Origin of the sequence: Bacillus sp. FSL L8-0199 (genome assembly GCF_038005705.1) — a bacterium.
Classification (GTDB): Bacteria; Bacillota; Bacilli; order Bacillales; family Bacillaceae_G; genus Bacillus_A; species Bacillus_A cereus.
Map to the genome: position 1 here is coordinate 3,830,757 of NZ_JBBOTS010000001.1, position 57,671 is coordinate 3,888,427.

Below are 57,671 nucleotides of genomic sequence, written 5' to 3' on the forward strand. Positions count from 1 at the left end.
GCGTATACGTTCGGCGCAAAGATTCCTTATGTCGCCATTCATCAATGTTTTTATGATTCCCTGACATTAATACATCCGGTACCTTCATACCACGAAAATCAGCTGGACGTGTATAATGAGGATGCTCTAATAAACCTGTACTAAACGAATCCTCTACTTGTGAAGCATGATTTCCTAGCACCCCTGGCAAGAGACGTACCACACTATCAGTAATAACCATAGAGGCTAATTCTCCGCCCGTTAATACATAGTCACCAATAGAAATCTCATCCGTTACGAGATGCTCACGAATTCGTTCGTCATATCCTTCATAATGCCCACATACGAAGATTAAATGTTCTTCCCCTGCAAGCTCTTCCGCTTTCTTCTGCGTAAATCTTTCGCCCTGCGGACACATTAAGACAACTCTCGGCTTACGCTCTGTCTCTTTCGTCAAATCTTCTACAGCATCAAAAATAGGCTGAGGAGTAAGCACCATACCAGCTCCTCCGCCGTAAGGATAATCGTCTACGCTATTATGCTTACTTGTTGTATAATCACGAAAGTTAACAACACGAAGGTTTACCGCTTCTTTTTCTTGCGCCTTCTTTAATATAGAAGATCCAAATACACCGGTAAACATGTCTGGGAACAACGTTAAAATATCAATTTTCATTATAGCAGCCCTTCCATTACATGAATGGTTACTAATTTATTTTCAATATTAACTTGAAGTACAACGTCATCGATATAAGGAATTAAGAGATCTTGACCCTTCGGGCGTTTAATTACCCAAACATCATTTGCACCAGGAGATAGAATCTCTTTGATTGTCCCTAGCGCTTCTCCTTCTTCCGTTACAACACTGCAACCAATAATTTCATGATAGTAGTATTCACCTTCAGCAAGTTCACCTAACTGCTCTTCTGGTACTTTTATTAAAGAACCTTTAAACTTCTCTACTTCATCTACATTGTTATATCCTTCAAATGTTAATAAATCGAATGTCTTATGTTGGCGATGAGAAGTTACCTTTACCGGAAGATAGTCTGTGCCTTTCTCATTCGATATGTATAGCGTGTTTCCTACTTTATATCGCTCTTCTGGAAAATCAGTACGAGAAATAACACGGATTTCTCCTCTTACGCCATGAGTATTTACAATTTTTCCTACATTAAACCATTTTGTCATAAATAGTATGTCACCCCTGGTTTCTATATAAATTAAGCATCTCCATTTCACAGATGGAACATGCAATCTCTATTTAAATGTTAAAAAAGGGAGAGGAATAACTCCTCGCCCTTTTTACGTTTATTGAATTTCCAGTGTTACTTTTTCATCATTATGATGTCCCACTGAATACAAGAGCATTCGAATCGCTTTCGCAACTCTCCCTTGCTTTCCAATGACTTTTCCAACATCCTCAGGATGTACAGTTAATCGATACTTTATCTCTCCGTTGCAAAGTTCCTGTGTAACTTTTACATCTTCAGGATAATCGACAAGAGGCTTGACAATCGTCTCGACTAACTTCTTCATAGTCATTGCCTCAATTACTTACCTTGTTTAGATAAGTGGAATTTCTCCATGATACCTTGGTTAGAGAATAAGTTACGAACTGTATCAGATGGTTTAGCACCATTTCCTAACCATTTTAATGCTGCTTCTTCGTTGATCTTAACTTCAGCTGGTTGAGCAACTGGATTGTAAGTTCCGATTTCCTCAATGAAACGTCCGTCACGAGGAGAACGAGAATCTGCAACAACTACACGATAGAAAGGAGTTTTTTTAGCTCCCATACGTTTTAAACGAATTTTAACTGCCATTTATAAAGCACCTCCGAATTTATTTCACACAGATAATTATATTAGCAAAAAGACTATTGCTTTGTAAAGTATTTTTTCTTAACAGAGCCATCTTTTTTTCCTTACATGAATGGAAACTTCAATCCACCTAGTCCTTTTTTCTTACCTTTTTGCATTCCCGTCATCGTCTTCATCATTTTTTTCATGTCATCGAATTGCTTAATTAGACGATTGATTTCTTGTACAGTTGTACCGCTACCTTTGGCAATGCGCTTTTTGCGACTAGCATTGATTATTTCCGGTTGTTCTCGTTCTAATTTAGTCATAGAACGAATAATTGCCTCAATATGCCCAATTTGTTTTTCATCAACTTGCGCATTTTTCAGCCCTTTAATTTTATTTGCACCAGGAAGCATTCCTAACAATTCATCAAGCGGCCCAAGTTGGCGCACTTGTCCAAGTTGTTCTAGGAAATCGTCAAGCGTAAACGAAAGCGTACGCATTTTTTGCTCAAGTTCTTTTGCTTTCTCTTCATCAACTGTAGCTTGCGCTTTTTCAATCAATGTTAAGACATCGCCCATCCCTAAAATACGGGATGCCATACGCTCTGGATGGAACGCTTCAATTGCATCTAGTTTTTCACCCATACCAGCAAATTTAATCGGCGTGTTTGTTACAGCCTTAATAGATAATGCAGCACCACCGCGCGTATCACCATCTAATTTCGTTAATACAACACCTGTTAAACCTAACTGTTCATGGAAACTTTGTGCAACATTTACCGCGTCTTGCCCCGTCATCGCATCGACAACAAGGAAAATTTCATCCGGTTTCGCAACTTCTTTCACTTTCGCTAATTCATCCATTAATTCTTCATCAATATGCAGGCGACCCGCTGTATCGATTAAAACATAATCGTGATGATCTTCTTTTGCTTTTGCAATCGCTTGTTTCGCAATTTCAACAGGACTTACTTGATCTCCTAAAGAAAATACAGGCATGTCCAATTGCTTCCCTAATGTTTCAAGCTGTTTAATCGCTGCTGGACGGTAAATATCCGCTGCAACAAGCATCGGTTTACGATTATGCTTTTTACGAAGCAAATTCGCAAGCTTACCTGTCGTCGTTGTTTTACCCGCACCTTGCAGACCAACCATCATAATAACAGTCGGTGGCTTATTAGCAACAGCAATTTTGCTTTGCTCTCCGCCCATAAGTTCTGTAAGTTCTTCCTGTACAACTTTAATTACTTGTTGTCCAGGTGTCAAACTTTTCATTACATCTTGTCCGACAGCACGTTCAGACACACGCTTCACAAAATCTTTTACTACTTTAAAGTTAACATCCGCTTCTAAAAGAGCTAGACGAACTTCTCTCATCATTTCTTTCACATCGGCTTCAGAAACTTTTCCTTTGCCGCGGATTTTTTGCATTGTCTGTTGAAGTCGGTCGGCTAATCCTTCAAATGCCATATTGCCGCCCTCCTAATCTAATTTTTCGATAGCTTCAACAACTTGTTTCATTTCTTCATTCACATGCTCTTCTTCGCTGATTAGCTGTTTTAGCTTTGCAACAAGTCGCTGTCGCTCTTGAAACTTTTGAAGTAATACTAATTTTTCTTCATATTCTTCAAGCATCGCTTCAGTCCGTTTAATGTTATCATACACGGCTTGGCGACTTACATCAAATTCTTCCGCAATTTCACCAAGAGATAAATCATCTAGATAATAAAGCGACATATAACTTCTTTGTTTTTGCGTTAACAACGATTGATAAAAATCAAATAAATAGTTCATTCTCGTTGTTTTTTCGAGCATGTTGGATCATCCTTTGTTAAGTGATTTCCCTTTACATGAATTAGTTTACATGTAGTCCAAAAGAGTGTCAAGTTTTTTTCTTAACATCATATATTTTTTATAGAAAAAGAAGCGGAAATACCGCTTCTTTCGCTTATACTTCTTCTGTTTCTACTAAGTTCGCAAATAAACCATACACATATTGTTCTGGATCAAACTGCTGCAAGTCATCCATTTGCTCTCCTAATCCAACAAACTTCACCGGTACATCCATTTCGTTACGAATCGCTAATACAATACCACCTTTAGCAGTTCCATCTAACTTCGTTAAAACAATACCAGTTACATTCGTTGCTTCACGGAATGTTTTCGCTTGGCTTAAACCGTTTTGTCCCGTTGTTGCATCAATAACAAGCAATACTTCATGAGGAGCACCTGGTACTTCACGCTCAATTACACGCTTCACCTTCTCTAACTCTTTCATTAAGTTCACTTTATTTTGCAAGCGTCCTGCTGTGTCACATAGTAATACATCTACCTTACGTGCTTTCGCTGCTTGTACAGCGTCATACATAACCGCCGCTGGATCAGATCCAGATCCTTGTTTAATCACTTCTACACCAACGCGATCGCCCCATACTTCTAATTGTTCAATCGCTCCAGCACGGAATGTATCTCCTGCCGCCAATAGGACTGACTTACCTTCTGATTTAAACTTATGCGCCAGTTTACCAATTGTCGTCGTTTTTCCTACACCATTAACACCAACAAATAAAACGACCGTTAATTGGTCCTCTTGCATATTAATTTCGTTACTAAAATCGCTGTCACCTTTGTAAATTCCTACTAGTTTTTCTGAAATAACAGCTTGTACTTCTTTTGGATCTTGAATGTTACGACGTTGTACTTCTTCTTTCAATTGGTCAATTAATTCCATTACCGTCGCAACGCCAACGTCTGCACCGATTAAAATTTCTTCTAACTCTTCGAAGAAATCTTCGTCCACTTTACGGTAACGATACACTAAATCATTCACTTTATCCGCAAATGAATTTCTCGTTTTTTCTAATCCTTGTTTAAATTTCTCTGTAACTGTATCCGTTTGTTTTGAAATTTTTTCTTTTAGTTTTTTAAAAAAACTCATACTTTCCCATCCTTCCTATTCACTTGCAATAAGTTCTTCTCCGGCGTCTAAACGAACCGAAACAAGTTTAGATACCCCTGATTCTTGCATTGTTACACCGTACAACACATCAGACTCTTCCATTGTACCTTTTCTATGTGTAATTACAATAAACTGCGTCTCATCACTGAATTTCTTTAAATACTGTGCAAAACGAGCTACATTCGCCTCATCAAGGGCTGCCTCTACCTCATCTAGTACACAGAACGGTACTGGGCGTACTTTTAAAATACCAAATAAAAGCGCAATTGCTGTTAAAGCACGCTCTCCACCTGAAAGTAAACCTAAGTTCTGCAGTTTCTTCCCTGGCGGTTGTGCTACAATATCAATACCCGTATTTAGTAAATCCTCTGGATTAGTCATTACTAAATCTGCTCTACCGCCTCCAAATAATTCAGAGAATACCGATTGAAACTCCATTCTAATGCCTTCAAACGTAGTAGAAAAGCGTTTTTTCATTTCTTCATCCATTTCGGTAATAAGCTGGTGCAATGTCGCTTTCGCTTCTTCTAGGTCGTCTCTCTGCTCTAGTAAGAATGTATGACGCTCCGCTACACGTTCATATTCATCAATTGCCCCTAGGTTCACTGTACCTAACTCTTCTATGGATAATTTGATTAATTTTACTTTCTTACGCGCATCTTCTGCAGGCATTGTCATTGTATATTTTAGTTTTGCCGCTTCAAATGAAATCGTATATGTTTCACGTAAATGTTGTAATCTATTTTCCAACTCTACATCAAGTCGATTTATTCTCACTTCTTGATCTTTCAACATTTCAAGAATATATTTATGTTTACCTGTCGTTTCTTTCAAATGGTGCTCTAAATGTTCTACTCTCTCTTGCAACGATACACGTTGTTCACGACGAGAGCGAATTAATTCTGAAGTTTGATTACGATCATATGCTTTCTTCTCAATCATATTCGTAATTTGCTCTTCACCACTTGAATTAGATGTCATTTCTTGTTTTAAGAACGCTAAATCCTCTTTCGTTTTTACAAGTGTCGCATCCGTTTCTTCTTTTTCCTTCGTCAATCGTTCAACTTTTTCTTTTTGATTAGATAAGCGTTGTTGCTTTTCAGCTGCCAGCACTTTTAACTCAGTCATTTCTTTTTGAACTTTTTCTTTCGAAGAATGTTGCTCACTTTTTTGTTTTGTTAAAGCTACAATTTTACTATCTAACTTAGTGATTTCAGCTTGAAGATTCGTTAAAACCCCTTCTAACTCCTCTTTACGCCCTTGCATTTTTACTCGATCTTGTAAAAAACCTTCAATCTCTAAATCATAAATAGACAACCGATCATTAATACGATGTTCTTCTAATTCTAAACGATTAATCTCTTCTCTTAATTTCTGCTCATCTACACGATCTGCTTCTACAGTTTGCCTTAGTTCGCGTATTTTCACTTCTTTTTCTTGAATCTCTTGTTTTACTGCTTTAACAAAGTTTTCTAACTTCGTTGTTTTTTCTTCCATATCAGTTAACTTGCGAGTCCACTCTTCCAGTTCACGTTGGCGTCCTAATAAAGAAGATTTCGCTTGCTTTACCGCCCCACCAGTCATAGAACCGCCAGGATTCACTACGTCACCTTCGATTGTTACAATACGATAACGGTATTGCAGTTGTTTCGCCAACTCATTTGCTCCACGTAAATCTTTCGCAACAATAACAGTACCTAATAAATTTGAAACTACATTTTCATATTTATTGTTGTACTGCACAAGTTCTGCCGCCACACCTACAAACGATGGGTGTTGATTTGCAATGCGTAATTGCTCAAATGATAACGATCTGCTTTTAATAACAGCTTGCGGTAAAAACGTTGCACGTCCCTGTTTATTTTGCTTTAAAAATGCAATCGCATTACGAGCATGTTCCTCTGTTTGTACAACAATATGCTGCATCGCTGCACCTAGAGCGATTTCCATTGCAACTTCGTATTCTTTCGGTACCGTTAACAGTTCCGCAACAGCACCCTCGATACCTTGCAACCTATTTTCTCTAGCTTTCAATACTTCACGTACACCTTGATAGAATCCAGAATAATCTTCTTGCATCTCTTCAAGCATTTCTTTTCGAGAACGTGCCTGTTGCACAAATTGATATGCTTGATACAGTTTTGTTTCATTTTCACTATACTGCGTCTTACATTTCCCAAGCGCCGCCTCTGTCTTCTGTATGTTTGAGAGAATGCCAGCTACTTTTTCTTTCGCTTGTTCGTAACTTTCTACAAGTTTCGTCTTTTTCGCTGTAATTTCCATACGCATTTCTACATATTTCGCATTCTCTTCATCTAGACGCTCGTTTTTAGACGTTTGCTGTTTCGATTGTTCTTCAATCATAGATAATTCATTACGATGACTAGCTTGTTGATTTAAAAGCTCAATATAGTCACCTTTTAAATTCTCAATCTGTTCCTCTAAATTGTCAGCAAAAGTAGCAAGCAGTTGCTCATTATCATGCAATTTTTGCTCCAACTCTTTTACTTCATTCACAAATTGCATTAAAGCTTCTGTACTTGACTCAATCTCACCATCGTAACTTTTAGCTTTCTCTGTTAATTCAACAATTAACTGCTCAAGTTGCGCACAATGCGTCGTAGCATTTTGCTTTCTCTCTTTTAACAACTCTCGCTGCCCTTCTAGTTTTTCTAGCTCTTTACTAGAAAGAAGAAGTACTTCTTGTAACGAATCTACAGACTCATCTACCGCCTGTAATTGTCCTCGTAATTCCTCAAGCTCTTCTTCACTTTTTTGTAAATTCGTTGACATTTTAGCTTCTTCGTTTTTATTATGCCCAAACTGATTTCGAAGCGCTTCCCATTTCTCATGCAGTTCTTCAATTTCATGGACAATAAGCGCAGCTTCTACTTTCTCTAATTCTTCTTTATTCTCAAGATAATCTTTCGCAATAGAAGCTTGTCTTTCTAAAGGTTCTACTTGACTACTTAATTCATGAATTATATCTTGTACACGATTTAAGTTTTCTTGTGTTTCTGCTAATTTTCCTTCAGCTTTCTTTTTGCGAAGTTTGTATTTTAATACGCCTGCCGCTTCTTCAAATACACCTCGACGCTCTTCTGACTTACTACTTAAAATCTCTTCCACTTTCCCCTGGCTAATAATTGAAAAAGCTTCTCTTCCCATACCAGAGTCCATAAATAAATCGATAATATCTTTCAATCTACATGATTGTTTATTAATATAAAAATCACTATCACCTGAACGAGATACACGACGTGTTACACACACCTCATTGTATTCAATTGGTAAACGTTGATCTTCATTATTTAAAGTTATTGTTACTTCAGCAACATTAACCGCTCTCCTCGTATCACTGCCTGCAAAAATAATATCCTCCATCTTTGCACCACGTAATGATTTTGCAGATTGTTCACCAAGTACCCAGCGAATTGCATCAGTAATATTACTTTTCCCGCTTCCATTAGGTCCTACTACAGAAGTTACACCTGGGACAAAATCAACAGATACATGCTCAGCAAAAGACTTAAACCCTGCTATTTCTAATCTTTTTAAAAACACGAAAGGCCTTCCTCCTATTCTCCGTCGTTATAAATGTTCTCTATATAAAAACAAGTATTATACGGATTTACCTTCTTTTTCTTTATAAACAAAAAGAAAGTTTCATTCTATGCATAAGGAATCCCCCTCATTCAAAGGGGGATTCCTTATAGTTGTTCTTTTAATTTTTTCAATGCTTCTGCAGCAGCTTGTTGCTCTGCTTCTTTTTTCGACTTACCACTACCAAGACCTAAAGCTACGTTATTTAACGTAACACGTGACACAAATTCTCGATTGTGAGCTGGTCCTTTTTCTTGCAAAATTTGATACTCAACATTGCCACTGCCATCACGCTGAATCAATTCTTGCAACTGACTCTTATAATCCATCACATGAGAAAAAGCACCCTCATTAATTTTCGGATATACAATTTCTTTTAAGAATTCCCAAACTGTTTCTAGCCCTTGATCAAGATAAAGGGCACCAATAAACGCTTCAAAGACATCCGCTAATAAAGCTGGTCGTTCACGTCCACCTGTCATTTCTTCACCTTTTCCTAATAAAACAAGGCTGCCAAATGACAATTCGTTCGCAAAACGAACAAGAGATGGCTCACATACAATAGCTGCACGTAGTTTTGTTAACTCTCCTTCGCTCATTGTCGGATATTTTTGAAACAGATACTGTGATACAGTCAGTTCCAATACTGCATCTCCAAGAAATTCAAGACGCTCATTATCTTCATGCGGTTTTTTTCGATGCTCATTCACATACGATGAATGCGTAAATGCTTGAATCAATAATTTTTCATCTGTAAACGTAATACCTATCTTTTCTTGAAACACTTTAAATGCTTCACGATATTTTGTTTCGTATTTTTTTTCTCTATATTTTCGGTACGGCATAGGTCCCTCCAGATATAAGCCAGAAAGCCCCGCTAAAAAACGGGACTTCACTTAAGCATTATAGATGACTCTCTATGTAAGTCACAGCATCGCCAACAGTAGCAATCTTTTCAGCATCTTCATCAGAAATTTCCATTTCGAATTCATCTTCTAATTGCATTACAAGTTCTACTACATCTAGGGAGTCTGCTCCTAAATCTTCCTTGAAGCTTGCAGCTGGTACTACCTCAGTCTCTTCTACTCCTAAACGATCAACGATGATTTTTGTTACGCGCTCTAAAACATCTGCCATTCCATTCACCTCCCCTCAAATATTATATTAAATATTGACCAAAAAAACTAGGTGAAATCGATTCTTTTATTACATTACCATACCGCCATCAACATTTAACGTTTGACCTGTAACATATTTGCTTTGATCAGAAGCAAAAAACGTTACAGCATTCGCGATATCTTGCGCTTCACCAAATTGAGCAGCTGGAATAACTTTTAACATTTCAGCTTTAATATTCTCATCTAGTACATCCGTCATATCAGTCGCAATAAAGCCCGGCGCAATTGCATTCACTGTAATATTTCGACTTGCTAACTCTTTTGCAGATGTTTTTGTTAATCCAATAACACCCGCTTTAGCAGCAACATAATTAGCTTGTCCTGGGTTTCCTATGACACCAACAACAGAAGCGATATTTATAATTCTACCGTGACGTTGACGCATCATATAACGAGATACTGCTTTTGTACATAAGAATACACCTTTTAAGTTTGTATTAATAACTGTATCCCATTCTTCTTCTTTCATACGCATTAATAAATTATCTTTCGTTACACCAGCATTATTTACAAGAATATCAACTTGTCCAAATGTATCTACTGTTTGTTTCACCATATTTGTAACATCATCAGCATTTGCAACATCTGCTCTTACCGCAATTGCATCAGAACCTAATTTTTTAATTTCATCTACTACTTCATTTGCTTTTTGTTCATTGCCAGCATAATTTACTACTACATTTGCCCCTTGTTTCGCTAAATCGATCGCAATCGCGCGACCAATTCCACGTGAAGCGCCAGTTACTAATGCTACCTTCCCTTTTAACATCAGTTTTCTCCTCTCAAATTTGAAATGGTATCTTTTAATGTCTCTTCATCGTATATCGCATATGCTTTTACTGATGAATCAATTGACTTCATAAGTCCAGCAAGTACTTTTCCAGGTCCAATTTCAATAAATGTATCTACTCCCTGCTTCACCATATATTCAATAGACGGGTACCATAATACAGGCGAATAAAGCTGTTCGATTAACTTTTCTTGAATGTCTGCACCACGTGTAATAACTTCCGCCGTAACATTTGCAATAACAGGAATATTCGTGTCATGAATTGTAATTTCATTTAAAACACTTTGGAACTTCTCAGCTGCCGGCTTCATAAGTGAAGAATGGAATGGCCCACTTACTTTTAGTGGAATCGCTCTCTTTGCACCATTTTCTTTCGCTCTTTGAGAGGCAACCTCTACGCCTTGCTTCGTTCCAGAAATTACAATTTGCTTCGTACTATTCATATTAGCGATTTGCACTGCATATCCTTCACTTGTTACTTCTTCTGTAACTTGTTTCAGCATATGTGGGTCAGCACCTAATATAGCTGCCATTGCGCCTTCCCCTCCCGGAACAGCTTCTTCCATATATTCCCCGCGTTTCCTTACAGCATATACAGCATCTTCAAAAGTTAATGCACCAGCTGCTACAAGAGCGCTATATTCACCTAAACTATGACCAGCGACAAAGTCAGGTGTAATGTCATACTCTTTCAAAGCTGTCAAAATAGCAAAACTCGTTGTTAATAATGCAGGCTGCGCATTTGTTGTTAATGTCAGCTTTTCCTGCGGTCCTTCAAAAATCACTTCTGAAAGTGAATCTTGCAACACCTCATCTGCTTTTGCAAACACTTTTGCAACCTCTTTATTATTCTCTGCTAATTGTTTACCCATTCCAACTGCCTGTGAACCTTGGCCCGGAAAAAGAAATGCTATTTTTCCCATTTCAAATCCTCCTCTTATTGGAGTGACTCTTTCTCCATTACGCTTGAAATCGTAGGAATTACTTCTTTCGCTACCATTTCTCTCGTTTGACGAATCGCACTAAATACCGACTGGTCATTAGAAGAACCGTGAGCCTTAATGACAGGTGCTTTCAATCCAAATAATGCAGCTCCGCCATACTCCGAATAATCCATTTTATCTTTTAATACCATAAGTTTTGGCTTTAATACCGCCGCTGCTAATTTGCTCGTAAATGAACTCATTAATTGTTCTTTCAACATAGAGAATAGCGCAAGTGCTGTTCCCTCTAATGATTTCAACGCTACATTCCCTGTAAAACCATCACATACAACAACATCTGCTACACCTTGCAATAAATCTCTTGATTCAACGTTCCCAACGAAATTAATTGGCGCATCTTTAAGCATTGCAAATACTTGCTTTGAAAGCTCGTTTCCTTTTCCATCCTCTGTTCCAACGTTTAATAGTCCAACGCGAGGATTTTCAATTCCTCTTACCTTCTCAGCATAAACAGATCCCATTACTGCATATTGATATAAATGAATTGGTTTTGCATCAACATTTGCTCCAACATCTAACATAACAAAACCTTTTCCATCTACAGTCGGCATTGTAGGCGATAAAGCTGGTCGCTCAATTCCTTCCATACGACCGACAACAAATAATCCAGCTGCCATTAAAGCTCCTGTACTACCTGCGGATATACAAGCGTCTGCTTCTCCATCCTTTACTTGTTGTGCCGCAAGCACCATTGAAGCTTGTTTTTTTCGACGAACCGCTCTTACTGGTTCCTCCGTTGATTCTATTTTTTCGTCTGTATGAAGAATAGTAATTCGTTCATCACTCGTTAAGTATTGACGAATTTCCTCTTCTTTCCCTACTAACGTAATATGTAAATCAGAATATTCCTTAATAGCTTTCATTGCCCCTAATACTACAGCCTTTGGAGCGTGATCTCCGCCCATTGCATCTATTGCGATTTTCATAAGTTGTTACCTTCCTCACTATAATTACTAGATCGATACATTTCAAAAGTGCCTGTAAAAACAAGTTCTTCTCCAACGAAGCTACGCACTTTGACAACCGTCCGTCCCTTATCATTCTCTACATCTTCAACGCGCGCTTTTGCAACAACACGCTCTCCTAATTTTACAGGGCGAATGTATCGAATGGTAGACTTTGCAGTTAAAGCTAATTCTTCATCAATAACCGCAACAGCTAGTGAGTTTGCTTGTGCAAACAGATGATGCCCACGGGCAATTTGATTTCTTTTAAATACATGTTCTACCTTTACTTCAAAGATAGAGATTGCATGTCTATCTAATTCAATATCAATAATTTCTCCAACAACCTCTTCTAACGGTAAAGATTTCACATCTTCTTCATGTTGCTTTGTAGCTACATGTTTAATTCTCTCTCTTAATTCAGGAATAGACAATTCCATACGATCAAGTCGTACTGTTTGTATACTCACTTGAAATTTTTCCGCTAAATCTTCATCCGTAATAAAAGGATTTGATTCGATTGTTTGTTGTAATAACTCTTGTCTTTCTTTTTTACTTCTTCTTTTTTTCATACCGCACCATCCATTTTTATGACTAGGTACTAACAGTAGTATATAATCATTAAAAGTAGAATGCAACAAAAACTTTTGTTGACTCCCTTTAATCGAGCTTCTCTCCTTGGAACACACCTGTCCCATCAAGATACGTACGCAAGGCAGCGTACTGATCATTGTGCCAAAACGCTTCTGAATCTACTAGTATCGCCGCATCTTGCCTTGCTGTTTCTAACGCTCGATAATCATGTACCATGTCAGCAACCTTAAATTCTGGTAAGCCACTTTGCTTACTCCCAAAGAAATCTCCAGGACCTCGTAATTCTAAATCTTTTTCTGACAATACAAATCCATCATTTGTTTCAGTCATTATGCGCATTCTTTCTTTCCCTGTTTCTGATTTAGGGTCTGCTATTAATAAACAATATGATTGTTCACTACCACGGCCGACACGCCCTCTAAGCTGATGAAGCTGCGATAAACCGAAACGTTCTGCATCATAAATAACCATTACAGTCGCATTCGGTACGTTCACACCTACTTCAACAACTGTTGTCGATACAAGAATTTGCACTTTATTTTCACTAAACTGTCCCATTATCTCTTCTTTTTCCTGAGACGATAATCTCCCATGCATCAATCCAACTTGGCATTTCCCTTGGTAATGATGCGTCAGCATACTATGTAAGTCGATAGCATTTTGCACATCAAGTTTCTCAGATTCTTCAATTAGAGGACAAATAACGTATGCCTGTCTTCCTTTTTTTATCTCCTTTTCAACAAAACCGAGAACGCGATCTAACATATCATGTTTTGCCCAATATGTTTCAATCACCTTTCTACCTGCTGGCATCTCATCGATTATCGAAACATCCATCTCTCCAAATGCAGTAATTGCAAGCGTACGCGGAATTGGTGTCGCTGTCATAAATAATACATCTGGACTTTCACCTTTCTCCCGTAAAACTCGGCGCTGCGCTACACCAAATCGATGCTGTTCATCTGTAATAACGAGACCCAACCTATGAAATATAACTTCATCTTGAATTAAGGCATGCGTTCCAACAAGAATATCTATTTCTCCTTGTTCTAACTTCGCTAAAATTTCTCGACGTCTCGCACCTTTAACAGAACTTGTTAACAGTTCCACCTTCATACCAAAATGCGAAAACGTTTCAGCAAGCGACTGATAATGTTGCTCAGCTAAAATTTCTGTAGGAACCATTAAAGCACCTTGATAATGAGCTAATTTCGATGCATAAAGGCCAATCGCAGCAACAACTGTTTTCCCAGAACCAACGTCACCTTGCAATAGTCGGTTCATCCGATAAGGAGATGTCATATCTTTCAAAATTTCATCTACAACTCGGCGCTGCGCACCCGTTAATGGAAACGGCAGTGCATCGATAAATTCTTGTAATTCTACTGAGGGAATCTCTTTCTTCGTCCCTTTTGAATTTTCCCTCTCCATTTTCCGGAGCGTTTGCATTTTCAGCTGAAATAAGAAAAATTCTTCATATACAAAACGGCGACGCGCTTGCTTCAAATCTTCCTGTCCTACCGGAAAATGCAATGCCCTAAGCGCTTCATATCTTGGTAATAATTTATATCGCCCTAACAAACCATCCGGTAACACTTCGACTATAGAATCTCCATATTCCTTTAACGCTTGAGCAATAAAACGACGCATCTGTTTTACTGTAAGTTTCCCCTTTACTGAATAAACAGGTTCCACTTCTTGTTGACGTACAACCGGCCCAAAATGAAGTTCTGATACAGCAATTGTTTGACGATGTTGATCCCATTTACCAGTAATCGTTACCGTTTCATCTAACTTTAATTTTTGCTTATAGTAAGGCCTATTAAAACATACCGCCGTAATTAAATAACGACCGACGAGAACACGAACTGTTAAACGCGATTTCTTCTTACCATAATATTGCAGCAAAGGAGCACTATGAATCTTCCCTTCAACCGTTACACGTTCATCATGCTTTACTTCAGCAAGATCTTTCATCGCATAATCTTCATAACGGTATGGAAAATGTTCTAATAGATGAGAAACTGTGTAAATACCCATCTCATGTAGTAACTCAGATGTTTCTCCTCCGATCCCCTTTACATCCGTAACAGGAACTTGTACAACATCATTCAAGATTCTCACACCCCGTCACATTATTTTCTTTATTGCATTTTATTTGAGTACCAATTAGCATCTGTAATCGCTCTCTTTCACCTTATATATTCTATCATAGGCATTCTAAGAGAAACTACTCAAATCCCTTATATAAAACAAGTAAAAAAGAGCCTCACTATTAGCAGCAAGGCTCTTTTCTCTCTTCAATATGCTAGCCTTTTGAATAAAAACTAGTAATAAACTTCATATTACTACTTCTTATCCATTAGCAAGTAAGTAATCCATTTATTTTCAAAACGAATCTTATCTTATTCTACAGAGAAGATGAAAGAATACACTGGTTGGTTTCCAGCATGCACTTCTACTTCTGCATCTTCAAATTTCTCTTCTACAAATTCAACTAACTCCGCTACTTCTTCGTCAGTTGCATCCTCACCTTGTAGAATCGTTACGATTTCAGAATCTTCATCAATAAGCGCTTCTAGTAATTGCTTCGCAGCTCCTACTTTTTCAGCATTTGTAGATACAATTTTCCCATCTGCAATACACATGAAGTCATCTTTTTGAATTGCTACACCATCAATTTCCGTATCACGTACAGCATACGTAATTTGACCTGTTTTCACATGAGATAAAGCTTCTTGCATGTTTTCTTCATTCTCTTCTAACGTTCCAACTGGGTTAAATGCTAACATTGCTGCCATACCTTGAGGAACTGTTTTCGAACGAACAACAATAACTTCTTGATCTACAACTGATGCCGCTTGTTCTGCTGCCATTACAATATTTCCGTTATTCGGTAAAATAATGATTTTTTCAGCATTTGCTTCTTCAATTGCCTTCACGATATCCTCCGTACTTGGATTCATCGTTTGACCACCTTCGATAACTTTCGTTGCGCCGATGCTCTCAAATAAAGTTTTAATACCAGACCCCATAGCTACAGTTACGATACCATATGGTTGTTTTTCTTTCGATTGAGCTGGTTGTTCAGGAACCATAGTAGGTTCATCTAATAAAGCAGTATGCTGTTCACGCATATTTTCTACTTTAATCTTAATTAAACTACCGTATTTTTGCCCGTAGTTCATAGCGTCTCCAGGATGTTCTGCATGGATATGAACTTTTACAATTTCATCATCAGACACAACTAGTAGAGAATCACCATATACACTAATATCTTCACGGAATTTTTGTTCAGAGAAATTATGCTCTTTCACCTTTTCAGCCTCTAATTTCACCATGAACTCCGTACAATATCCATACTTAATATCTTCTGTACTCAATTGGCTTTGTACACTACGGTGATGTTCTGCGCGTACCATTTCATTCATAGATGGTTGCGTCGGTGCATCAGAAGAAATCGTTTCTCCTTTTAAGTCAGCTAAAAATCCTTCGTATACCACTACAAGACCTTTACCACCGCTATCTACAACGCCAACTTGTTTTAATACAGGTAATAAATCTGGCGTACGATTTAACGATGCGTTTGCTTCTTTCACAACGTCTTCCATAAACAAAACAAAGTCGCGCTGTTTTTTCGCAACTGTTACTGCATATTTACCCGTTTCTCTTGCAACCGTTAAAATCGTTCCTTCAATCGGTTTCATAACCGCTTTATAAGCCGCCTCTACTCCAGCTTCTAGTGCTGCAGCAAAATCAACTGTTGTTAATTCTTCTTTTTGTTCAATGGATTTAGAGAAACCACGGAACAACTGAGATAAAATAACTCCAGAGTTACCACGAGCTCCCATTAATAATCCTTTGGCTAAACTTACGCCGACTTTACCAGCATGCTGCGAAGGGTTTGCTTTCACTTCACGCGCACCTGAAGTCATAGATAAGTTCATGTTTGTACCGGTATCGCCATCTGGAACTGGAAATACGTTTAATGCATCAACAAGCTGAACATTGTTTGTTAAATTATTCGCTCCTTGCATGATCATTTGTGATAAACGTTTTCCATCAATTTTTTGAATTGACACAGATTTTCCTCCTTAATGCACATTACAAGTTTATTACTTTAACTCCTTGTACGTAGATGTTTACAGAATCTACTGCTAGTCCTACAGTTTGATCTAATGTATATTTCACTTTCGTCTGCACATTATGTGCCACTTCTGAAATTTTCGTACCATAGCTCACAATAATATACATATCAATATGTACTTCATCTTCATCTTTACGAACAATAACACCTCTAGTGAAGTTTTCTTTTCGTAAAATGTCTGTTAATCCATCTTTTAACTGATTTTTTGATGCCATACCTACGATACCGTAGCAATCTACCGCGGCACCTCCAGCAATTGTTGCAATTACATCTGTACTAATATCAATTTGACCGTACTTCGTTTTAATTTCAATTGACATCTCGTTTCCCCCTTCATAAATGGTGAAAGTGAGCTAGACTACTTTAGTTACTATCATATAATCTTTTTAAAGAAAATTCCATCGTTCTTTCTTTTCACTCTCATATTTTATGTTTTAAATTACACTTTTTTATGATGAGCAAAATAGTCCATTGTTATTATACAACATGTACCACTATAATATGTCAAGCAATTTTTATGGATTTCAACTTTTCTTCATTGACATATAGTGTCAAGTAAATTTTCTTGATTTCTTTTTTCTACGGTGTTGCATTCTCTTTTTAGTTGTGTTAAATTATAGTAGTGTTTTTAGCATCGCATAAAAGACTAACATTGAAAAATTACGTATGGTAAGGTATCAAGGGAGGGAAATATAAATGGCTCGTGTTTGTGCTATTACTGGAAGAAAAGCTCGTTCTGGTAACTCTCGTTCTCACGCAATGAACGCTACAAAACGTAAGTGGGGCGCTAACCTTCAAAAAGTTCGCGTACGCATCGACGGAAAAGTTCAACGTGTTTACGTTTCTGCTAGAGCATTAAAATCTGGCAAAATCGAACGTGTTTAATAATAAAAAAAAGAGCCGATAGGCTCTTTTTTTACTATAACAATGGAAAAAGCACCGGTGATAGGTGCTTTTTTTAATCTTTTTTGAAGGTATTTAACATTGCACGAACTATTCCACCAAGAAATTTAGGTAACTTAATTGTATAAAATCTCATGGTTTCCCTCCTAATCCCCATTACTCCACTTGGTCACTATATGATGTAAGGAGCAAAATTGTTTCTTCAATCAGTGCTTCTTATCAACATTAATATGCCAGAAGTAAATGAAAAAGTACCTTTTTCCTCAACGAGTTCGTTACTAATACAAAGTGTTGATCCCCACTCTATTGTTTTATTAGTAAGAGGGTACTTAAAACCAAACAATGTAATCCCTTCCACTATTTCAGTAACTGGTACAAAAGATACATAAGGAAAATTTTTATTTTCTTCAATTATATGTGTACCCATTTTTTTAACTGTTATTTCATTTTTATTGTCCACAATACACATTTCTATCTCTACTTCTAACCCTTTTAAAAGCATCTGTATATTTGCCAAACCGTGATCAAGCCTTCCACCAGTAGCACCAAAAATACGAATTAGTGCCGGCTTCTGTTCTAATGCCCAGTTGATTGCAATTTCTAAATCCGTTTGATCTTTTTCCCGCGGAACAATATGTAATTCGTTCGTTTGCTGTCCCATCCATACTAATTCTTCTTCAGTAACTGAATCGTAATCTCCAAACGCAACAGCCGGGATAATCCCTTTCTTTAATAGACGGTATACTCCCCTATCAACCGCTGCCCACACTACTTCCTCATTCTCGTATCGAGCAAAATCTGCGCAATATTCCGAAGGTCCTCCTGCCAAAATATGAATAATCATTTTTTCTTCTCCTTCCATTGTAAAAAGGCAATCTGCCATTCGGTAGATTGCCTTTTTACATATTTTTATCCTATCCTATAAATACCTTACTAGGATAAAAGTTCATCACTACCCACGAATTACGCGAATTGCTTCACCGCGGTCTTTTTGATTGTATACTGCTGACCCAGCTACAAGTACATTTGCTCCTGCTTCCACACAAAGTCTTGCTGTTTCAGCATTTACACCACCATCAACTTCAATTTCTACTTCTAGATTGCGCTCTTTCACCATGTCTGCAACTTGTTTAATTTTCGGTAATACAGAATGGATAAACTTCTGTCCACCAAATCCAGGGTTTACTGTCATAAGTAATACCATATCTATATCTTCTAATACATGCTCAATCACTGAAACTGGCGTATGTGGATTTAATACAACGCCCGCTTTAATACCATGAGATTTAATTAACTGAATTGTACGATGTAGATGCGGACACGCCTCTACGTGAACAGTAATAATATCCGCTCCCGCTTGTGCGAAAGTCGGGATATAGTTATCAGGATTTTCAATCATTAAATGTACATCTAATGGTAATGATGTAATCGGACGGATTGCTTCTACAATTAACGGTCCAATCGTAATATTTGGTACGAAATGTCCATCCATTACGTCAACGTGAATGTAATCCGCTCCGCCCTTTTCTACATCTTTAATCTCTTCCCCTAATTTTGAAAAATCTGCTGATAAAATCGATGGTGCAATTTTAATCATAACTAATACCTCGGCTTTCTCTCTCTAATTTCTTCTACGAATTGTTTATAGTTCTTATAGCGATATTCTGTAATCTTCCCTTCTTCAACCGCAGCTTTCACCGCACATTTCGGTTCAGAAAGATGTGTACACCCTCTAAATTTACAGTATTGGCTCGCTTCTTTCAACTCTGGAAAACAATATGTAAGATCTTCTACTTCTATATCAATGAAATCTAGTGAACTAAAACCCGGTGTATCTGCTACTAGCCCACTCCCAATTGCAATTAATTCTACGTGTCTTGTCGTATGCTTCCCGCGTCCTAAATGGGAGGAAATATCATTTGTTTTCAGCTCTAATTCTGGACGTAGCACATTAAGCATTGAAGATTTCCCAACACCAGATTGACCCGCAACGACAGAAACACAATTTTCTAAGTATGGTTTTAATATATCAATACTTTCTGACGTATTAATAGAAGTAAATAAAACATCATAACCCATCTCACGATAATCATTCGCATAAGCTTCAACAGTTGCTTTCATCTTTTCATCTACTAAATCCATCTTGCTAATACAAATAATTGGCTTAATGTTATGATATTCAATCAGCACTAAAAATCGATCTAACAGTCCAGGATTAAAATCTGGTTCTACTGCAGAGAACACAAGGATCGCTTGATCGACATTAGCAATAGGAGGTCTAACAAGTTCATTTTTTCGATCAAACACTTCAAGCACATAACCTTCAGTTGGATTATCTGCCTGAAAAACAACTTGGTCTCCTACAAGTGGTGTAATTTTATTTTTTCTAAATACACCTCGCCCACGACATTGCGTAACCCCTTCTTCATGCTGCACGTAATAAAACCCACTTAAAGCTTTTATAATTTTTCCTTCTGGCATAGAATTCTCCTTTTTTGTATAAGGTGATGCTGAATTTAAAAATGAATGGATTTAAATTTTCCAAATAACGATTTCAAAACCTACCATATATACTTTCGCTAATATACATTGAATTTCCCATTAAATGCAAAAAAATATTTACAGCTGCATCACTTTACTAGCTTTTTGAATCATATATTTTTGCCTGCTATACCGTCCACTTTGTAGACAGCATAACAGGCAATAATAATAATAAGTAGACTTTCACTATTATTGAGTTGGATATGGTACTTCTTTATCAATAATCGTTACTCCATCCCGTACAATTTTATAGTGTCCCTTTGAACCTTCTTGAATTACAAATTCTAAAGAAATAGTCGCTGATTCAGTAATTGTTCTCGTTTCAACCGGTCTATCCATTTTTTGCTGCATGTCTTCTTTATAAATTTCTATTGTTTGCGGCTTTTTTTCACCTGTTACAGCAGGCTCATATGGGATAGAGATATTGTCCACTTTTACCGTTTTAGTCACTTTAGGCTTTTGACCATCAGAGATAATAATAGTTACTTTATCTCCCTCTTTTAATGGTGTACCTGGTTTTGGAAATTGCGAAATTACAAGTCCTTTTTCGACTGTATCTGAATACTCTCGTTTTATATCTGACGTTAGTTTTCTCTCATTCAAATAACCAGTTACACTATTTTCAGTCCACCCCGAAAAGTCACCTGGTCTAATTTGATAAGGCCCTTTACTTACCCAGATTTTCAGTTCTTGCTCCGCTTCTATAACCATCTGATCAGGCGTCGGAATTTGTTCTACAATTTCACCTTTCGGCTTATCATTTTCAATATAATTTACCGTAACTTGTTTATATTTTTCTTCTAACTCAGCTTTTACACTCTCAAAGTTTTGACCTGTGAAATTTGCCATCTTACTTTTCTTTTTTCCACCTGATTGATAGATAGTAATTTTAGCGTTTTCTTTTACGACTCTTCCTGCTACAGGGTCCGTTTTTATTACATCCCCAACTTCAACATCATCTGTATATACAATATTAGGCTCCGTCACCTCAAAGCCCTTTTCTACTAATGTATTTACAGCTGTCGTGTATTTCATACCAGCCACATCAGGAACTTTCACATCTTTCGGAATAAATAATCCTGGAATAACCGTAAGTGCTAATGTTATTCCTATTGCTAAAAATAAAAATGTTGAAATTAAAACTTTAAGCCACTTGTTACTCCGTTTTTTCTTCTTATCTAACTCAGCTGCTTCTGCTCTTATCGGTTCTTCCACCTTACTCCCTTTTAAAACAATCGTTTCATCACTTACATTTTCAAATAATTGTTCTTGTTGAATAATCGGAATCGCTTTCGTCGCTTCCATATCTTCCGGTATGTAAAATGGTTGCTCATTTATCCTCTCTGGATATAGCGCAGTTTCAATATCTCGCTTCATCGCATTGGCAGATTGATATCGGTGAAACGGATCTTTTGCAGTTGCCTTTAATATAATATTTTCAACACTTTGCGGAATATTTTCATTCCATCTTTTTGGTGATGGGATTTCACTTTGTAAATGTTTTAAAGCTATGGCAACAGCAGATTCGCCAGAAAACGGTTGTCTTCCTGTTAACAATTCAAACATAACTATCCCAAGAGAATAGATATCTGATTGTTTATTTGCTATCCCGCCACGTGCCTGTTCTGGTGATAAATAATGGACTGAACCGAGCACTGAATTTGTATGTGTAATTGTTGTTGCACTTGTAGCTGTCGCAATTCCAAAATCTGTTACTTTTATTATTCCATCAGCTCGAATTAAAATATTGTGCGGCTTTATATCACGATGCACAATTTCAAAATGATGGGCATGTGCCATAGCGGATGTTAACTGCTCCATAATATCAAGAGCTTCTCCTATAGGTAACATCCCTCGCTCAATTATGTATTGCTTCAATGTTTGCCCTGGTACATATTCCATAACAAGATAGTATATACCATCTTCTTCTCCGACATCATACATATTCACAATATTTGGATGCGACAACGTTGTAACAGACTGCGCTTCTCGATGGAAACGTTTAATAAACTCTTCGTTATTTGAGTAGTCGAGTCTTAATATTTTTACCGCTACATCTCGGCCAAGTATATCATCATGAGCTAAATATACATTGGCCATTCCGCCACCACCAATCATTTTCAGCAGCTTATAACGGTCATTTAAGCGTTTTCCAATCAGCACGTTGCACTTCACCTACTTTCGTTTGTCGAACCCGCATAATCAATAAGAACAAGTGTGATATTATCTTCTCCACCGCGATCATTTGCCAATTGAATGAGACACTGCCCTTTACCTTCAAGCTGTTCATTTAACTGTAAAATTTGTCGCATATCATCAATAGAAACTTTGTTTGATAACCCATCAGAGCAAAGAAGTAATTGATCATCTTCCTCAATCACCAACGTTTTAACATCTAACCCAACTTTTTCTTCTGTTCCTAATGCTCTTAATAACACATTCTTTTTCGGATGATACTCTGCGTCTTCCTTTGAAATTTCACCATGTTTCACAAGCTCATTTACAAGCGAATGATCTTCCGTTACTAGCGTCATTTCTCCTTCTGATACCATATAGCAACGACTATCTCCTATATGCCCTATTGTCACAAAGCTTGGTGTACAAACAGCTATTATAAGCGTTGTTCCCATACCATTACATTCTGCATTTTGCTGAGCGTATTCATATATACGCTCATTAATAATCCCAACACTAGTATGTAACCATTGTTCTACTTTTTTCGGCTCATTCATATTATGTGTTTGCTTCCAATAATCATGGAATAATTGAATGGCCATCGAGCTAGCTACATCACCAGCTCGATGACCTCCCATTCCATCTGCTACTACCGCTAATACATTTCCATCTAAATTGTGAAAAACTCCTGCACTATCTTCATTATGTTGACGAACTTTTCCTTTATCCGATAGAAATACGGCTTTCATCTCGTCACCTCGTCTCTTCTTTGCGCTCCTTCGCACGCAACTGACCGCAGGCTGCATCAATATCATGACCTTGTTCACGGCGAATCGTTACATTTACTCCACGATCTTTTAACGTTTTCTCGAACAAGAAAATTTGTTCACGTGGCGTACGTACATAATCACGTTCAGGTACGTAGTTTACCGGAATCAAGTTCACATGACATTTTACACCTTTTAAGAGCGCAGCAAGCTCTTCAGCATGCTCTACTTGGTCATTTTCTCCTCCAAATAATCCATATTCAAAAGTAATACGACGCCCTGTTCTATTTACATAGTATTTAATAGCTTCCATTAAATCTGGTAATTTATAAGCACGGTTAATCGGCATTAATTTTGAACGTAATTCTGAGTTTGGAGCATGCAATGAAATCGCAAAATTAATTTGTAGATCTTCTTCAGCAAACTTATAAATTTTCGGGATAATTCCACTCGTCGAAACAGTCATATGTCTCGCACCAATATGAAGTCCTTTTTCATGGTTAATGATGCGTAAGAATCCCATTAAATTATCATAGTTATCAAATGGTTCTCCAATCCCCATAACAACAAGAGAACTTACACGTTCTTCTGTTTCATCAAGCGCGCGCTGAACTTCTACTACTTGCGCTACGATTTCTCCAGCTTCTAGGTTTCGCTTTAATCCACCAAGTGTCGAAGCACAGAACGTACACCCAATACGACAACCAACTTGCGTTGTTACACAAATGGAATTTCCATATTCGTGTCGCATTAATACCGTTTCAATAGAATATCCGTCATATAATTGGAATAAGAATTTAATTGTTCCATCCGAAGACGTTTGTTTTACTAACGTGTTTAAAGTAGTAATATCAAAGGAATTCGACAATTTATCACGCAATCCTTTAGAAAGGTTTGACATATCCTCATAATTTTTTACACGTTTTTTATATAACCAATCAAAAATTTGTCCAGCACGGAACTTCGGTTCTCCTTGTTCCTTTAACCAATCTTGCATTTCATGAAGTTGTAAAGAGTAAATTGATGGTTTCTTCGTTTCTAAATTTTTCTTTTGTTTTCTTACAGTCGTTTCCATGATGCTACACCTTCTTCCTTAAACAAGCAATATAAAAGCCATCCGTCGCAAAATAATGCGGTAAAATTTGTACTTGACCTTCATCAATATACGGAGTTAATTTTTCTGGCATACGCTCTTTAAGCGTAGTATCCCATTCAAATTCAGGATGTTCTTGTAAAAATTTCTCTATTACTTGTTCATTTTCTATTTTCTCAATTGTGCACGTACTATAAACAAGACGACCACCTTGTTTTAATAATGGTGCTATTTTTTCTAGTATTGCAATTTGAATCGTCGATAATCTTTCACTATCGCCTTTATCTTTTCCTAACTTAATATCAGGTTTACGTCTAATTACACCAAATCCAGAACACGGTGCATCTACCAATATTTTATCAAACGTTTCATTCGCAAAGTGTTCTTGCACTTTTCTAGCATCTAGCGCTTTAGTTTCGACATTTTCTAGACCAAGTCGCTCTGCTTGCTGTTTAATTAAACGTACTTTGTGTGCATGTAAATCAAGGGACATGACCTTACCAGTTCCCTTTAATCGTTCCGCGATATGCGTTGTTTTTCCGCCTGGAGCAGCACAACTATCAAGAACTGCATCTCCCGTATTCGGTTCTAAAGCGCGTGCTACAAGCATAGAACTTTCATCTTGAATAGAAAGAAATCCTTTTTTAAACGCTTCTGTATGCGCTACATTTCCTCTTTCAATCTGAATTGCATCATCTGATAAGTCACCACGTTTTGCTTCTATACCTTCACTTGCCAACAACTCAATCGCTTCTTCTACCGTTACCTTATCAACATTCACACGCGCTGTTGGTACAGGTGGTAACATGTTTACTTCGCACATTTTTTCTGCAGTTTCTAAACCGTATTCTGAAGTCCACTCTTGGACAAGCCAAACTGGATGACTTGTTGTAATTGCAAGACGTTCTACTGGATCCTTGATTTCATCTACAGAAGGTACACCTTCTCTCTGAATCGAACGTAATACACCGTTCACCATACCAGCAATTCCTTTATGCCCGCGACGCTTTGCAATCTCAACCGCTTCATGAATAGCCGCTCTTTCTGGCACTCGGTCTAAATAAATCATTTGATATAAAGATAAGCGAAGCAATACTCTTACCCACGCCTCAACCTTCTTTTTTAGAAAAGGCTGTAAATAATAATCTAATGTGTCACGACGTTGAATCGTTCCATATACAATTTCAGTTAATAAACCAATATCTTTTCTATCAATTGCACTTTTTTCAATTAGATTATTTAAAAGTAAGTTGCTATATGCACCACTTTTTTCCACTTGAATTAAACCATCAAGAGCTAATTCACGAACATTTTGTCTCATGCATTTTCTCCTAACTTCGTTCCAATTTCAGGTTTTGTTCCACGTAAAAATTGTGAACAACTCATACGCTTTTTACCAGAAGGTTGCAATTCAGTAATTTTAACACCTGTTTCATTACTCGTTGCTACAACAAAACCATCTTCTTCGATTGCAACAATTGTACCTGCTTCAGCCGGTTCAGTTATAGGCACTTTTTCTCCCCACCATACTTTAACAACTTGTCCTGCTAAAGTTGTATAAGCAACTGGCCATGGATTCAATCCGCGAATGTGATTGTATACTTCTTCACCTGTTTTTGTCCAATCAATTTTCTCTTGCTCACGTTTTATATTGTACGCAAACGTTACTTCTTCTTCGTTTTGTTTAATCGGTTCTAACTTACCTTGGATTAATAAAGGTACTGTTTTAGATAGAAGGTGTGCTCCTGCTTCACTTAATTTATCAAATAATGAGCCTGTCGTTTCACGCTCTTCAATTTCAACTTCCACTTGCGTTAAGATATCACCAGCATCCAATTTTTCTACCATATACATAATTGTAATACCTGTTTTTTCTTTACCTTCCATAATTGCATAATGAATTGGTGCACCACCACGAAGTTCAGGAAGTAAAGAAGCGTGAACATTAATACATCCATACTTCGGTGCTTCTAAAATTTCATTTGGTACAATCTGCCCAAATGCAGCTGTTACAATTAAATCTGGCTCTAATGCCAATACTTTTTCATATTCATCTTTTTCACGAATTTTTAACGGCTGTAACACAGGGATACCATGTTTTTCCGCTTCAACTTTAACAGGTGTAGGTGTTAATACTTTTTTTCTACCTACTGGACGATCAGGTTGCGTCACAACACCTACTACCTCATAGCCATCTTCAATAAGACGACGAAGCACCGGCACTGAAAAGTCCGGTGTTCCCATAAACACTACTTTTATCATTTAAAAACCGCTCCTTTTAACACCTATTCTAGTTCGTTTTCTTCATAATATCTTGTCACTTTCGATGTAAATAAAACACCGTGTAAATGATCGATTTCATGTTGAATTGCACGCGCTAAAAATCCTTCCGCTTCTAATAAGAATACTTTCCCACGGCGATTTTGTGCTCTTACTTTAATATAATCGGCACGTTCTACTTCACCATAAAGTCCCGGGAAGCTTAAACAGCCTTCGGGACCTACTTGTTCACCACGTTTTTCTAATATTGATGGATTGATTAACTCGATTTTCCCAGTATCATCATCGACATCAACAACCGCTACTTGCAAGCTTACACCTACTTGAGGCGCAGCTAAACCGACTCCGTCCGCAATTAACATTGTTTCATGCATATCTTTCAACAATTTCACTAACTTTTTATCAAAGTTAATTACTCTTTCGCATGGTGTTTCTAACACTTCATTTGGATGCTTTATTATTTCTAAAACTGCCATATTTCCCTCCGCTACATTAACATTGTTGGATTAAAATCAATTGAGATTTGTAGCTCTTTTTGCATTTCTGCTTGATAATGTTCATTTACCATTTTGAGCACGTTCTTTAAGTTTGGTTCCCGTTTGTATTTTATCATGCATTGATAACGATATCTATCTTTTATCCTTGGAATCGCTGAAGCAACTGGTCCTAGCACCATTGTTTGCTGTGAGCAATGCGTTCGTAAATACGAGGCAATTTTTTCCGTCACTTGTACCGCTTTTAATAATTCAGGATGAGATACAGTTACGAGTACAACATAGTAATATGGGGGATATTGTCTTGTTCGTCTCATTTGCATTTCTTGGTCAAAAAACACATCATATTGTTGGTTCTTCGCTAACTCTATACTGTAATGTTCTGGCGTATACGTTTGAATCACAACTTCCCCTGGCAATTCATGTCTACCTGCTCGTCCACTTACTTGCGTCAATAGCTGATATGTCTTTTCACTCGCCCGAAAATCAGGTAAGTGAAGCATCGTATCTGCAGTTAAAACCCCAACGAGCGTTACTTTCGGAAAATCTAATCCTTTAGCAATCATTTGTGTTCCGAGTAATATATCTGCTTTTTCTTCCCCGAACGCCTTTAATAATTTTTCATGCATTCCTTTTCGACTTGTCGTATCTACATCCATTCGAATGACTCGTGCCTCTGGAAATAGTTTTGTAATTTCTTCTTCTACCTTTTGTGTACCTGTACCAAAGAAACGAATGTATGTACTTTGACAAGCTGGACACTCAGTTGGCATATTCTCTTCGTAACTACAATAATGACATTTTAAACGATGATTCATTTTATGATATGTCAATGAAATATCACAATGCGGACATTGAACAACATACCCACAATCACGGCACATAACAAATGTAGAATGACCTCTTCTATTTAAAAAGAGTACCATTTGTTCTTTCTTTTCTAATCGATCTGCTATTTTTTCATGCAGCGCCTTAGAAAACATTGATCGATTCCCGTCACGAAGTTCTTCTCGCATGTCAACAATCTCTACCGTTGGTAAAGCTTGTTCATTCATACGTTTTTCCATTGTTAATAGTTCATAAACACCTTTTTTCGCCCTTGCAAACGATTCAAGTGTTGGTGTCGCACTACCAAGAACGATAGGACATTTATGATATTGTCCTCTCCAGACAGCTACATCTCTTGCATGATACCTCGGATTATCTTCTTGTTTGTAACTTGATTCATGCTCTTCATCAATAATAATAATCCCTAAATTCTCAAAAGGCGCAAAAACAGCTGAACGCGCACCAACTACAACTTTCACTTCTTTTCTTAAAATCTTACGCCACTCGTCATACTTTTCTCCAACAGACAACGCACTATGAAGAACTGCAACTTGTGAGCCAAACCTACCTTTAAAACGATCCACCATTTGGGGCGTTAGTGCAATTTCAGGAACAAGAACGATAGCTTCTTTTCCTTTCTTGAGCACTGCTGCTATAGATTGTAAATATACTTCTGTCTTTCCACTTCCTGTAACACCATATAGTAAAAATGGATTATAAGTTTCATTTGTAATTGATGATAAAATCGGTGTAATAACTTGTTTTTGTTCCTCCGTAAGTGGAAATGGTTTTGTTTGTTCAAAATCATCATCGTCATACGGATTTCGGTATACTTCCACATACTTTTCTGAAATGAATCCCTTTTTAACAAGTGCTTTTATTGGAGCATCTGTTATTTGTAACTCTTCTGTAATTACTTTCAACGGTGCACTTTTATAATTTTCCACAAAATAATAAAGTACATCTTGTTGTTTTTTACTTTTCAGTTCAAATGCCGCTAATTCCAATTTATCTTCTGGCAACTCCGGCTGAACCACTCTTTGCTTCTTCTTTTGTACTTTATCTTTCACTTGATAAACGACTTCAACCGTACCATTTTTAATTTCTTGTTGAATAGCTCGGTATAAATGTGGCTGTTGCTCGATTACTTCAAAATCAATTGCTTCTTTATCCTGAAATAAATATAGTATTTCAGGTGCTATTTCTTCCTGTTTACAAAGTTGTAGACGTTTTTTATACGTTGCTTTTATCGCAGTTGGAAGCATCACTTGAAAAGCTGAAATCATGTAGCATAACGTTTCACTTGTAAGCCAATATCCAAGCTTTAATAATTCATCATTTAAAACCGGTGTTACATCTAATATTTCATGGATTGTCTTTAACTTCTTACTTTCTACATCCACCGAATCTTTAATCCCAATAATAAAACCTTGCAATTTTCTTGGGCCAAACGGAACTACTACACGCATTCCTGTCTGTACAATATCTTCCCATTTTTTAGGGATAATGTAATCAAATGGTCGATCTGTCTGACGGGCAGGTACATCAACAATGACACTTGCAAATTTCATAAACGATCATCTTCTAACATCATTTCAATTTGCTTCAATATTTCACGAGCTACCTCTTTTTTCATTAAAAGTGGCAACTCAATAACTTTTCCATCTTTTCTATACATTGTTACAATATTCGTATCCGTGCCAAATCCAGCTCCTTGCGCTTTTACATCATTCGCGACAATCATATCTGCATTTTTCTCACGTAGTTTTTTCGTTGCATATTCCTCTACATTTGTCGTTTCAGCAGCAAAACCGATAAGTAACTGTTTATCCTTTTTCTGACCTAACGTTTTTAAAATATCCACCGTTCTTTCAAGTTCAATGACAGCATCACCATTTTGCTTTTTCATTTTATTCTCATGAACATATTTCGGACGATAATCTGCAACTGCTGCTGTTTTAATGACAACGTCTACGTTTTGATAATGTTGAAGAACCACTTCTAACATATCTTGTGCAGATTCCACTTGCACTGTCGTTACATGTAACGGTGGATTTAATGCTGTCGGTCCTGAAACGAGTATAACATCAGCGCCTAAATTCGCTGCCACTTCCGCAATCGCATACCCCATTTTTCCAGAAGAAAAATTTGTCATAAAACGAACTGGATCAACCTTTTCACGTGTTGGGCCAGCAGTTATTAATATTCTTTTGCCCTGCAATGGTTTGTGTTCTGAGAAAGCTTCCTCTAACCGTGCGATAATTGCTTCAGGTTCTTCTAGTCGTCCCTTCGCTACATATCCACATGCTAAAAAGCCTTCCCCAGGCTCAATAAATGTATATCCTAGCGTTTTCAATGTCATCATATTTTTTTGAACTATTTTATTTTCATACATATGCACATTCATAGCAGGCGCAATCCATACCGGAGCTGTAGTAGCTAACAAAGTAGTTGTAATCATATCATCTGCAATACCACCAGCTAACTTTCCAATACAATTGGCAGTAGCAGGTACGACAAGTACAACATCCGCCCAATCTGCTACATCAATATGAGCAATAACAGCTGAGTCTTTCTCATCAAATGTATCCGTATATACATCATGGCGAGAAAGCGCTTGGAATGTAAGAGGCGTAACAAACTTCATTGCCGACTCACTCATCATTACTTTTACAATCGCGCCAGATTGTGTCAATTTACTCGTTAACGCAGCTGCTTTAAAAACCGCAATGCCTCCTGTTACACATAGAAGTATCTTTTTCCCTTTTAGCATATGACTCGTCCTCTTTCTTTTTCAAACTTATAATACTGAAATAGAATTCTCAGCTCGTCAGTACCAATATTTCATTCCTTTCGTAAAAAAATAACAACCTACTTGTAAATAGGTTGTTACCGTTACATAGAAAATTATAAAGTCTATGTTTTATTTTGTCGAAGGCAAAGGCTTATTCAGCTACTTTATCTTCACTTGGTACGTAGCTTAATGCTTCTGCATCGATTTCTTCTAATGCTTTACCTACACATTTATGAGAAACAGGTTTTTCTACAACACAGTTATTAGCAAGTTGCATTTCACGCGCGCGTTTTGCAGCTACTGTTACTAATGTGTACTTAGAATCGATTTTTTGTAGTAATGAGTCAATTGATGGATTTAACATAATTATAGACCCTCCGTCATTTCTTTATAATATTTTGCTACCCTTTCGCGGCGGCAATGTTCGCCAACCACAATTGCTTTAATTCTATCACAAGCTAATTCAACTTGATCGTTTTCTACTACATAGTCGTAAGCGTCCATCATCTCGATTTCTTCTTTCGCTACAGTTAAACGATTTTCAATAACATCTTCAGTCTCTGTACCACGTCCGACAATACGGCTTTTTAGTTCAGATAAACTTGGAGGTGCTAAGAAAATAAATACACCTTCTGGGAAAGCTTTCTTAACTTGAATTGCTCCTTGCACTTCAATTTCTAAGAATACATCTTTTCCTTCTTGTAATGTTTTTTCAACATAGTCAATCGGTGTTCCGTAATAATTACCTACGAACTCAGCCCACTCAAGTAATTTTTCATTACGAATCATTTCCTCGAATTCTTCTCTTTCTTTAAAGAAATAATCCACACCATCTACTTCACCTTCACGCGGCTTACGTGTCGTTACTGAAATAGAGTACTGAAAACGTGTATCCTCATGGCTAAACAGCTCTTTACGAACCGTCCCTTTTCCAACCCCAGAAGGCCCTGAAAGAACGATGAGCAATCCTCTTCTACTTCTCATAAATATGTAAAACCTACCCTTCCTCACTTAAATCTTCTTTATTATTCAAACGATGTGCAATCGTCTCTGGTTGAATTGGACTTAATACAACATGCCCATCATCCATAACAATAACCGCCCTTGTTTTTCTCCCATACGTAGCATCAAGCAAAGCATTATGTTCGCGTGCTTCTTGTACTGTTCGTTTAATAGGAGCTGACTCCGGACTTACAATAGCAATAATTCGATGAGCAGATACAATATTTCCGTATCCAATATTTAAAAACCGCATGGCCATAGTTTGCGCCTCCTAGTAAGTCTATCCGATTTCTCCACCACGTATAACTTTATATATTTTTTGAAAGCTACTCAATATTTTGTACTTGTTCACGAATTTTTTCAAGGTTATTTTTCATTTCTACAACATATTTTGAAATTGTTAAGTCATTTGCCTTAGAACCAATCGTATTAATTTCTCTATGCATCTCTTGCACGATGAAATCCATTTTCCTTCCAACAGGCTCTTCAATCTGCAATGTTTCACGAAATTGCTCTAAATGACTTTGCAAACGAACTAACTCTTCATGAATATCACAACGCTCTGCAAAGATTGCGACTTCTGTTAGCAATCTTTGTTCATCTAGATCTTGATTATGTAATTCTTTTAAGCGATTTTCTAATCGTTCACGATATTTTTGTGTAACAATTGGTGCATGTGGAATAATTGCATTTACACAATTGCTAATCTCTTGTAAACGATACGCTATATCTTTATGTAATCGTTCTCCTTCGCCATCTCTCATCGTTTTCAACATATGAGCAGCTTGACGAACAGCCTCATATAAACTGTTCTCAAAATGTTCATTTACATTTTCTATTTCTTCAATTGCTGTTACTTCTGGCATTGCCATTAATTGCTGAAGTGTAATAGAATCTTGTAATTGAAATTTCCCTTTTATATCTTCCATCATCGATTGGTACTGCTCAAGAAGTGACCAATTCACACTTAATTTTCTTTCAACAAGTCCTTCACCCGCTATACTAATAGACACTTCAATGCGTCCACGTCGAACTTGCTGTGCAATTATTTTACGAATTTTGTCCTCAAATACCATCATTTGCTTAGGAAGTCGAATACTCATCTCTAAAAAACGGTGGTTCACCGATTTCATTTCTACTGTAATTTGAAAAGTATCACTTTCTACTTTCGATCTTCCAAACCCTGTCATACTAGAAATCATTTTTATCACATCCAAGCCATAAAATAACTCAATGAAAAAGGTAATAGAGACAAGGCTCTACTACCTTCTGTAAATTATATCACATTTTCATAACATTGACTATTTCAAGTTTAATCCCTTCTTATATAATATCGGCTTTTTCTTCTTAGCCTTTTTCCCTGTTAATAAAGAACCTACTAGTAAGAAAGTCGGAATTGATGACAAACCTCCAATTAATAACCAATCTCTTGCTTGTATCGGCATTGTGCTAAAGATTGGTTGTAACGGTGGATAATATATAACCACTAGCATGAGTAGTAACGAAATAATAACCGCCCCTACTAAATACACGTTCCCAAATGGATTACGGTGAAAGACAGAATGCTCACTACGACAATCAAATACATGAATAAGCTGAGCAAGTACCAACGTCGCGAACGCTACAGTTTGTGCATATTTCAGTTCATTTGGATGTTGGTTATACGCAATAATAAACGCCACTAACGTCACTGCCCCAATTAAAAACCCTCGACTTATTATTTTCCACGCAAGCCCTCTAGCGAATACCCCTTCTTTCGGGTGACGCGGTGTTCTCTTCATCACATCTCCTTCAGCCTTATCCAAACCTAATGCCATCGCTGGTAAACCATCAGTAACTAAGTTCACCCATAAAATTTGAATAGGAACCATCGGCAGTGGTAATGCAAGTAACATCGCAAATAACATAACTAAAATTTCTCCAACATTTGACGCCAATAAGTAGCGAATGAACTTACGTATGTTCTCATATATATTTCTTCCTTCTTTAATTGCTGATTTAATTGTAGCAAAATTATCGTCTAGTAAAACAAGTGAAGAGGCTTCTTTCGCAACATCTGTCCCTGTAATTCCCATCGCTATCCCAATATCCGCTGTTTTTATCGCTGGAGCATCGTTCACTCCATCACCTGTCATCGCTACTATATGTCCTTGATTTTGCAGTGCCTTAACAATTTTCAATTTATGCTCAGGTGATACACGAGCGAATACATACGTATCTTCTACAACATTTTCTAATTCCTCCACATCCATATTCGCGAGTTCTACTCCTTCAACAACGCGTCCATCTGGTGGTAAAACTCCTAATTGTTCAGCAATCGCCATTGCTGTCACTTTATGATCACCTGTAATCATTACTGTTCGAATACCAGCTTCTTTACACTCTTTTACCGCCTGCGCCACTTCTGGCCTTGGCGGGTCAATCATACCTTGTATTCCAACCAACATAAAATCTTTTTCAACGTCTCTTTCATGTTCAATAGAATCCGTGACTTTTAAAGGTTTAAACGCAACTGCAATTGTTCGAAGCGCTTGACTACCTAAGCTATGAATAGCCGCCTGTACTTCTTTTCTATATAGCTCACTTAACGGCTGCTGCTTATCCCCCCATAAGATTGTTTGACTCAGTTGCAAAAGAACATCCGGTGCTCCTTTCGTAACAATAAACTTTTTCCCCTCTCGATCTCGTACAATAACACTCATCATTTTTCGAGTTGAATCAAAGGGGAATTCACGAATAATTTCAAATTTCCCTTTTAATGCCTCACGTGTTATCCCGGCTTTCATTGCTGCAGCTACAAGCGCTCCCTCTGTCGGATCTCCATCTAATACGTACGCCTTTTTCTTTTGAATAATATTTGCATTGTTACATAGTGAACCAAATGTAAGTAGCTGATAAAGTGATTTTGTCTTAGCTGGATTCACTTCTTTTTCACCTTTCATAAAAGAGCCATTAGGTTCATATCCTTGCCCTGTCACTTTCCACAATTCTCCGCCTGACCACATATGTGTTACCATCATTTTGTTTTGCGTCATTGTTCCCGTTTTATCAGAGCATATAACAGAAGCGCAGCCTAACGTTTCTACGGCCGGTAACTTCCTTACAATTGCTCTCTTTTTTATCATACGCTGTACACCAAGTGATAAAGCTACTGTAACAATTGCTGGCAATCCTTCTGGAATAGCCGCAACAGCTAGCGATACGCCAGCTAAAAACATATGATATACTTCATTCCCTTGATACACACCAGCCAATACAACGAGCGCTGTCAAAATAAGAGCTACAATAATTAATATTTTTCCGAGCTGTTCTAACCTTCTTTGCAGTGGCGTTTCCATTTGCTCTGCATTTTGCAACATATTTGCAATTTGCCCCATCGCTGTATTCATACCAGTTGCTACAACAACTCCTGTACCAGATCCTCGCGTAATCATTGTCCCCATAAAAGCCATATTTTTTTGATCCCCAATTGCAACATCTTGCCCTTGCAATGCTTCTACCTTCTTTTGTACAGGTACGGACTCCCCTGTCAAAGCAGACTCTTCAATATATAAACTTGATGCCTCAACAAGACGCACATCAGCCCCAATACGATCACCACTGGAAAACTTAATAATATCCCCTAAAACAAGTGCTTTAGATGGTGCTTTTACCCACTTTCCATTCCGCATTACAGTAACTTGCGGAGCGGCTAGTTCCTTTAAAGCTTCCAATGATTTTTCAGCTTTTCTTTCTTGAAAAAAGCCGAGAATACCATTGATAATAACAATGGCAACAATAGCAATAGAATCAATGTATTCACCTAAAAACGCAGAAACAATTGTTGCTCCAAACAAAACGAGTACCATGAAATCTTTAAACTGTGCTAAAAATACCATTAGTGCAGAAGGCCTTTTTGCTTCTTCTAATTCATTAGTACCAAATTTCTTTACTCGCCCTTCTGCTTCTTTCTCTGTAAGTCCAACCTTTACATTCGTATTCGTTCTTTCTTCCACTTCATGTGCTCGCATTCCATACCAGTTCATCCTGCTATCGACCTCCTGATTCCAGACATACTCTATTGAAAGCTTATTCAGCCTCGTCCAAAAAAATGCTATAATTAACATTTAGTTAGAAAGGAGTGTTCATTTATGGCATTCGATGGATTATTTACAAGAGCGATTACACATGAAATTGAAAATTCTCTTTACACAGGAAGAATTTCCAAAATATATCAACCTTCAAAATACGAGATTTTATTACATATTCGAGCGAATGGAAAGAACCAAAAACTAATTCTTTCATCTCATCCTACATATGCGCGTATGCACTTAACGAATCAAAACTACGATTCGCCAGCAATACCGCCGATGTTCTGTATGCTTCTTCGCAAACATTTAGAAGGTGGATTTATTGAAAAAATTGAACAAATCGACTTAGAACGCATTATTCAAATTACAGTTCGCAGTCGTAATGAAATCGGAGACGAATCATTAAAAACATTAGTAATTGAAATAATGGGACGACATAGTAACATTATCTTATTAGATACGAAAACAAACGTGATTTTAGATAGCTTAAAACACGTTTCATTAGCCGTAAACCGTCACCGAACTGTATATGCTGGTGCTGAGTACGTCGCGCCACCAGCCCAACATAAAATCAATCCTCTGCAAATTGAAACTGCAGATGATTTTATTAGACCGCTAGACTTTCTATCTGGAAATATGGATAAACAACTCGTCGGTGCTTTCATGGGAATATCCCCATTATTTGCAAAAGAAGTAGTAAAGAAAGCCGGTATGGTAAACGAGAAAGCATTATCAGAAGCATTTTTCTCTATACAAACACCATTACTATCTCATGCATATACACCTACAATGATTACTGCAAAGGGAAAAGAATTCTTTTATCTTTTCCCTCTTACACACTTGCAAGGAGAAGAAAAAACATTCTCATCAGTGAGCGAATTGTTAGATCGTTTCTTCTTTGGCAAAGCAGAACGTGATCGTGTAAAACAACAAGCTCATGATTTAGAACGCTTTATGCAAAACGAAAAAAATAAAAACGAGAAAAAACTCATTAAACTCGAAAAAACACTGCAAGATGCTGGAAAAGCAGATAAATATCAACTATTTGGAGAGCTACTTACAGCCAATATGTACGCTTTAAAAAAGGGCGATAAAGATATTGAGGTCGTTAATTATTACGATGAGAATGGTGGAACTGTAAAAATTACATTAGATCCTTTAAAAACACCATCTGAAAATGCACAACGCTATTTCCAAAAGTATCAAAAAGCAAAAAATTCAGTTGTTGTTGTAGAAGAACAAATCGAAAAAACAAATGAAGAAATTCTTTATTTTGATAGCTTACTTCAACAAATGGAAGCTGCTTCTTCAAAAGATATTGAAGAAATTCGTGAGGAATTAGCTGAAGAAGGTTATGTGCGCAATCGTAAAACGAAAAACGCAAAGAAAAAGCCTACTAAACCAGTATTAGATAAATATGTAGCAAGTGATGGCACAGAGATTTTCGTTGGTAAAAACAATAAACAAAATGATTATTTAACAACGAAGTTTGCCCGCCGTGATGAAATTTGGTTACATACGAAAGACATACCTGGCTCTCACGTTGTCATTCGTTCTTTAGAGCCTGCTGAAGAAACTTTACTAGAAGCTGCCAAAATTGCTGCCTATTACAGTAAAGCGAAAGAGTCTAGCTCTGTACCTGTTGATTTCACCAAAATACGCCATGTCAAAAAACCGAGTGGTGCAAAACTTGGTTTTGTTACGTACGACAATCAGCAAACCGTATATGTAACACCAGATGTTGATATTGTAATGAAATTAAAAGCGTAAATAAAAAAATGCGTTGCTTATAAGCAACGCATTTTTTTATATTCGTTCACACTAATTCATATACCCATTTACTAATTCATAACACCTTGCTTTTGTCATCTTATATTTCTCTTCTGAGGCTTCGATACGCCTCATCGTTCCGTTATTTGTATCAGTACCAATTGCTTTAACTTTACTTTCTTTTTCTTTAACCCACGCAATTTGTTTCGTTTTTAACGACTGGAACGCATCAGCTGACATCGTACTTTTTAATGTACTGTAAATTTCATTTAGTTTATTATCCCACAGTTCATAATTTCCTTCTATTTCATTTACTATATCATTGGTTGACATAGCATTCGTATGTTTTTCTTGTTTATCTATAGCAGCTAATTCGCTTAAAACATTTGCTCTATCTATCTTTGAAGAAGATTCTTTTTGCGATTGTTTCTCGTCTTTTGAGCCTGTATACGCACTGGAATCCTTTCTCTGTACTTGTTCTGTTTCTTGAATATTTCTTTCTTTCGTTACTTTTTCATACCTATTTTCATCTACATTGTATGAAATAAGAGATGTTTTCGCATTTACAGTAATTAATCCGTTACTATCTTTGAATATATATTTCTTATCGCCACTATTTTCTTCACTTACAAATGACACATTCTTATCGTCTGGCATTTGTAAAATTCTATTTGCTTCTTCTTTTGTAAGTTTTAAATCTTCAGGAAAAACGAATGACCATTTATCCATTAACCATTCCCCTTCTTTATACACCAAATGAAATTCCCATTCTTGGGCCGCATGACCTATTTCATCTTCTAAACTTAATGTATGTACCGTTAAATTTTCTTTATCTTGTGAAGAAGAAAATCTTATTTCAGATTGAAAATAATTTGGGAATGGTAACATATCAGTCTCTCTCGATCTATTAAAGTTATTAAGCAATTCAGGAAGCTGATTCTCTACAAACTTTTCTGAAACTAATCCCTTAACTCCTTTTTTAACTGTCTCTAAATCCCCAGGATTATTTCGGCTCCATCCATTTTCTTTTTCCATCTCACTAAACGCGTTTGCTATTCCATCTACATTCTTTCTTACAATCTTTTTTGCTTCTTTTTCTGTCACTTCTGGCGCTTCATCAAGCTGGTCAATCATTTTATTCACTTGAACTTTGTTTTCACTTGTTTCACACCCCGTTATAACAAGCATACTAGCGGCCAAACAAAATGACATTACTTTACTTAATTTCTTCATACATTCACATTCCTTAACCCAATTTTTTCGTTACATCTCTTTACCTACAAAAAAACGTAACAATCCCTTATTATACCAATTTTTTAATTTATTTATACAAAAAATATAATATTTAAATTAAAAAGATTTTGTTTGCAAGTTTACATTATTGTTTATTCACATAAAAACTTACTGTAAAAATTTTATATATATTTATTTTACATCCGTCTAGTTTTTTTGACACACAGCTACCCTCTTCTCTTTTATTCTAAATAAATATATTGGCACAATTCTTGCTTTATTAATGTAAAAAGGAGGAATTAAAATGAATATAAGAATAACTAACATCCAAAAACAACTACATAATTACGGAATCGACGGGTTACTTATTACAAAGAAAGAAAACCGTCAATACGCAACAAGCTTTACAGGTAGCGCAGGCGTTGTCTTAATTTCTGCGCATAAAGCTATTTTTATTACCGATTTCCGTTACGTAGATCAAGCAAAAACGGAAATAAAAGCAGCAGAAATTATTATGGATAAAGGAAATTTAGAAGAAGAAGTTGCAAATCAAGTATCAAAATTAAACATTCAAAAACTTGGTATAGAAGACAATAATATGACTTTGCAACAATTTAAGAAACTACAAAAATATATACATACAGAAATGGTTCCAGTATGTGAGATCATTGAAAATATTCGCCTTATTAAAGACACATCTGAAATAGAAACAATGAAAATCGCAGCTACGATCGCTGATCAAGCATTTCACCATATTGTTACATTTCTAAAGCCTGGAATAAGCGAGACTGACGTTCGAGATGAATTAGAATTTTTCATGCGAAAAAAAGGGGCTACATCTTCTTCCTTCCAAATCATTGTAGCTTCAGGCGTTCGTTCTTCACTTCCCCATGGAGTTGCATCAAATAAAATAATCGAACGAGGCGATATCGTTACATTAGACTTCGGTGCACTTTACGACGGATATTGTTCCGATATAACACGTACTGTAGCAATCGGGGAACCATCGGAAGAATTCAAAAAAATATACAATGTTGTACGAGAAGCGTTAAAACGTGGGACTGAAGCGATTAAGCCTGGAGAAACTGCGAAAAGTATCGATGATATAACGAGAGATTACATTACTGAGCATGGATATGGTCAATATTTTGGACACTCTACTGGTCATGGTCTTGGGTTAGAAATACATGAACCTCTTCGCTTATCCCAAGAAAGTAAAGCTACTTTAGAAGAAGGTATGGTCGTTACCGTTGAACCTGGTATTTACATACCAAACTGGGGCGGCTGTAGAATTGAAGATGATATCGTTATCACGAAAGACGGATATGAAGTTATTACAAAATCAAATCGGGAACTAATTGTTATTCCTTGTTGAAATCATAGAAAAAAATGCCACCGAATAAGGTGGCATTTCCTTTTATTCATTAACGAATAGCTTTTCGTTTACTATTTTAGTGACTACCACTACCAACATTAAAATGCATATTAAATATAGCATTTTCGCAATAAACAACCACCCTTGAAACATTACAATTCCATCTATTATCTCATTTCCTTTCCATTCCATAACAAAAACGGAATTGTGCTGATTATAATGACAAATTCGATGCTGAAAACCATTTTCTTTTTTCGACTATATGCTTTCCATTCATTCCAGCGATACATAGGAGCAAAAATCAATACTCCTATACATAATATAACTGGTACCCATTCACTGTTAAGAAATTGTCCTGAAATAACTGATAATAGTAAACAAACTAGCACACCATAATATCCTATTTTTTCTCTCATTCGTACTTCCCCATTCCCCTTCTCCTCAAATCCCATTTTTAGGATTAATTGTATTGTATCATCCATTTTTTATTCTTATCATTACAGTACATGAAATTTCACTTTTTTCTTTTTCCTATACTCACATACTTTCACTGCTTTCATACAATAAACTACACGAATGCCTAAAGGATGTGAATGTTATGGGAGTTGAATTAACGCTATTACACGCTCTCTACATTATTTGTTTACTCACTATTATTACCTTTTTTATTCTCCGAAAAGATACGACTATCATTTGTATCGTTTTTATCTTTTTATTAGCATTAACTGCAACAAGTTCTATCCCTCTTGCCATTAGTGGGATTTTTCAAAGTTTCATTTACGCCATTACTGAGCTATTACCAACTATATTAATCATCTCCATTATCGTATCAATGAGCAATTTACTCGTTCATACTGGCATAAATGATACGATGATTTCACCATTTACAAAAATGATTCGTACACCTACACTCGCCTACTGGATTATCGGCCTTTTAATGATGACCATTTCTTTCTTCTTTTGGCCTTCTCCAGCTGTCGCCTTAATGGGAGCTATTTTATTACCGGTTGCTGTACGTGTCGGCCTTCCTCCAATTGGGGTTGCAATTGCTATGAACTTATTTGGACACGGCATTGCCTTATCTGGTGACTTCGTTATTCAAGGTGCATCGAAATTAACTGCAGACGCGGCTGGTCTCCCTGTTTCCAGCGTCGTATCTGCAAGTATTCCACTCGTTATCGTTATGGGCATTGTAACAACTTCCGTCGCTTTTTTCTTCTTACGAAGAGAATTTCATACAGGCTTATCTATACAAGAATCTATTCCATCAACTGAGTCTTCTAAAACGCTCACTTCATTATCTCCTCGCACAAAGAAATGGCTCGCTATATGTATCCCTATCGTATATATCATTGATATCCTTTGCATGATTCAATTTAAACTACAAGGAAGCGACGCAACTGCACTTATCGGCGGAACAACTGTTATTATGATTATCATCATTTCACTCATCGCCTACAAAGGAACTGGGCTGACTAAAACGACCGATTATTTTATAGAAGGGCTCCAATTTGGATTTAAAATTTTCGGCCCAGTTATTCCAATTGCTGCACTCTTTTATTTAGGAGATAGCGGCTTTGTAAAAATTATCGGAGACTATTTACCGAAAGGTTCACATGGAATCATTAACGACTTAGGGATTGCCTTATCTCAAACGGTTCCTTTAAACCAATATGTATCGGCGGGAACATTAACTATCGTTGGTGTCATAACAGGCTTAGATGGATCTGGTTTTTCCGGTATATCGCTTGCTGGTTCCATTGCAAACCTTTTCGGAACAGCTTTAGGTCATGGAACAGCTACATTAACAGCACTCGGACAAATTGCGGCTATATGGACCGGGGGCGGGACGTTAATTCCTTGGGCACTTATTCCTGCTGCTGCGATTTGTAAAGTCGATCCATTTGAACTTGCACGCCGAAACTTTTTACCGGTTGTTATCGGTTTAATTGTCACCACGATCGTTGCGATGTTTATCCTATAACGTAAGCAAGTGTTCTCTTGCTTACGTTTTTTGCTTGTAAAATTCATCATGAATTATCAGTTTTCAAGAGGGATTCGTTATTACTTAGCGAAATTATATTAGGAGAGTAATTATTTCAAAACGTTTACGAGAAACAGATTACTGCAATTAGAAAAGGGGACATACCTATGAATGAATTGATTTTCGTCTTATTAATTTGTCCATTACTTATCTTTATCGTTTCTGTTATTGGAACGCGCAAGACGAAAACGTATTACGTAATGCCGATTGTAACGTTTGCTAGTTTTTTAATAATAGGTGTTATCGCCTTTACTCCAAAATTTTTCTTTTGGGTTGGCATGTACAGCATCTTCTCATTTATTGTTTCTTATATGACTTTATTGTTTGTAAGAGGATATGAGCTTGCAGAAAGCGCTAAGTAATTAAGGAGATTGTAATATGATTTTCTTTGATATTGATGGAACTTTACTTGAAGTTTTAACAATGATATAAAAGACGACCGCGTTCCCCCGCGGTCGTCTTTTTTCGTGTTACGCTGTGATCCAAGCTTCGTTAGCTGGATTTTTACGCCACTCTTGTAATTTCTTCGTTTCAGCTTGTCCAATCATACCTTTTTCTGCTGCAACTTCAGTTAATGCACTGTAATCACTTAAAGAATATGATGCTACGTTCGCTGCTTCTAACTTTTCTTTTCCTGCTTCTAGCTCGTATGTGAAGATTGATACGATCCCTAATACTTCACAGCCAGCTTCGCGAAGTGCTTCTACACATGTAATTGCACTACCGCCAGTTGAAATTAGGTCCTCTACTACTACTACTTTTTGACCTTTTTCAGCTTTTCCTTCGATTTGGTTCCCTTTACCGTGACCTTTTGCTTTACTACGTACGTAGCACATTGGTAAATCCATACGATCGCTTACCCATGCAGCGTGCGCAATACCAGCAGTTGCTGTTCCTGCAATAACTTCTACAGTTGGGAAGTGCTCTTTAATTAACTCTTCTAATCCAGCTGCAATCGCTTGACGTACTTTTGGATAAGATAAAGTTAAACGGTTATCACAATAAATTGGTGATTTCATACCTGAAGACCATGTGAATGGATCGTTCGGTTGTAAAAATACTGCTCCAATTTCTAATAAATGCGATGCGATTTCTTTTTTCATACTGTTACACCTTCCCACTGTTGTTTTACTGTTTTATACGCTTCAAGCGGATTTTCTGCTTTTGTAATACTACGTCCAACTACGATGTAGCTTGAGCCAAGTTCCCTCGCACGTTTCGGTGTTGCTACGCGCACCTGGTCATTTACATCATCGCTTGCAAGACGAATCCCCGGTGTTACTGTTACAAATTCATTTCCGCATACTTCACGTAATTTTGGAACTTCAAGTGTTGAACAAACAACGCCATCAAGTCCACTTTCTTTCGTTAGTTTTGCATAATGAGCAACCGCTTCTTCTAACGTTTTCTCAATGCCGATCTCTTTTTTCATCATAGCTTCCGAAGTGCTTGTTAGTTGTGTAACTGCAATACAAATCGGTCTCTCTTTTCCTTCTTGCTTACCTTCCTCTAATCCCTCAATCGCAGCTTTCATCATACTGCTTCCCCCAGCAGCATGAACATTTACCATATCAACATCTAGACTAGCTAGGCTACGCATAGCGCTTTTTACTGTATTCGGAATATCATGAAGTTTTAAATCTAGAAAAATCTTATGTCCTTTTTCTTTTAAGTACGTAATAATCGCAGGGCCTTCTTTGTAAAATAACTCCATACCAACTTTGACAAATAACTTTTCCCCTTCAAAGTGGCGCAAGAATTGTTCTACATCTTGTTTCCCTGGAAAATCTAATGCAACGATTAACGACTGTGACATGTTTGCTTCCAGCTCCTTCCTTGACATTCCGAAATGTGATCAAATCCTAATTCATCTAGTAATGCTGGTAACTCTTCAATAATTGTCGGACATACGAACGGATCAATAAAGTTCGCTGTACCTACTGCAACTGCGCTTGCGCCAGCGTAGAAGAATTCAATTACATCTTCCGCTGTCTCAATACCACCCATTCCGATAATCGGAATGTTTACCGCTTGGCTTACTTCATGTACCATACGAATTGCTACTGGCTTAATCGCAGGACCTGATAATCCACCTGTACGGTTTGCTAAAATTGGTTTAGCTGTTTTTAAATCTAGACGCATACCAAGCAATGTATTAATCATCGTTAAACCATCTGCACCTGCATTTTCAATCGCTTTTGCAATTTCCACAATGTTTGCCACGTTCGGTGACAACTTCACGTATACAGGTACTTCAGAAACCTCTTTTACTCGCTTCGTTAAATCAGCAGCAATTTCAGGATTTGTACCAAAGGCGATACCACCTGTTTTTACGTTCGGACAAGAAATGTTTAATTCTAGTGCATGGACATTAGGCGCTTTAGAAATTTCCTTCGCAACCGCTACGTAATCCTCAGCTTGTGAGCCTGCAACGTTCGCAATAATTGGAAGGTCAAATTGTTCTAACCATGGTAATTCCGAATTCATTACTTTGTCTAATCCCGGGTTTTGAAGTCCGATTGCATTTAGCATGCCGCCTGGTGTTTCAGCAACACGAGGCGTTGGATTTCCATAACGTGGTTGTTCTGTCGTCGCTTTAATCATGATTGATCCTAGTACACTTAAATCGTAAAACTGTGCATATTCACGACCAAACCCAAAGCATCCAGATGCCGGTATAATTGGATTTTTTAACGATAATCCTGGTAATTCAACTTGCAATCTGTTCATAGTACAACCTCCCCGATTGGAAATACTGGTCCGTCGCTACACACCTTCTTGTAAGAATGTCCACTTGGATCTTCTTGTAAGTGGCATACACATGCGAAACAAGCTCCAATACCACAGCCCATACGTTCTTCTAATGAAATATAGGCTTTTTTCTCTTTGTAACGTCCTTCTAATGCACGAAGCATCGCTAACGGACCACATGAATAAAGAATATCAAAGTCAATTCCGTAATTATCAATTACATCTGTGACAAATCCTTTTGTACCGTGTGTACCGTCTACTGTTGCAACGTACGTATCACCAAGTTCTGCAAATTTTTCTTCATAGAAAACTACATCTTTCGTTTGAAAACCTAGGATGTGAATTACGCGTACCCCTTTTGCAACGAGGCGCTGTGATAATTCATAAAGTGGTGGTACACCAATTCCCCCGCCTACTAGTAAAGCTGTTTGACCAGCTTCTGCTTCTTCTACAGGAAAACCATGTCCTAGCGGTCCTAGTACGTCTACCATTTCACCTTGTTTTCTAGTTGCTAATGTTTTTGTCCCTTGTCCTTCTGCACGATATAGCATTGTAAATTCGTTCTTCTCTTGATTTACATTACAAATACTAATCGGGCGGCGCAGAAGGGGCGCAATGCCCTCTGCTACCTTAATGTGTACAAACTGCCCTGGTTCGTTCATTTGCTGTACTAACGTTCCTTGAAGCACTAATTCGTAAATGTTTTTTGCGATTTCTTTTTGGTTAACGACAATCATATTTTGCTTTTGCATCATGCATGTACCACCTCGTGACGCTTTGTTTGCGTAATTTCTTTCATTGAATGAGCTGAGAATGTCATAGATTCTAGTACTCGTAAGATTGCTCTCGTTGTATCAAGTGATGTTAAGCAAGCCACACCATTTTCTACTGATTCACGGCGAATGCGGAAACCATCACGCGCTGGTTGTTTGCCTTTCGTTAGCGTATTGATTACAAACTGTGCTTTTCCTTGACGGATAATATCTAGTAAGTTGTAGTCTTCAGAATCAATTTTGTTTACAACTTGCACTGGAATATTTTGCTCAGCTAACGACTGTGCTGTTCCAGCTGTTGCTAATAAGTTATAACCGATTTCGTGGAAACGTTTTGCAATTTCCATTGCCTCTTCTTTATCTTTATCCGCTACAGTAATGATTACTGATCCGTGCGTTGGGATGTTAATTCCAGAAGCAACTAATCCTTTGTATAATGCTTTTTCAAGCGTTAAGTCTTTACCCATTACTTCCCCTGTTGATTTCATTTCAGGTCCTAATGTTGTATCAACTGAGCGTAGTTTTGCGAATGAGAATACCGGAGCCTTTACATATACTTCTTTCTCTTCTGGGTGATAACCAGTTCCGTATCCTTGCTCTACTAGGTCTTGCCCTAAAATAACTTTCGTTGCAACATTCGCCATCGGTACGCCTGTAATTTTACTTAAGAATGGTACTGTACGGCTCGCACGTGGATTTACTTCGATTACATACACTTCATCTTTGAATACTACAAACTGAATGTTTAGTAATCCAACAATGTTTAAACCTTTTCCAAGTGCAATTGTATGTTCAATAATTTGTTCTTTTAGTTTTGCAGATAAGCTTTGCGGTGGATATACTCCGATTGAGTCACCAGAGTGAACTCCAGCGCGTTCAATATGTTCCATAATACCCGGAATGAATACATTCTCACCATCTGAAATTGCATCTACTTCAATTTCTTTACCAACCATGTAACGATCGATTAATACTGGGTGATCTGCGTGAACTTTAACCGCATTTTTCATGTAGTGCAGCAGTTCTTCTTGACGATATACGATTTCCATCGCGCGTCCACCTAGTACGTAAGATGGTCTTACTAATACTGGGTAACCAATTTTGTCAGCGATTGCTACTGCTTGCTCTACAGTCGTTGCTGTTTTACCAACTGGTTGCGGGATACCAAGTTGTGTTAGCGCTGCTTCAAACTTATCACGATCTTCTGCGCGGTCTAAATCTTCAAGTGATGTTCCTAAGATTTTCACACCGTGAGCTTCTAATTTAGCAGCTAAGTTAATTGCCGTTTGTCCACCGAACTGAACGATAACACCTTCTGGTTTTTCTAAATCGATAATGTGCATTACATCTTCAATCGTTAATGGTTCAAAGTATAATTTGTCAGAAATACTGAAGTCTGTTGAAACTGTTTCTGGGTTGTTATTAACAATGATTGCCTCATATCCAGCTTCTTTAATTGCCCATACTGAGTGAACTGTTGCGTAGTCAAACTCAACACCTTGACCAATGCGGATCGGACCAGATCCTAGAACTACTACACTCTTACGATCTGTTACAATCGATTCATTTTCGTCCGCATATGTGCTGTAGTAATATGGCGTTGCAGATTCAAACTCTGCCGCACAAGTATCTACCATTTTGAATACTGGCATCATATTATTTTCTTTACGCATATCGTAAATTTCGCGCTCCGTTTTGTTCCAAGCTGCTGCAATGTAGTGATCGCTGAAGCCCATTTCTTTTGCAGTTTGTAGTACTTCCATATTTCCTACGTTCGCTTTTACTTCACGTTCCATATTTACGATGTTTTCAACTTTTTGTAAGAAGAAGAAGTCCATTTCACACCATTCATTGATTTCTTCTTTCGTTACACCTTGGCGAATTGCTTCTGCTACAATAAACAGTCGTTCATCATCCGCTTTAATGATACGTTTTTTCATCGTTTCTTTATCAAGTTCTTTTAAGTGCTCTAATTCTAAGTGATAAATGCCAAGCTCTAAAGAACGAACTGCTTTTAGTAATGATTCTTCTAAGTTACGTCCGATTGACATAACTTCACCAGTTGCTTTCATTTGTGTTCCAAGCGTTCTGTTCGCTGATTCAAACTTATCAAACGGCCAACGTGGAATTTTTGAAACAACATAGTCTAACGCTGGCTCGAAACAAGCGTAAGTTTTTTGTGTTACTGGGTTTACGATTTCATCTAACGTTAAGCCGACTGCAATTTTTGCTGCTAATTTCGCAATTGGATATCCAGTTGCTTTAGATGCTAGTGCAGATGAACGACTTACACGTGGATTTACTTCAATTACATAGTATTGGAAGCTATATGGATCAAGCGCAAGCTGAACGTTACATCCGCCTTCAATTCCTAGTGCACGAATAATTCGTAATGAAGTGTTACGTAACATTTGATATTCACGGTCGCTTAGCGTTTGGCTCGGTGCTACTACAATCGAATCACCTGTGTGAACACCAACTGGATCGATGTTTTCCATGTTACATACTACAATCGCGTTATCATTTGAATCACGCATTACTTCATATTCAATTTCCTTACAGCCAGCAATACTTTTCTCTAATAAACATTGTGTTACTGGACTATGTTTTAAACCACTTGTTACGATTTCAATTAGCTCTTCTTCGTTATGGCAAATTCCGCCGCCCGTTCCTCCTAATGTGAACGCTGGTCGAACGATTACTGGATAACCAATTTCGTTTACAAATCCATATGCTTCATCAAGGTTATGAATAATTTCACTTGGTGGTGTTGGTTCATTTAAATCTTGCATTAATGTACGGAATAAATCACGATCTTCCGCTTGCTCGATTGCTGATAATTTTGTTCCTAAAATTTCAACTCCGCACTCGTCAAGTACGCCTGATTTTGCAAGTTCAACAGCCATGTTTAAACCTGTTTGACCACCTAATGTTGGTAGGATTGCATCAGGACGTTCTTTACGAATAATACGGCTTACGAATTCTAATGTTAATGGCTCGATGTATACTTTATCTGCTGTTGCAGTATCCGTCATAATTGTTGCTGGGTTAGAGTTAACAAGGATTACTTTGTAACCTTCCTCTTTAAGAGATTGACAAGCTTGTGTACCAGAGTAGTCAAACTCCGCTGCTTGCCCAATTACAATTGGTCCTGATCCGATTACTAAAATTGTGTTAATGTCTAGGCGTTTTGGCATAACTCTTCCCCTTCTTTCTTGAAGTTTTCAATCATTGTTAAGAAATCTTCGAATAAATCATTTGCATCTTCTGGTCCCGCTGAAGCTTCTGGATGGTATTGTACTGTAAATGCTGGGAACTTCTTATGACGAAGACCTTCTACCGTTCCATCGTTTAAAGCAACATGTGTAATTTCAAGATCTGTATTTTCAACTGATTCTTCTTCTACTGCGTATCCGTGGTTTTGAGATGTAATTGCTACTTTTCCAGTTGCAAGATTTTTTACTGGATGGTTTAAACCACGGTGACCAAATTTCAACTTACTTGTATTTGCACCTGATGCTAGAGCGAACAATTGATGTCCTAGGCAAATTCCGAATAAAGGAACTTTACCGATAATGTCTTTTAACATTTCAATTGCTTCTGGTACATCTTTCGGATCTCCAGGTCCATTACTTAACATAATTCCATCTGGGCTAAGGCGTAAAATTTCTTCTGCTGTTGTGTTGTAAGGAACTACAATTACATCACAGTCACGCTTATTTAATTCTCGTAAAATACCATGTTTCATACCGAAGTCTACTAGTACAACTCGGTGACCACGACCTGGGCTTGGGTATGGATCTTTCGTTGATACGCGTTTTACATGATCTGTAAATACTGTCGCTTTTAATTGACTTACAATGTACTCTACATCTGCATCCATATTACAAAGGCGTCCGCGTAATGTACCGTATTGACGAATTTTTCTCGTTAATTTTCTCGTATCAATCCCTGCTAATCCTGGGATATTTCTTTCGTTCAAGTAATCATTTAACGAAATTTCATTACGGAAGTTTGATGGATGATCACAAATTTCGTTTACGATTAAACCATTTACAGATGGGTGAATGGATTCAAAATCGTCACGGTTAATGCCGTAGTTTCCGATTAATGGGTACGTGAATGTTACGATTTGACCGCAATATGATGGATCAGATAATGTTTCTTGATATCCAGTCATTCCTGTTGTAAATACAACCTCACCTGACTTTTCGATTTCGCCTCCGAAACCTGTTCCAATTAATACTGTTCCATCTTCTAAGATAAGTTGTCTTTTCATACTAATGCACTCTCCTTTTGCCATGCGATCTTACCACCAACGATTGTCATTACCGGCCATCCTTGGCATTTCCAACCTGCGAATGGTGTATTTTTTCCTTTTGATAAGAATGTTGTTGGGTCAATCTCTTCTTCTTGTTCTAAATCAATGATTGTAATATCAGCTGTTCTACCTTCTTTCAGGCGACCTGCTTCTAAGCCGAATGTATCAGCTGGCTTTTCTGTTAAGAATTGAATTAATTGTTCTAATGTAATAATTCCTTTTTTCACAAGGTTTGTGTATAGAAGTGGGAATGCTGTTTCAAAACCAGTAATTCCAAACGGTGCTCTTTCAATTCCTTGTGCTTTCTCTTCCGCTGTATGCGGTGCATGGTCAGTTGCAATCATATCGATCGTTCCATCTAATAAACCTTCAATTAATGCTGCATGGTCTTCTTTTCCACGAAGCGGTGGGTTCATTTTAAAGTTAGGATCAGCTGATGGGATATCATCTTCACATAACACTAGGTGATGCGGTGTTACTTCTGCTGTTACTTTAATTCCAGCGCGTTTCGCATCACGGATTACACGTACCGAACCTTTCGTACTTACATGACATACGTGATAGTGGCAATCTGCTGCTTCAGCAAGCAGTATATCCCTTGCAATATGTACAGATTCACATACTGATGGGATACCGTTTAATCCGTGTTTCTCAGAAAACTTCCCTTCATGTACACAACCTTTATTAATAAGCGTATTCTCTTCACAGTGCGCAACTACTGCCATATCTAATTTTGCTGCACGTTTCATAGCCGCTAACATCATGCTCGCATCTTGTACGCCTACGCCGTCATCTGTGAAAGCAAATGCTCCAAGTTCTTTTAATGTTTCGAAATCTGTCATTTCAGAACCAGCTTGACGTACTGTAATTGCTCCGTATGGTAGTACGTTAACATGAGCTTTTTCTTCAATACGTTTTTGCAAGTCTTCCATATGTTCTCTGCAATCTGGTACCGGACGTGTATTTGGCATTGCGCAAATTGTAGTGAATCCACCTTTTGCCGCTGCTAGTGTACCTGTTTCAATTGTTTCTTTATGTTCACCACCTGGTTCACGAAGATGTACGTGTACATCTACTAATCCAGGTGCGATTAACTTTCCGTTCACATCGATTACTTCAGCATTATCTGCCGTAATATTTTCTGCTACCTTAGCGATTTTACCGTCTTGTACGAGAAGATCCGTTGCTACGATTTTTCCTTCTTCATTCATATAACGACCATTTTTAAACAAGTAATTCATGTTTCATTCCTCCTAATACATTTGGTAAGGCGCGTTTTAGTACAGCCATTCTTACGTAAACTCCATTTTCCATTTGTTTAAATATGCGTGAACGCTCACACTCAACAAGTTCACTTGCAATTTCAACATCACGGTTTACAGGAGCTGGATGCATAATAATGCTTCCTTCTTTCATACGCTTTTCTCTTTCCACTGTTAATCCGTGTTTCTCATGATACTCTTTCATAATGTCTGTTTCATAATGATCATGACGCTCATGTTGTACACGAAGTAACATCATTACATCCACTTCTGGAACAAGTTCATCTAATGGTTTGTATGTTCCAAATGTGTTGTCTTCATCTTTCCACTCTTCTGGACTTGCAAAGTAGATTGTTGCACCTAGTTTCGTTAATGCTTCTGCATTCGAACGCGCTACTCTGCTATGACGAACATCTCCTACTATCGCAATCTTTAATCCTTCAAATCTTCCAAACTCTTGTTTAATTGTAAGGAGATCGAGTAGGCACTGCGTTGGGTGGTTTCCACATCCATCTCCAGCATTTAAGATTGGGATATTCACCTGATCTTTTAGTTCATCGAAGTAGCGATCTTGCTCATGGCGGACGATTACCGCTTTTGTTCCGATTGATTCTAATGTTCTTATCGTATCGTATAAAGTTTCTCCTTTTTGTACGCTAGATGCATCAGCTGAAAAGTTTAAAACATCAAGTCCTAATCTCTTCTCAGCAACCTCAAAGCTAAATCTCGTTCTCGTACTATTCTCAAAGAACAAGTTCGCAACAAAAGTTTGCTCTGTCGTTTTGCTTTCTTTTCCATTCGCAAAATCTTCTGCGTCTTTTAGGATTTCTGAAATTTCTACTTCCGATAATTCACTCATCGTTAACAAATGGCTCATCGTCATCCCTCATCTTTCTAATTTTTATGTTACCACTTTCGTATATTTATAACAACCTTTGTATAAAAATACCCTAGTCATGTGAGACTAGGGTGCAAGAAAGAAGCCACCCTTTTCGGTCTCACAGGACTGAATTAAAAGGTTATTATTATGAAGCAATTTGCTTAGATTGTTTTATTTGTTTCGTTTCTGGTAGTAGTAGATTTAATAGTACACCTACAATTGCTGCTAGTGCCATTCCTTCTACTTGGAACGATTCTCCTACGTGAAGTACCGCTCCGCCAATACCAATCACTAGTATCACTGATGCAATCATTAAGTTTCGTTTGTCACTTAGGTCTGTTTTATCATCTACCATCATGCGTAATCCGCTTGATGCGATTACACCGAATAGTAGGATTGATACACCACCCATAACTGGTGTTGGGATCGAATGAATCAGTGCAGAAATCTTACCGATAAACCCGAATATGATTGCAAACACTGCTGAACCGATGAATAAGTATACACTGTATGCTCTCGTAATTGCTAGCACACCGATGTTTTCACCATACGTCGTATTCGGCGGTCCACCGATTAGTGACGCGATTAATGTCGCTACCCCATCACCGAAGATTGAACGGTGTAAACCTGGTTTTTCAATTAAATCTCTTTTAATAACATTTCCAAGTACAATTTGATGTCCGATATGCTCTGAAATTGTTACTAGTGCAACTGGTACCATCAGGAGTACAATCTTCCACGAAAACTCCGGCGTATATGTTACAAATGGTACTGTGAAATCTGGTATAACAAACCATTTTGCCTCAGCTACCGGCTTTAAGTCTACTAGCCCTTGGAAGTAAGCGAAGATATATCCGCCGACAATCCCTAGTAACACTGGTATGATACTGAAAAACCCTCTCCCGAATATCGAGCAGATAATTGTAATTGCTAACGTTACTAACGCTACTGAAAAGTGTGTAAAGCTATATTTGCCATCCGCACCGTTCATCGCCATGTTAACTGCTGTATGTGCTAAAGCTAGACCGATTACCATTACTACTGGACCAACTACGATTGGCGGAAGTAATTTCATAATCCACTCTGATCCTGACTTCTTAATTCCGAGTGAGATTAAGATGTACACAAGTCCTGCTAGCAAACCACCAAGCATTGCTGCTCCCGGTCCACCTGCCGTTTTCGCTGTTATAATCGGTGCGATAAAGGCGAATGATGATCCTAGATAGGCAGGTACTTGACCTTTCGTTATAAGAAGGAACGCTAACGTTCCTAATCCACTTGATATTAATGCTACTGATGGATTCAATCCTGTTAAAAACGGAACAAGCACTGTTGATCCAAACATCGCGAACAAATGTTGTATACTTAAAAATAACCATTTTCCCGGTTTCGGTACTTCATTAACGTCTAACACTGGCTTTTGTTCCATTGTTACATCCTCCTTCAGTTTAAATCTTTGCAATAAAAAAACTCTTTGTGCCTGTGCACAAAGAGTCCTACACTTTCGTATGCCAAATTTGACATATGAAAGCCAAGACCCTTTGGCAGCCTCACAGGACTACATTTAAAAGGGCTTTACTTATCGTATATGCTTACTCGATCTTGTTGATCTGTCTCTTGCAAATCAACTTCGATACGCTCTTCACTTGATGTTGGAATGTTCTTCCCTACATAATCAGCGCGAATTGGTAATTCGCGATGACCTCTATCAACAAGAACCGCCAATTGGATTTGAGATGGTCTACCTAAATCCATAAGAGCATCCATTGCTGCTCGAACTGTTCTTCCTGTATATAATACGTCATCCACAAGGATAACTTTCTTCTTCGTAATATCTACAGGGATATCAGAACCTTTTACAAGTGGTTCTTTATTTTTCGATTGTAGTGTTAAATCATCACGATATAACGTAATGTCTAACTCTCCAACTTCCATTTCTTTTCCTTCAATTTGACCAATTCGTTCTGCCAAACGTTGTGCAATAAAAATTCCACGAGTTTTAATTCCGACAAGAACACAATTATCGACACCTTTATTTCGTTCCACGATTTCATGACTAATTCGTGTTAAAGCGCGGCGAATCATTTGGTCATCTAAAACGACAGCTTTCTCTTGCATGCTCTACACCTCCAAGCTTTTTTCTTGCGTGAGAGTAATGGTATAAAAAAAGTCCTCTCAGCGTGTGCGAGAGGACTTTTGAAAAAAGGGTACAACATACCCTAAGTATTTCAAACCGTTACCTTCTCAACCTCACGGGGCTGTGTTAAAGGATCATTATTTAACTGTTGTCAGTATCTCAGTTTTCTTATGATTTGTCAATACTATTTTCGTAAAATATTTAATACGTCTTCAAACACTTCTGGAATCGGTGCCTCAAACTGAATATATTCACCAGTACGAGGATGATCAAAGCCTAAAATACCCGCATGAAGTGCTTGTCCATTCATATCTAACGTTTTCTTCGGACCATACTTCGGATCTCCTGCAAGTGGATAGCCAATATATTTCATATGAACACGAATTTGGTGCGTACGTCCCGTTTCTAAGCGACATTCTACAAGCGTAAAGTCTTTAAAGCGTTCTAACACTTGGAAGTGCGTAACAGCGTTCTTACCATTTTCATCAACTGTCATACTTTGACGCTCTTTCTTATCACGAGCAATCGGAGCATCAATCGTTCCCTTATCATGCGGAATCACACCGTGTACAATCGCTTTGTAACGTCTCGTTACTGTTTTTGCTACAAGCTGATTTACAAGCGATTCATGTGCCATATCATTTTTAGCAACCATTAATAGTCCAGATGTATCTTTATCAATACGATGCACGATACCTGGGCGCATTACACCGTTAATGCCTGATAAGTCTGTACAATGGTGCATAAGGCCGTTTACAAGTGTACCACTTGTATGCCCTGGTGCTGGATGTACAACCATACCACGTGGCTTATTTACAACAAGCACATCTGCATCTTCATAATAAATTTCTAAATTTAAATCCTCTGGTTGAATATCTAACTCTTCTGGTTCAGGAATTGTTACTGTAATTTCATCTTCTTCTTTTACTTTATAATTCCCTTTTACCGCTTTTCCGTTTACTGTCACAACGTCATCTTTAATCCATTGCTGCACTTGCGTACGTGACCATTCGTTATTTATCCCTGCAACGAATTTATCAATTCGCTCGTTTTTTTGCTCTGCTGCAACTGTTACTTGTACTACTTCACTCATTCAATTACTCCTTCGCTTTCTTGCCTTCTAATAATGTTTGAATAATAATTAATACAACACCAATACATAATGCTGAATCAGCTATATTGAATACTGGATAGTTGTACGAGAAAATATACACGTGAATGAAATCCACTACTTCTTGTCTAAATACACGATCAATAAAGTTACCAATTGCCCCGCCCAAAATTAGGCTTAACGAAATACCTAGAAGCTTGTCTGTTTTCGCATACTTTTTCATATAAAATACAATAAACACTACAAAAATAACTGTAATAATGTAGAAGAACCACATTTTATTTTCTAAAATACCCCAAGCAGCGCCTCTATTTCGATGTGATGTTATGTATAATACATTGTCGATAATCGGAATACTCGTACCCAATTCCATGTTCTTTACAATTAACCACTTCGATATTTGATCGATAGCAATGACGAATAACGCTATTACATAATATATCATTTTCATTTCCCCCACAAAGACAGTGTACCTCAAAATTTTAGCATAGCTGCTACCTTTTCACAATGAACCTTTATAGAAGAATAAAATAAATTTAAAAAAGGTAATATAATATCGTTGTGCGTATTCATACATTTACCTTTTCGTAGAAGAATTCATGAATCGTACGGGCAGTCGGCATTGTCTTCATTTGCTTTGTCGAAATTAATCTCCCTGTCTCTTCACAAATACCATACATGTCTATTTCCATTTTAAATAATGCGCGTTCTACATCCTTTAAATCCTCTTTTATATCATGTAATAGCAATTTTTTCTTTATCTCTTCCTTAATTTCATATCCAAGCTCTTGGCTGAACTCGACATCATATTTGTGCATTACTTCTTTAGCTAGTCTCTCTTGCAACTCTTTTCTCATCAATTGCAATTCTTCTTTTATTTCCATGTAAATTTCATTCACGTGTACATTCCTCCTAGCTGTAATGTACAGTTAGTGTGTCCGAAATTTATTTGCTTACCTCACACACATTTTTCCTTCACAGGAAAGAGTCTGAAAGTGATCTTGATATGCCATCAACAAAAAAACTGACCGCATCAATAGCAGTCAGTTTTTTATTATTTTACATAGTTTTCTTTAACAACTGTTGCACAACGCTCACATAATGTTTCATGTTCAGCATCTTTACCAATTGTTTCTGAAACTACCCAACAACGTTCACATGTTTCACCAGTTGCTTGAACAACAACAACCGCTGTATGTTCATACTTCGGTGCATCTGCTGGCGCTTCATCCATCATACCACCAAGTTTATACTCAGAAACGATGAATAATTGCTTTAAGTCTTCGCTAATAGACTCTAACATAGCTTTCATTTCTGCAGTTGGATATAGCGTAATGCTTGCATTTAATGACTTACCGATTACTTTTTCATTACGAGCTACTTCTAGTGCTTTTAACACGTCATCACGTAATGTCATAAATGCATCCCATTTTGTTTTTAACGCTTCCGCGTCATCTAATTGTACAGCTTCTGGCATATCAGTTAATTGTACACTTTCTTCTGTTACGCCTGGAATATATGGCCATACTTCATCAGCTGTGTGCGGTAAGATTGGTGTTACAAGTTTCGTTAACGCAACAAGAACATCATATAATACAGTTTGAATTGCACGACGATCTTCGTGGTTTGCACCTTCAATGTATAAAATGTCTTTTGCAAAGTCTAAGTAGAATGAACTTAAATCAATTGTACAGAAGTTATGAATTGCATGATACACAGCAGCGAAGTCGTATGTCTCATATGCTTCTTTAACTTTTGTAATTAAGTCATTTAATTTTACTAACATGTAACGATCTACTTCACGAAGTTCAGCTACAGCTACTGCATTTTCACTTGGCTTAAAGTCGTCTAAGTTTCCTAATAAGAAACGGAATGTGTTACGGATTTTACGATACACTTCTGCTACTTGTTTTAAAATATCATCTGAAATACGTACGTCAGATTGATAGTCAACAGAAGATACCCATAAGCGTAAAATGTCTCCGCCTAATTGATCCATGATTTTCTTCGGTACGACGATGTTTCCAATCGACTTACTCATTTTACGTCCTTCACCATCTAG

54 protein-coding genes and 1 pseudogene (2 of these 55 cut by a window edge) are annotated in these 57,671 nt (G+C 37.4%); 5 read left to right on the forward strand and 50 right to left on the reverse strand.

Going from position 1 to position 57,671, the window contains the following annotated elements; all coding sequences use genetic code 11:
• The 17 genes from trmD to NST86_RS19600 form a co-directional block, all read right to left on the reverse strand.
• A protein-coding gene (gene trmD, locus NST86_RS19520; RefSeq protein ID WP_000686903.1) for a tRNA (guanosine(37)-N1)-methyltransferase TrmD crosses the window boundary here: on the reverse strand, positions 1-655 show its 5' portion. 80 nt of this gene lie to the left of the window's left edge; the window shows 655 of its 735 coding nt (coding positions 1-655); it begins with the start codon at positions 653-655; its stop codon lies off the left edge, out of view.
• Positions 655-1,170 carry a ribosome maturation factor RimM gene (rimM, locus tag NST86_RS19525; protein WP_000170278.1) on the reverse strand — a complete coding sequence of 172 codons (516 nt, stop codon included), beginning with the start codon at positions 1,168-1,170 and terminating at the stop codon, positions 655-657. Before rimM ends, trmD begins: the two co-directional genes overlap by 1 nt.
• 120 nt (positions 1,171-1,290) lie before the next feature.
• Positions 1,291-1,518 carry a KH domain-containing protein gene (locus NST86_RS19530; RefSeq protein WP_000737401.1) on the reverse strand — a complete coding sequence of 76 codons (228 nt, stop codon included), beginning with the start codon at positions 1,516-1,518 and terminating at the stop codon, positions 1,291-1,293.
• Between the two features lie 14 nt (positions 1,519-1,532).
• Positions 1,533-1,805, reverse strand: coding sequence for a 30S ribosomal protein S16 (gene rpsP, locus NST86_RS19535; protein WP_000268750.1), 273 nt, complete (start codon positions 1,803-1,805; stop codon positions 1,533-1,535).
• A 101-nt stretch (positions 1,806-1,906) separates the two neighbouring features.
• Positions 1,907-3,256 carry a signal recognition particle protein gene (ffh, locus tag NST86_RS19540; protein ID WP_000863460.1) on the reverse strand — a complete coding sequence of 450 codons (1,350 nt, stop codon included), beginning with the start codon at positions 3,254-3,256 and terminating at the stop codon, positions 1,907-1,909.
• Positions 3,257-3,268: 12 nt separating this feature from the next.
• The gene (locus tag NST86_RS19545) at positions 3,269-3,601 is read right to left on the reverse strand and encodes a putative DNA-binding protein (protein WP_000891062.1); all 333 of its coding nucleotides are present in this window, start codon (positions 3,599-3,601) and stop codon (positions 3,269-3,271) included.
• 133 nt (positions 3,602-3,734) lie between these two features.
• Complete coding sequence (gene ftsY, locus NST86_RS19550) at positions 3,735-4,724, reverse strand: signal recognition particle-docking protein FtsY (protein WP_000007655.1); 990 nt, start codon at positions 4,722-4,724, stop codon at positions 3,735-3,737.
• Between the two features lie 15 nt (positions 4,725-4,739).
• Positions 4,740-8,309 carry a chromosome segregation protein SMC gene (gene smc / locus NST86_RS19555; RefSeq protein WP_000478955.1) on the reverse strand — a complete coding sequence of 1,190 codons (3,570 nt, stop codon included), beginning with the start codon at positions 8,307-8,309 and terminating at the stop codon, positions 4,740-4,742.
• A gap of 146 nt (positions 8,310-8,455) precedes the next feature.
• A complete protein-coding gene (gene rncS, locus NST86_RS19560; protein WP_001146875.1) occupies positions 8,456-9,193 on the reverse strand; it encodes a ribonuclease III in 738 nt (245 codons plus the stop codon).
• A gap of 58 nt (positions 9,194-9,251) precedes the next feature.
• On the reverse strand, positions 9,252-9,485 hold the full coding sequence (acpP, locus tag NST86_RS19565) for an acyl carrier protein (protein ID WP_000786062.1): 234 nt from the start codon (positions 9,483-9,485) through the stop codon (positions 9,252-9,254).
• Between the two features lie 69 nt (positions 9,486-9,554).
• The gene (gene fabG / locus NST86_RS19570; RefSeq protein ID WP_000911774.1) at positions 9,555-10,295 is read right to left on the reverse strand and encodes a 3-oxoacyl-[acyl-carrier-protein] reductase; all 741 of its coding nucleotides are present in this window, start codon (positions 10,293-10,295) and stop codon (positions 9,555-9,557) included.
• Entirely contained in the window at positions 10,295-11,239 is a 945-nt protein-coding gene (gene fabD / locus NST86_RS19575) for an ACP S-malonyltransferase (protein ID WP_016118545.1), read from the reverse strand. The genes fabG and fabD overlap by 1 nt, the downstream gene beginning before the upstream one ends.
• A gap of 14 nt (positions 11,240-11,253) precedes the next feature.
• Positions 11,254-12,246 carry a phosphate acyltransferase PlsX gene (plsX, locus tag NST86_RS19580; RefSeq protein WP_000684101.1) on the reverse strand — a complete coding sequence of 331 codons (993 nt, stop codon included), beginning with the start codon at positions 12,244-12,246 and terminating at the stop codon, positions 11,254-11,256.
• Positions 12,243-12,836 (reverse strand): transcription factor FapR, encoded by a 594-nt coding sequence (fapR, locus tag NST86_RS19585; RefSeq protein WP_000747349.1) that lies wholly within the window; start codon positions 12,834-12,836, stop codon positions 12,243-12,245. Before fapR ends, plsX begins: the two co-directional genes overlap by 4 nt.
• A gap of 88 nt (positions 12,837-12,924) precedes the next feature.
• The gene (gene recG / locus NST86_RS19590) at positions 12,925-14,973 is read right to left on the reverse strand and encodes an ATP-dependent DNA helicase RecG (protein ID WP_001000813.1); all 2,049 of its coding nucleotides are present in this window, start codon (positions 14,971-14,973) and stop codon (positions 12,925-12,927) included.
• A 290-nt stretch (positions 14,974-15,263) separates the two neighbouring features.
• A complete protein-coding gene (locus tag NST86_RS19595; protein ID WP_000027129.1) occupies positions 15,264-16,940 on the reverse strand; it encodes a DAK2 domain-containing protein in 1,677 nt (558 codons plus the stop codon).
• A 22-nt stretch (positions 16,941-16,962) separates the two neighbouring features.
• Positions 16,963-17,325 carry an Asp23/Gls24 family envelope stress response protein gene (locus NST86_RS19600; protein ID WP_000021109.1) on the reverse strand — a complete coding sequence of 121 codons (363 nt, stop codon included), beginning with the start codon at positions 17,323-17,325 and terminating at the stop codon, positions 16,963-16,965.
• A gap of 376 nt (positions 17,326-17,701) precedes the next feature.
• Between NST86_RS19600 and rpmB the strand changes: the two genes are divergently transcribed.
• Complete coding sequence (gene rpmB, locus NST86_RS19605) at positions 17,702-17,890, forward strand: 50S ribosomal protein L28 (RefSeq protein WP_000124776.1); 189 nt, start codon at positions 17,702-17,704, stop codon at positions 17,888-17,890.
• Between the two features lie 73 nt (positions 17,891-17,963).
• Here the strand turns inward: rpmB and spoVM are convergent, their stop codons facing one another.
• The 17 genes from spoVM to NST86_RS19690 form a co-directional block, all read right to left on the reverse strand.
• Entirely contained in the window at positions 17,964-18,044 is an 81-nt protein-coding gene (gene spoVM / locus NST86_RS19610) for a stage V sporulation protein SpoVM (RefSeq protein WP_001213599.1), read from the reverse strand.
• A 66-nt stretch (positions 18,045-18,110) separates the two neighbouring features.
• Positions 18,111-18,791, reverse strand: a complete 681-nt coding sequence (locus NST86_RS19615) for a thiamine diphosphokinase (protein ID WP_033683160.1) — start codon at positions 18,789-18,791, stop codon at positions 18,111-18,113.
• Positions 18,792-18,860: 69 nt separating this feature from the next.
• Positions 18,861-19,505 carry a ribulose-phosphate 3-epimerase gene (gene rpe, locus NST86_RS19620; RefSeq protein ID WP_000589974.1) on the reverse strand — a complete coding sequence of 215 codons (645 nt, stop codon included), beginning with the start codon at positions 19,503-19,505 and terminating at the stop codon, positions 18,861-18,863.
• A gap of 2 nt (positions 19,506-19,507) precedes the next feature.
• Positions 19,508-20,389 carry a ribosome small subunit-dependent GTPase A gene (gene rsgA / locus NST86_RS19625; protein WP_001113932.1) on the reverse strand — a complete coding sequence of 294 codons (882 nt, stop codon included), beginning with the start codon at positions 20,387-20,389 and terminating at the stop codon, positions 19,508-19,510.
• A gap of 249 nt (positions 20,390-20,638) precedes the next feature.
• Positions 20,639-22,612, reverse strand: coding sequence for a Stk1 family PASTA domain-containing Ser/Thr kinase (pknB, locus tag NST86_RS19630; RefSeq protein WP_000904748.1), 1,974 nt, complete (start codon positions 22,610-22,612; stop codon positions 20,639-20,641).
• Between the two features lie 8 nt (positions 22,613-22,620).
• Positions 22,621-23,373: a Stp1/IreP family PP2C-type Ser/Thr phosphatase gene (locus NST86_RS19635; protein WP_000648703.1), complete on the reverse strand. Its 753-nt coding sequence runs from the start codon at positions 23,371-23,373 to the stop codon at positions 22,621-22,623.
• 4 nt (positions 23,374-23,377) lie between these two features.
• Positions 23,378-24,466 carry a 23S rRNA (adenine(2503)-C(2))-methyltransferase RlmN gene (rlmN, locus tag NST86_RS19640; RefSeq protein ID WP_000450541.1) on the reverse strand — a complete coding sequence of 363 codons (1,089 nt, stop codon included), beginning with the start codon at positions 24,464-24,466 and terminating at the stop codon, positions 23,378-23,380.
• 4 nt (positions 24,467-24,470) lie between these two features.
• Positions 24,471-25,805 (reverse strand): 16S rRNA (cytosine(967)-C(5))-methyltransferase RsmB, encoded by a 1,335-nt coding sequence (rsmB, locus tag NST86_RS19645; protein WP_001249666.1) that lies wholly within the window; start codon positions 25,803-25,805, stop codon positions 24,471-24,473.
• A complete protein-coding gene (fmt, locus tag NST86_RS19650; RefSeq protein WP_000598804.1) occupies positions 25,802-26,746 on the reverse strand; it encodes a methionyl-tRNA formyltransferase in 945 nt (314 codons plus the stop codon). The genes rsmB and fmt overlap by 4 nt, the downstream gene beginning before the upstream one ends.
• A gap of 23 nt (positions 26,747-26,769) precedes the next feature.
• Positions 26,770-27,240, reverse strand: a complete 471-nt coding sequence (def, locus tag NST86_RS19655; RefSeq protein WP_000279455.1) for a peptide deformylase — start codon at positions 27,238-27,240, stop codon at positions 26,770-26,772.
• Between the two features lie 11 nt (positions 27,241-27,251).
• The gene (gene priA / locus NST86_RS19660; protein WP_016118548.1) at positions 27,252-29,657 is read right to left on the reverse strand and encodes a primosomal protein N'; all 2,406 of its coding nucleotides are present in this window, start codon (positions 29,655-29,657) and stop codon (positions 27,252-27,254) included.
• On the reverse strand, positions 29,654-30,859 hold the full coding sequence (gene coaBC, locus NST86_RS19665; protein ID WP_061663124.1) for a bifunctional phosphopantothenoylcysteine decarboxylase/phosphopantothenate--cysteine ligase CoaBC: 1,206 nt from the start codon (positions 30,857-30,859) through the stop codon (positions 29,654-29,656). Before coaBC ends, priA begins: the two co-directional genes overlap by 4 nt.
• 172 nt (positions 30,860-31,031) lie before the next feature.
• Positions 31,032-31,244: a DNA-directed RNA polymerase subunit omega gene (gene rpoZ / locus NST86_RS19670; RefSeq protein WP_000933960.1), complete on the reverse strand. Its 213-nt coding sequence runs from the start codon at positions 31,242-31,244 to the stop codon at positions 31,032-31,034.
• Positions 31,245-31,246: 2 nt separating this feature from the next.
• The gene (gene gmk, locus NST86_RS19675) at positions 31,247-31,864 is read right to left on the reverse strand and encodes a guanylate kinase (protein ID WP_001257741.1); all 618 of its coding nucleotides are present in this window, start codon (positions 31,862-31,864) and stop codon (positions 31,247-31,249) included.
• A 13-nt stretch (positions 31,865-31,877) separates the two neighbouring features.
• The gene (gene remA, locus NST86_RS19680; RefSeq protein WP_001251456.1) at positions 31,878-32,141 is read right to left on the reverse strand and encodes an extracellular matrix/biofilm regulator RemA; all 264 of its coding nucleotides are present in this window, start codon (positions 32,139-32,141) and stop codon (positions 31,878-31,880) included.
• Positions 32,142-32,208: 67 nt separating this feature from the next.
• Positions 32,209-33,084: a YicC/YloC family endoribonuclease gene (locus NST86_RS19685; protein ID WP_000625869.1), complete on the reverse strand. Its 876-nt coding sequence runs from the start codon at positions 33,082-33,084 to the stop codon at positions 32,209-32,211.
• Between the two features lie 99 nt (positions 33,085-33,183).
• Positions 33,184-35,907 carry a calcium-translocating P-type ATPase, SERCA-type gene (locus tag NST86_RS19690; RefSeq protein ID WP_001104775.1) on the reverse strand — a complete coding sequence of 908 codons (2,724 nt, stop codon included), beginning with the start codon at positions 35,905-35,907 and terminating at the stop codon, positions 33,184-33,186.
• A gap of 105 nt (positions 35,908-36,012) precedes the next feature.
• On the opposite strand from NST86_RS19690, the gene NST86_RS19695 reads away from it, so the two are divergent.
• Entirely contained in the window at positions 36,013-37,722 is a 1,710-nt protein-coding gene (locus tag NST86_RS19695; protein ID WP_061663123.1) for an Rqc2 family fibronectin-binding protein, read from the forward strand.
• Between the two features lie 51 nt (positions 37,723-37,773).
• Here the strand turns inward: NST86_RS19695 and NST86_RS19700 are convergent, their stop codons facing one another.
• Positions 37,774-38,955 carry a lysozyme inhibitor LprI family protein gene (locus NST86_RS19700; protein ID WP_000736523.1) on the reverse strand — a complete coding sequence of 394 codons (1,182 nt, stop codon included), beginning with the start codon at positions 38,953-38,955 and terminating at the stop codon, positions 37,774-37,776.
• A gap of 304 nt (positions 38,956-39,259) precedes the next feature.
• On the opposite strand from NST86_RS19700, the gene NST86_RS19705 reads away from it, so the two are divergent.
• On the forward strand, positions 39,260-40,330 hold the full coding sequence (locus tag NST86_RS19705; RefSeq protein ID WP_044795365.1) for a M24 family metallopeptidase: 1,071 nt from the start codon (positions 39,260-39,262) through the stop codon (positions 40,328-40,330).
• 42 nt (positions 40,331-40,372) lie between these two features.
• Here the strand turns inward: NST86_RS19705 and NST86_RS19710 are convergent.
• Positions 40,373-40,746: pseudogene (locus NST86_RS19710) on the reverse strand (YoqO family protein).
• 182 nt (positions 40,747-40,928) lie between these two features.
• Between NST86_RS19710 and NST86_RS19715 the strand changes: the two are divergent.
• On the forward strand, positions 40,929-42,314 hold the full coding sequence (locus NST86_RS19715; protein WP_044795367.1) for a membrane protein: 1,386 nt from the start codon (positions 40,929-40,931) through the stop codon (positions 42,312-42,314).
• 167 nt (positions 42,315-42,481) lie between these two features.
• On the forward strand, positions 42,482-42,736 hold the full coding sequence (locus tag NST86_RS19720; protein WP_001003933.1) for a YbeF family protein: 255 nt from the start codon (positions 42,482-42,484) through the stop codon (positions 42,734-42,736).
• A gap of 108 nt (positions 42,737-42,844) precedes the next feature.
• Here NST86_RS19720 and pyrE read toward each other — a convergent pair whose 3' ends face one another.
• From pyrE to ileS2, 14 genes are all read right to left on the reverse strand, one after another.
• Positions 42,845-43,477: an orotate phosphoribosyltransferase gene (pyrE, locus tag NST86_RS19725; protein ID WP_000711449.1), complete on the reverse strand. Its 633-nt coding sequence runs from the start codon at positions 43,475-43,477 to the stop codon at positions 42,845-42,847.
• On the reverse strand, positions 43,474-44,190 hold the full coding sequence (gene pyrF, locus NST86_RS19730; protein WP_000083505.1) for an orotidine-5'-phosphate decarboxylase: 717 nt from the start codon (positions 44,188-44,190) through the stop codon (positions 43,474-43,476). Before pyrF ends, pyrE begins: the two co-directional genes overlap by 4 nt.
• Positions 44,175-45,104 carry a dihydroorotate oxidase B catalytic subunit gene (pyrD, locus tag NST86_RS19735; RefSeq protein ID WP_001081049.1) on the reverse strand — a complete coding sequence of 310 codons (930 nt, stop codon included), beginning with the start codon at positions 45,102-45,104 and terminating at the stop codon, positions 44,175-44,177. The genes pyrF and pyrD overlap by 16 nt, the downstream gene beginning before the upstream one ends.
• Positions 45,101-45,880: a dihydroorotate oxidase B electron transfer subunit gene (pyrK, locus tag NST86_RS19740; RefSeq protein WP_000983368.1), complete on the reverse strand. Its 780-nt coding sequence runs from the start codon at positions 45,878-45,880 to the stop codon at positions 45,101-45,103. Before pyrK ends, pyrD begins: the two co-directional genes overlap by 4 nt.
• Positions 45,877-49,095: a carbamoyl-phosphate synthase large subunit gene (carB, locus tag NST86_RS19745; RefSeq protein WP_001126104.1), complete on the reverse strand. Its 3,219-nt coding sequence runs from the start codon at positions 49,093-49,095 to the stop codon at positions 45,877-45,879. The genes pyrK and carB overlap by 4 nt, the downstream gene beginning before the upstream one ends.
• Positions 49,080-50,177, reverse strand: coding sequence for a carbamoyl phosphate synthase small subunit (locus NST86_RS19750; protein WP_000828685.1), 1,098 nt, complete (start codon positions 50,175-50,177; stop codon positions 49,080-49,082). The genes carB and NST86_RS19750 overlap by 16 nt, the downstream gene beginning before the upstream one ends.
• Positions 50,174-51,460, reverse strand: a complete 1,287-nt coding sequence (gene pyrC, locus NST86_RS19755) for a dihydroorotase (RefSeq protein ID WP_001108366.1) — start codon at positions 51,458-51,460, stop codon at positions 50,174-50,176. The genes NST86_RS19750 and pyrC overlap by 4 nt, the downstream gene beginning before the upstream one ends.
• A complete protein-coding gene (gene pyrB / locus NST86_RS19760) occupies positions 51,444-52,358 on the reverse strand; it encodes an aspartate carbamoyltransferase (RefSeq protein ID WP_000018845.1) in 915 nt (304 codons plus the stop codon). Before pyrB ends, pyrC begins: the two co-directional genes overlap by 17 nt.
• Before the next feature lie 148 nt (positions 52,359-52,506).
• Positions 52,507-53,790 (reverse strand): uracil permease, encoded by a 1,284-nt coding sequence (uraA, locus tag NST86_RS19765; RefSeq protein WP_000435931.1) that lies wholly within the window; start codon positions 53,788-53,790, stop codon positions 52,507-52,509.
• Between the two features lie 146 nt (positions 53,791-53,936).
• Positions 53,937-54,479 (reverse strand): bifunctional pyrimidine operon transcriptional regulator/uracil phosphoribosyltransferase, encoded by a 543-nt coding sequence (gene pyrR / locus NST86_RS19770; protein WP_001156491.1) that lies wholly within the window; start codon positions 54,477-54,479, stop codon positions 53,937-53,939.
• A 203-nt stretch (positions 54,480-54,682) separates the two neighbouring features.
• Positions 54,683-55,591 carry an RluA family pseudouridine synthase gene (locus tag NST86_RS19775; protein ID WP_000005830.1) on the reverse strand — a complete coding sequence of 303 codons (909 nt, stop codon included), beginning with the start codon at positions 55,589-55,591 and terminating at the stop codon, positions 54,683-54,685.
• Between the two features lie 4 nt (positions 55,592-55,595).
• On the reverse strand, positions 55,596-56,054 hold the full coding sequence (gene lspA, locus NST86_RS19780; protein ID WP_061663493.1) for a lipoprotein signal peptidase LspA: 459 nt from the start codon (positions 56,052-56,054) through the stop codon (positions 55,596-55,598).
• 124 nt (positions 56,055-56,178) lie between these two features.
• On the reverse strand, positions 56,179-56,508 hold the full coding sequence (locus NST86_RS19785) for a molecular chaperone DnaK (protein WP_001002956.1): 330 nt from the start codon (positions 56,506-56,508) through the stop codon (positions 56,179-56,181).
• A 155-nt stretch (positions 56,509-56,663) separates the two neighbouring features.
• Positions 56,664-57,671, reverse strand: partial view of an isoleucine--tRNA ligase gene (gene ileS2, locus NST86_RS19790; protein ID WP_000455920.1) — the 3' portion only. The gene runs 1,758 nt beyond the window's last position; only the last 1,008 of its 2,766 coding nucleotides appear in the window; its start codon lies beyond the right edge, outside the window — the gene reads right to left on this strand; its stop codon occupies positions 56,664-56,666.

Excerpts from the sequence above, each read along its gene's own strand:
- pyrK (WP_000983368.1), bottom strand. The coding sequence starts at position 45,880 with ATGATGCAAAAGCAAAATATGATTGTCGTTAACCAAAAAGAAATCGCA.
- acpP (WP_000786062.1), bottom strand. The coding sequence starts at position 9,485 with ATGGCAGATGTTTTAGAGCGCGTAACAAAAATCATCGTTGATCGTTTA.
- remA (WP_001251456.1), bottom strand. The coding sequence starts at position 32,141 with ATGGCCATGCGGTTTTTAAATATTGGATACGGAAATATTGTATCTGCT.
- NST86_RS19600 (WP_000021109.1), bottom strand. The coding sequence starts at position 17,325 with ATGTCAATTGAAATTAAAACGAAGTACGGTCAAATTGATATTAGTACA.
- NST86_RS19720 (WP_001003933.1), top strand. The coding sequence starts at position 42,482 with ATGAATGAATTGATTTTCGTCTTATTAATTTGTCCATTACTTATCTTT.
- rimM (WP_000170278.1), bottom strand. The coding sequence starts at position 1,170 with ATGACAAAATGGTTTAATGTAGGAAAAATTGTAAATACTCATGGCGTA.
- NST86_RS19705 (WP_044795365.1), top strand. The coding sequence starts at position 39,260 with ATGAATATAAGAATAACTAACATCCAAAAACAACTACATAATTACGGA.
- NST86_RS19775 (WP_000005830.1), bottom strand. The coding sequence starts at position 55,591 with ATGAGTGAAGTAGTACAAGTAACAGTTGCAGCAGAGCAAAAAAACGAG.
- priA (WP_016118548.1), bottom strand. The coding sequence starts at position 29,657 with ATGAAATTTGCAAGTGTCATTGTTGATGTACCTGCCCGTCAGACAGAT.
- NST86_RS19545 (WP_000891062.1), bottom strand. The coding sequence starts at position 3,601 with ATGCTCGAAAAAACAACGAGAATGAACTATTTATTTGATTTTTATCAA.
- pyrD (WP_001081049.1), bottom strand. The coding sequence starts at position 45,104 with ATGAACAGATTGCAAGTTGAATTACCAGGATTATCGTTAAAAAATCCA.
- rpsP (WP_000268750.1), bottom strand. The coding sequence starts at position 1,805 with ATGGCAGTTAAAATTCGTTTAAAACGTATGGGAGCTAAAAAAACTCCT.
- ffh (WP_000863460.1), bottom strand. The coding sequence starts at position 3,256 with ATGGCATTTGAAGGATTAGCCGACCGACTTCAACAGACAATGCAAAAA.
- spoVM (WP_001213599.1), bottom strand. The coding sequence starts at position 18,044 with ATGAGATTTTATACAATTAAGTTACCTAAATTTCTTGGTGGAATAGTT.
- pyrE (WP_000711449.1), bottom strand. The coding sequence starts at position 43,477 with ATGAAAAAAGAAATCGCATCGCATTTATTAGAAATTGGAGCAGTATTT.
- fapR (WP_000747349.1), bottom strand. The coding sequence starts at position 12,836 with ATGAAAAAAAGAAGAAGTAAAAAAGAAAGACAAGAGTTATTACAACAA.
- NST86_RS19615 (WP_033683160.1), bottom strand. The coding sequence starts at position 18,791 with ATGGCAGATTGCCTTTTTACAATGGAAGGAGAAGAAAAAATGATTATT.
- NST86_RS19700 (WP_000736523.1), bottom strand. The coding sequence starts at position 38,955 with ATGAAGAAATTAAGTAAAGTAATGTCATTTTGTTTGGCCGCTAGTATG.
- rpoZ (WP_000933960.1), bottom strand. The coding sequence starts at position 31,244 with ATGTTAAATCCATCAATTGACTCATTACTACAAAAAATCGATTCTAAG.
- pyrR (WP_001156491.1), bottom strand. The coding sequence starts at position 54,479 with ATGCAAGAGAAAGCTGTCGTTTTAGATGACCAAATGATTCGCCGCGCT.
- NST86_RS19750 (WP_000828685.1), bottom strand. The coding sequence starts at position 50,177 with ATGAAAAGACAACTTATCTTAGAAGATGGAACAGTATTAATTGGAACA.
- rpmB (WP_000124776.1), top strand. The coding sequence starts at position 17,702 with ATGGCTCGTGTTTGTGCTATTACTGGAAGAAAAGCTCGTTCTGGTAAC.
- NST86_RS19530 (WP_000737401.1), bottom strand. The coding sequence starts at position 1,518 with ATGAAGAAGTTAGTCGAGACGATTGTCAAGCCTCTTGTCGATTATCCT.
- rncS (WP_001146875.1), bottom strand. The coding sequence starts at position 9,193 with ATGCCGTACCGAAAATATAGAGAAAAAAAATACGAAACAAAATATCGT.
- NST86_RS19695 (WP_061663123.1), top strand. The coding sequence starts at position 36,013 with ATGGCATTCGATGGATTATTTACAAGAGCGATTACACATGAAATTGAA.
- ftsY (WP_000007655.1), bottom strand. The coding sequence starts at position 4,724 with ATGAGTTTTTTTAAAAAACTAAAAGAAAAAATTTCAAAACAAACGGAT.
- rpe (WP_000589974.1), bottom strand. The coding sequence starts at position 19,505 with ATGATTAAAATTGCACCATCGATTTTATCAGCAGATTTTTCAAAATTA.
- plsX (WP_000684101.1), bottom strand. The coding sequence starts at position 12,246 with ATGAAAATCGCAATAGATGCAATGGGCGGAGATCACGCTCCAAAGGCT.
- lspA (WP_061663493.1), bottom strand. The coding sequence starts at position 56,054 with ATGATATATTATGTAATAGCGTTATTCGTCATTGCTATCGATCAAATA.
- coaBC (WP_061663124.1), bottom strand. The coding sequence starts at position 30,859 with ATGCTAAAAGGGAAAAAGATACTTCTATGTGTAACAGGAGGCATTGCG.
- fabG (WP_000911774.1), bottom strand. The coding sequence starts at position 10,295 with ATGTTAAAAGGGAAGGTAGCATTAGTAACTGGCGCTTCACGTGGAATT.
- NST86_RS19685 (WP_000625869.1), bottom strand. The coding sequence starts at position 33,084 with ATGATTTCTAGTATGACAGGGTTTGGAAGATCGAAAGTAGAAAGTGAT.
- gmk (WP_001257741.1), bottom strand. The coding sequence starts at position 31,864 with ATGAGAAGTAGAAGAGGATTGCTCATCGTTCTTTCAGGGCCTTCTGGG.
- rsmB (WP_001249666.1), bottom strand. The coding sequence starts at position 25,805 with ATGAGACAAAATGTTCGTGAATTAGCTCTTGATGGTTTAATTCAAGTG.
- fmt (WP_000598804.1), bottom strand. The coding sequence starts at position 26,746 with ATGATAAAAGTAGTGTTTATGGGAACACCGGACTTTTCAGTGCCGGTG.
- rsgA (WP_001113932.1), bottom strand. The coding sequence starts at position 20,389 with ATGCCAGAAGGAAAAATTATAAAAGCTTTAAGTGGGTTTTATTACGTG.
- pyrF (WP_000083505.1), bottom strand. The coding sequence starts at position 44,190 with ATGTCACAGTCGTTAATCGTTGCATTAGATTTTCCAGGGAAACAAGAT.
- uraA (WP_000435931.1), bottom strand. The coding sequence starts at position 53,790 with ATGGAACAAAAGCCAGTGTTAGACGTTAATGAAGTACCGAAACCGGGA.
- pyrC (WP_001108366.1), bottom strand. The coding sequence starts at position 51,460 with ATGAATTACTTGTTTAAAAATGGTCGTTATATGAATGAAGAAGGAAAA.
- NST86_RS19635 (WP_000648703.1), bottom strand. The coding sequence starts at position 23,373 with ATGAAAGCCGTATTTCTATCGGATAAAGGAAAAGTTCGTCAACATAAT.
- pyrB (WP_000018845.1), bottom strand. The coding sequence starts at position 52,358 with ATGAGCCATTTGTTAACGATGAGTGAATTATCGGAAGTAGAAATTTCA.
- fabD (WP_016118545.1), bottom strand. The coding sequence starts at position 11,239 with ATGGGAAAAATAGCATTTCTTTTTCCGGGCCAAGGTTCACAGGCAGTT.
- carB (WP_001126104.1), bottom strand. The coding sequence starts at position 49,095 with ATGCCAAAACGCCTAGACATTAACACAATTTTAGTAATCGGATCAGGA.
- NST86_RS19690 (WP_001104775.1), bottom strand. The coding sequence starts at position 35,907 with ATGAACTGGTATGGAATGCGAGCACATGAAGTGGAAGAAAGAACGAAT.
- def (WP_000279455.1), bottom strand. The coding sequence starts at position 27,240 with ATGGCAGTTTTAGAAATAATAAAGCATCCAAATGAAGTGTTAGAAACA.
- NST86_RS19715 (WP_044795367.1), top strand. The coding sequence starts at position 40,929 with ATGGGAGTTGAATTAACGCTATTACACGCTCTCTACATTATTTGTTTA.
- rlmN (WP_000450541.1), bottom strand. The coding sequence starts at position 24,466 with ATGGAAACGACTGTAAGAAAACAAAAGAAAAATTTAGAAACGAAGAAA.